We start from the raw sequence: 56,687 nt of genomic DNA, 5'->3' as shown, positions 1-56,687 counted from the left end.
GCCCAGGCGCTGTGGCTGTCCTGCGGCCTGGGGCTGCTGGCCTTTTTGGCCTTGCTGGCGCTGCCCAAACCCCTGCCCGACCGGACCTGAGCGGTCTGCAAGGGTTTACGGCGCGGCGAACTCCTGCTCGTGCAGCCAGGCCGCGTGCTTGACGGTGCGGCGGGTGCGGCTCCACTCTTCGATCATGGCCGGGGCCAGTTCGCGCAAGCGCTCCAGCTGGCCGGGCTTGACCGTGTTGGCGGCCAGCTCGATGCGGTGGCCGTTGGGGTCGTGCAGGTAGATGGACTGGAAGATCTCGTGGTTGGTCGGGCCCACCACGTCGATGCCCAGGGCTTGCAGCTTGGTCTTGGTGCGCTCCAGCGTGGCCACATCTTCCACCTGAAAAGCCAGGTGCTGCACCCAGGCCGGGGTGTTCTCGTCGCGGCCTTGCGGCGGCGACTCGGGCAGCTCGAAGAAGGCCAGCACATTGCCGCGACCGGCGTCGAGGAAGATGTGCATATAGGGGTTGGCCTCCTTGGTCGAGGGCACTCGGTCCTCGGAGATGGCCAGCAGCAGGTCCATGTCCAGCGCCTCTTTGTAGAAGCGGATGGTTTCCTGCACATCGCGGCAGCGGTAGGCGACGTGGTGAATGCCTTGGGTCAACATGATGGTTGTAGCTCCGTCAGGATTTTGAGTTAGATGACGCCGCGGCGTTCCTGGTCTTTTTCCAGCGATCGGAAGAGGGCACCGAAGTTGCCTTCGCCGAAACCGAGGTTGTTGCTGCGCTGGATGATCTCGATGAAGATCGGGCCGATGATGTTCTTGGTGAAGATCTGCAGCAGATAGCCTTGCTCGTCGCCATCGACCAGCACCTGGTGCTGCTGGATGCGGGCGTGGTCTTCACGCACGCCTTGCACGCGGTCGAAGACCTCGGCGTAGTAGTCCTCGTCGATCTCCAGGGTCTCGATGCCGCTGCCTTGCAGCTGGTCCAGCGAGCCGAGGATGTCGTTTGTGAGGAAGGCCAGATGCTGAACGCCGGGGCCCTTGTACTCGCGCAGGTATTCGGCGATCTGGTCCTTGTCGTCCTTGGGCTGATTGATGGGGATGCAGAAGCTGCCATCGGGCGAGCGCAGGGCGAAGCTGGTCAGGCCGGTCTTGGCGCCCTGGATGTCGAAGTAGCGCACTTCCGTAAAACCGAAGATGCCTTTGTAGAAGGCGGCCCATTTGTCCTGCTCGCCCGGGGGCACGTTGTTGGTCAGGTGGTCCACGGTCAGGAAGCCCTTGTCCGGCTGGATCACCGGGGCATCGAGCGCCACGAAATCGCGCTCGTAGATGCTGGCGCCGGCCGGGTTAGGCTCGATGAAATAGATGAGGGATTCGCCGATGCCCCAGACCGCCGGATAGGGGTGGTCCTTCATCGCTTCGGGCACGGCCACGGCGCCGCGGGCCACGGCGGCAGCCAAAGCAGCCGCTGCGTTCTCGACACGCCAGCCCATGGCGCTGATCGAGGGGCCATGGCGGCGCGCGAACTGGGCCGAGTGGCCCGCGCGTTCGCCGTTGAGCAGGAAGTGGATGTCGTTCTGGCGGTAGTAGCTGATGGCCTTGCTCGGGTGACGGCGCAGCTTGGAGAAGCCAAACGAGAGGAAGAGTGCGTCGAGCGACTCCAGGCTCGGGCCGCAGAACTCGGTGAACTCGATGCCGGTCAGGCCGACGGGGTTGCTGGGGCTGATGATGCTCATGACGCGGGTCTCCAGGTGTTGGTGTTGGCTTGTGGCTTCGCCCCTCGTGGCGATGGGGCGCATTCTTCGTCGGCCTCTATTTCGAAGAAAGCGAATTTCTTTGCAGATCTCGATCAATAATTTCGAACATGAAATTGGATCTCGAAGCCTTGGCGGCCTTGGACGCAGTGGTGCGCCACGGCAGCTTTGCGCGCGCCGCTGAAGCGCTGCACAAGGTCACCTCGGCCGTCAGCTACCAGGTCAAGAAGCTGGAAGAGCAGCTGAACCTGACCCTGGTGGACCGCAGCGCCTACCGTGTGCGCCTGACGGCTGAGGGCGAGGCCGTGCTGGCCGAAGGCCGGCGCTTGCTGCGCCAGGCCTATCAGGTCGAGGCCCTGGCCCAGCAGCTGGCTTCGGGGTGGGAGGCGCGCCTGCTGGTGGTGGTGGATGGCATCCTGCCGCTGGCCGACACCTTGCGGGCGCTCAAGCAACTGGCGGACGAAGGCGTGCCGACGCGCGTGCAGCTGAAGATCGAGTTCCTGCGAGGCGTGCAGCACCGCTTCGAGAAAGAGCAGGCCGATCTGATGCTGGTCAAGGAGTACCATCCCTCGGCCCAGCTGCACGCCCAGGCGCAGGCCGAGGTTGAATGCGTGCTCTGTGTGGCGCCCGAGCATGCGCTGGCCCGTTTGGCCGCAGAGGCCGGTCGCCCGCTGTGCCTGGATGAGCTGCAAGACCATGTCGAGCTCAGCGTGCAGGACAGCAGCGACCAGGGCAGCGACCGCCAGATGTTCGGTGGCGAGCGGGTCTTCTATCTCTCCGGTTTCGTCGCCAAGCGCCAGGCCCTGCTGATGGGCATGGGCTTCGGCTGGATGCCTCGCTACCTCGTCGACGACGCGCTGGCTGCCGGCCAGCTCGTCGAGCTGCCCTACCAGGGCGGCTCCCGCTTCCGCTTCACCCCCTGGCTGGTCCAGCGCCTCGACCGCCCACCCGGCCGCGCCGGCCAGCGCTTGATCGAGTTGCTCAGTCGGGCTGCTTGATTGGCGCGTTAGCCTCTGGCGACTGTAATCGCCGCGCGGTCGTTCGCTGAGGTTTCAGTTCGAACGCAGAGTGCACGGAGGACCGCAGAGGTCGCAAAGAGAGAAGAAGAGCGACGATTGTGTTCTCAGCGTCCTCGGCGGTCCTCCGTGCACTCTGCGTGCTGAAACTTCTCCGCGAACGACGGCTCACTGCCGCGACCTGCCACTCGCGCCAACCAAAAAAGAGGCGCAAGCCGCTTGAAGCTGCTTGCGCCTTGAGAAACCGGGCAGGTGGTGGAGTCGGGCCGGAGCCCGGCCCGCCCGGGCCAGGGAAACCTGGGTTGGAGTTCTGTGCAGCGGATCAGGACTTGGCCGGGGTGGCTTCAGTCTTGGTTGCGGCCGGGGTGGCGCTGGGCGTGGTCACCGCAGCAGCAGCTTCGGTGGCGGCCTTCTTGGGTGTGGCCGGGCCGGCGCCGTCGGTCTTGTTCACCGGGCTGGGCGTGGCCGCCACCGGGGCGGTGGTTGCGGCGGGCGTGGCGGCAACCGTGGTGGCAACCGTGGTGGCCGGCTTGGCCGCGGGGGCGGCGGCCACCGCCGGCGTGGCCGGGGCAGCAGCCGTGGTCACCGGAGCTGCAGCCTGGCTGGTCTTCGCAGCGGCCGGGGCTGTCTTGTGGGCGTGGGCCTTCTTGTGCTCGCCCTTGTGCTCCGTCTTCGCAGCAGCGGTGTGCTGCTCAGTTTTTGCGTTAGCGTCCTTGGTGGCGGTCGCCAGGGGCGCCGCAGTCGTTGTGGTGGCAGCCGGTGCAGGGGTGGTGGCTGCGGTGGCCGTGGGGTTGGCGCTGACCGGCTTGGTGGCTTCGGCGGCCATGGCGCTACCCAAGGACAGAGCCAGCAGCGCGGGGATCAGAGCGGTCTTCAGAGCGTTGGACTTGGTGTTCATCAGGATTTCTCCAAGGGTTGCGAAAGGTACCTGCACAACGACGCCCGATGAGCGCTCGTTGACCCTGTTTCTTGGCCCTTGCAAAGCGTTACACGTGTCACATATCGGCACTTTGATGGGTTGATGCAAATAAAAAGGGGCGCGAAACGCGCCCCTTGTGGGTGTTGGCCACCGCAGCGGTGATCACCAGATCTTGCAGCGCTTGCTCTCTTCCTTGACCATTTTCTGGCCCGGCTTGCAGGCGAAAGCCTGGGCAAACTCCGGCATGTTCACGGCCACACCGTTGATGCGGTAGCGGCCCGGCGAATGCGGGTTGGTCAGGGCTTGCACGCGCAGGGCCTCGGGGCGGGCGGTGTTGCAGTCCCACTGACCGAAGCCGATGAAGAAACGCTGCTCGGGCGTCAGGCCATCGATGGGCGCCAGCTTCTGCGTGGCCGTCTGTTCGCGCCAGGCGGCCAGGGCCAGCACCATGCCGCCCAGGTCAGCCAGGTCTTCGCCCAGGGTCAGGCGGCTGTTGATCTTGATGTCATCGACGATGGTGTACTGCGCGTATTGCTCGACCACGCAGGCGGCGCGCTTCTCAAACGCGCGGCCGTCCTTCTTGGCCCACCAGTCCTTGAGATTGCCCTTGGCATCGAACTGGCGACCCTCGTCGTCGAAGCCGTGGATCAGCTCATGGCCGATGGTGCCGCCGGTGTTGCCGTAGCTGGGCGCGTCGTCGAGCTTGGTGTCGAACAAGGGCGGTTGCAGCACGCCAGCGGGGAAGTTGATGTCGTTCATCTGCGCGTTGTAGTACGCGTTCACCGTCTGCGGCGTCATGCCCCATTCGCCGCGGTCCAGCGGCTTGCCAATCTTGGCCAGCTGGCGCCGTGCCTCGAAGGCATGGCCGCGCTGCACATTGCCGAGGAAATCATCGCGCTTGACCTGCAGCGCGCTGTAGTCGCGCCAGACATCGGGGTAGCCGACCTTGTTGACGATGCTGTGCAGCTTCTCGAGTGCACGGGTCTTGGTGGCCGGGCTCATCCATTCGAGCGCCTGCACGCGCTGGGCCATGGCGCGCTCGATCTGCTCGGTCATCTGCACGGTCTTGGCCTTGAGCTCGGGGCTGAAGTTACGCGCCACGAACTCCTGGCCCAGGGCCTCGCCCATCTGCACATCGACCAGCTCGACACAACGCTTCCAACGTGCCTTGAGCTGCGGCACGCCGTTCAGTGTCTGGCCGAAGAAATCGAAGTTGGCCTGCACCAGCGCCTGGTTCAGATGCGGTGCCTGGCTGCTCAGGGTCTGCCAGCGCAGGTAGGTCTTGATGTCGTCCAGGCTGCTCTTCTTGAGCAGGCCGGCCAGGGTCTTGAAGAAGGCCGGCTCGGTGACGTTGAAGACACGCGTGTCCGCCGGCACGCCCAGGGCTTGCTGGTAGGCCGCCCAGTCGAAGCCGGGGGTCAGGGCTTGCAGGCCACGGGCGTCGAATTTGTGGAAGGTCTTGTAGGGATCGCGCTTGTCCACCCGGCTCAGGGTGGCGCGGGCCAGGGTGGTCTCCATGGCCAGCACGCGCGCAGCGGCCGCCTGGGCTTGCGCCGGGCTGCTGCCGCTGAGCTCGAACATGCGGGCGATGTGAGCGTTGAACGCTTCCCGCATCTTGAGCGACTTCGCATCGCGCTTGAGGTAGTAATCGCGGTCCGGCAGGCTGATGCCGCCGGCCATGGCGAAGGCGATCAACTGGCTGGAATCGGCCAGGTCCTGGCTGGAGGAGAAATAGAAGAACAGGCGCTCGTTGTTGCTGGCCAGCTGCAGGGCGGCCAGCAGGGCCGGCAGCTCCTGCTTGCTGCTCAGGCCGTCGATGCGGCTCAGCAAGGGCTGCAGGGGCTGCAGGCCCAGGCGCTCGGCTGCGCCCTCGTCCATGCAGGCGGCGTAGTAGTCGGCCATCTTGGCCTGGCTGGCGTTCAGCTCGGCGGCCGGGCTGGTTTTCAGCCGCTCCAGGATTCCCCAGAGATAACGCTGGTTTTCATCGGCCATCTTGGCGTAGACCGACCAGCGCGACTGGTCGGCCGGCACCGGGTTCTTTTCCATCCAGCCGCCGCAGACGTACTGGTAAAAATCTTCGCAGGGGTCGACGCTGCGGTCCATGGCCGTGAGGTCCAGGCTGGGTGTGTAGGGCAGCTGGCTCAGGGGCTGCTCAGCGGCAGCGGCAACGGTGGCGGCCGGCGTGGCTGCTGCCGGCTGGGCTTGCGCCAGCAGGCTCAGCGTGCCCAGGCTCAGGGCGCTGAGCAGGGCTTTTAGGGGCGTGGACATGGGGGGCATGGGGGAGGCATCCTTGGCGACCGCGGGGGGTCGAAGCCTGGGATTCTCCGCCAAGCTCGTGAGCGTCAGCGGCTGCGCTTCCTGAGCACTTCGTCCTGCCAGGTCTGGCGCAGCTTCTTCAGCTCCCAGGCCCAGACAAAAGGCCGCAGCGCGCGGGCCGGGCGGTACTGGGCCGGGTCGAGCAGGCGCTGCCGCACATCGGCCGGCAGATCCAGATGCTCCAGGCGGATGGGCCGCGCATAGCCGCGCGCCAGCTGCAGCTGGCCGGGGTCGCTGAAGATGTACTCGCGCGCCAGGAGAGCGGCATTCGGGTGCGGGGCGTGGCGGTTGATGAGGGTGGTGTAGCCGCTGGTCACCGAGCCGTCGCTGGGGATCAGCACCTCGTACTCGCTGGGGCGGCGCACGCGGCTGCGGTGGCCCAGGGCGACGAAATCCCAGAGCAGGTAGACATCGGCACTGCCACGCTGCAGATCGGACACCATGGCATTGCTGTGCACCAGGCGGCCTTGCCGCTCCAGCTTGGCAAAGGCCTCCAGGGCTGGCTGCAAACGGGTTTCGTCCCCGCCCAGGGCAATGGCGGCGGCCAGCACATTGGCGCTGGCCTGGGCCGAGCTGCCGACGCCGCCCACCTGCACGGTGTACGGTCCCTCGAACAGGGCGCGCCAGCTGCCCGGCACCCGGCCACCGGTGCGCCGGGTGTTGACGGCAAAGGCTATCGTGCCGGTGTAGGCCAGGGCCCAGAAGCCGTCCTCGTCACGCGCCCAGGCGGGCAGTTGCGACCAGACCATGGGCTTGTGCGGCCGGCTGATGCCACGCCCACGGGCCACCGCGCCGTATTCGAAGCCGACATCGCCCAGGTCGGCCGTGGCGCGGCTGCCCTCGCTGGCCATGCGCTCGATCTCGTCGGCGCTGTTCATGTTCTCGTCGCTGTGCTCGATGCCGTAGAGCCGTTTCAGATCGGCCCAGATGCCGCCCCAGTTGGCCCAGTGGTCCGGCATGCCGAGGGTGTGCAGCCGGCCCTCGGCGCGGGCGGCTGCCACCAAGGCGGGCGGCGGATTGAACAAAGCTTCAGCGACCGGAGGCGCCATCGGCTGCGCCAGCACCCGTCCGGTGGGCAGGCCCAGGGTACCCAGCAGCAGGTGGCGGCGCTTCATGCGCGGATTGTTACAGCTTGCGCGCTGGCCCGGCTTCGATGCCGGCGTGATCGCGCGGGTCTCAGCCCAGAACGCGCAGGATTTCCTCTCCGTAGGCTTCCAGCTTCTTGGCGCCCACGCCGCTGATGCCCGCCAGCTCGTCCAGACTTTGCGGGTTCTGGCGCGCCATCTCGGCCAGGGTGACGTTCTGGAAGATCACATAGGCCGGCAGGCCATGTTCCTTGGCCACCTCGGCACGCCAGCTCTTGAGCTGCTCGAAGCGTTCCAGCGCGTCCTCGTCCAGCTCGATTGGAGCCGTGCTCTTGCCCTTGCCAGTTCCGCCGCTGCGGCTGAGCTTGCCGCGCTTGGGCGCCACGCTGGGCACGCGCAGCAGCAGCTGCACCTCGCCCTTGAGCACGGCGCGGGCGCTGTCGGCCAGGGCCAGGGTCATGTACTCGCCCTCGGTGAAGACATGGCCCAGGGCGATCAGCTGGCGCAGCACGGCGCGCCACTGGGTTTCAGGCAGGTCAGCGCCAATGCCCCAGGTGGACAGGCTTTGGTGGCCGTACTGCGTGACCTTGTCGGTGACCTTGCCGCGCAGCACATCGATCAGGTGGCCGGCGCCAAAGCGCTGGCCGCCGTTCTGGTGGAAGCGGTAGATGCAGCTGAGCAGCTTGCGAGCGGCATCGGTGCCGTCCCAGGTGGCGGGTGGGACCAGGCAGTTGTCGCAGTTGCCGCAAGCCGAACTGAGCTCCCCGAAATAGGCCAGCAGGCGCACGCGCCGGCAGTCGGTCGCTTCCGCCAGGGCCAGCAAGGCGTCGAGCTTGCCGCGCTGGCCTTTCTTGAACTCCTCGCCGGCCGGGCTCTCGTCGATCATGCGGCGCTGGTTCACCACATCGGCCAGGCCGTAGGTCATCCAGGCGTCGGCCGGGGCGCCGTCGCGGCCGGCGCGGCCGGTCTCCTGGTAGTAGCTCTCGATGTTCTTGGGCAGGTCCAAATGGGCGACGAAGCGCACATCGGGCTTGTCGATGCCCATGCCGAAGGCGATGGTGGCCACCATGACGATGCTGTCTTCGCGCAGAAAGCGGTCCTGGTGGCGCTGGCGCACGGCGGCGTCCAGGCCAGCGTGGTAGGGCAGGGCCTTGATGCCGGCGCTGACCAGCCAGTCGGCCGTCTCGTCCACCTTCTTGCGGCTCTGGCAGTAGACAACACCGGCGTCCTCGCCATGCTCGTCCTGGATGAAGCGCAGCAGCTGATCGCGCGGCTTGCTGTCCTTCTCGACGATGGTGTAGCGGATGTTCGGCCGGTCGAAGCTGCTGATGAAGATGCGCGCCTCTTCCAGGCGCAGGCGCTCGATGATGTCGGCGCGGGTCAGGTCGTCGGCGGTGGCGGTCAGCGCGATGCGCGGCACCTCGGGGTAGCGCTCGTGCAGCAGGCTGAGCGCCAGGTACTCGCTGCGGAAGTCATGGCCCCATTGGCTGACGCAATGCGCCTCGTCGATGGCGAACAGGCTCAGCAGGCCGCGCTCCTGCAGCGAATCGAGCTGGGCCAGGAAGCGCGGGTTGGTGATGCGCTCGGGCGCGGCGTAGAGCATGACCAGGCGGCCGCTCATCATCTCGCGCTCGACATGGGCGGCCTGCTCGCCGCTCAGGCTGCTGTTCAAAAAGGCGGCGTGCACGCCGGCCTCTTCCAGCGCACCGACCTGGTCGTGCATCAGGGCGATCAGGGGGCTGACCACCACGGTCACGCCTTGCTGGCTGCGGTGCCGGGCGATGGCGGGGATCTGGTAGCAGAGGCTTTTGCCGCCGCCGGTGGGCATCAGCACCAGGGCGTCGCCGCCAGCCACCACATGGTCCACGATGTCGGCCTGGGCGCCACGGAAGGCGCTGTAGCCGAAGACTTCATGCAGGATCTGCTGCGGGCGGGCGTCGGAGGAAAGGTCGGCTGATTTCATTGAGGCCGCAATGGTACGCCCCCGGCTCCCCATGATCCGTTAGGCCTTGTGCCGTCATGGCCCTGTCGTTTGAGTTCTGCACATTCCGCGCTGCGCCGGTTGGAACCGGCCATCACCCCGTGAGCCATCCTTTTCAAGCTCACCCCACAGAACGCAGCAGGAGCCAGCCATGAAGGGCATCAAACACCCCCGCAATGACGAGACGATCAACCCGTCCGGCAATGCGTCCATCTACGACGTGATCGATCGCGTCGACAGCAAGCGCCGCAATTTCGTCAAAGGCAGTGTCGGCGTGGCCGCCTTGCAGGCCGCGGGCGGTCTGACCCTCTCGGGTCTGGTCAACACCGTGCAGGCCGGTCCCGTGCCGGCGGGCCTGGGCTTTCCGGGCATCGGTTTTGAAAGCGTGCCGGCCAGCGTGTCCGTGACCAGCGCACCGGCTGCGCCGGCCGTGGCCGACCGCATCACCGTGCCCGCGGGCTACACCGCCGAGCTCTTCGTCGCCTGGGGTGACCCCATCATGCCCGGCGCCGTGCCTTTTGCCTCGGACGCCAGCAACACCGCCGCCGAGCAGGCCAAGCAGTTCGGCGCGCACAACGACGGCATGGCCTTCTTCCCCTTCTTGGGCACGGACGGCCGGCCCAGCGTGGACCGCGGCATCCTGGCCATCAACAACGAGTACACGCCTGAAGAGATCCTGACACCCGCCGGCATTGCAGGCGCCAACCTGGCCGCGGTGCGCAAGTCGCAGGCCGCCCATGGGGTGTCCATCCTGGAAGCCCGCCGCCGCAACGGCAAGTGGATGGTGGTCAAGAACTCCGTCTACGGCCGCCGCCTGACCGCCAACACCAAGACCCGCATCTCCGGCCCGGCCGCCGGCCATGCCCTGATGAAGGTCAACGAGTACCTGATCAGCGACACCGGCAGCCATGCCACCGGCCGCCTGACCGACGGCTACACCGCCTACGGCACCATCAACAACTGCGCCAACGGCGTGACGCCCTGGGGCACCTACCTGACCTGTGAAGAGAACTTCAACGGCAACTTCGGTTCCAACACCGCGGTGCCTGCGCCCACCGCCGGCGAAGTCGGCAAGATGTTCAACCGATACGGTCTGACCAAGGACGGCTTCAACTACAAGTGGCACACCCAGGATCCGCGTTTTGATCTGAACGTCAACCCCAACGAAGCCAATCTGTTTGGCTGGGTGGTGGAAGTGGATCCCTACGATCCGAAGAGCGTGCCGGTCAAGCGCACGGCCCTGGGTCGCTTCAAGCACGAAAGCGCCCAGTATGTGGTCGATGCGCAAGGTCATCTGGCCGTCTACATGGGTGACGACGAGCGCAACGAGTACATCTACAAATTCGTCAGCGCCGGCAAGTTCAACCCGGCCGATCGCGTGGCCAACCGCAATCTGCTCGATGACGGCGTGCTCTACGTCGCCAAGTTCGATGCCGATCTGAGCGGCCAATGGTTGCCCCTGCTGCCGGGCACCGTGGGTGTGGACGGCGTGGCCCTGCGCGACAACCCGAACTTCGCCGGTGCCAATGATGCCGAGGTGCTGGCCAAGATCCTGATCAAGACTCGCATGGCCGCCGACGCTGTCGGCGCCACGATGATGGACCGCCCGGAGTGGACCGGCGCCCGTCCGCGCATCGGCGGCTTCAACAAGATCGAGATCTACTGCACGCTGACCAACAACAACCGTCGCGGCAGCAGCGCCACGCCTTCGTCGAACAAGGCCGATGGCACGACAGCCGCCGGCTCGGCCCGCCCCGCCGTCGACGCCGCCAATCCGCGTGAAGACAACATCTACGGCCACATCATTCGCTGGCAAGAGACCGGCGACACGGTCAAGGCCACCACCTTCGCCTGGAGCTTGTTCCTGCAAGCCGGTGACACCAAGACCACCAAGCCGGCCAAGGCCACCAACAACTACAAGGGCAATATCGTGGCCGACCCCTACGGCAGCGCCGATTTCGGCGCGCCGGACGGTTTGTGGTTCGACCCGTTCGGCCGCCTCTGGGTGCAGACCGACCAGATCGGCGATGCCTCGGGCGACTGGAAGAACATCGGTGCCAACTGCATGGTCTGCGCCGACCCCAACACCGGCATGGCTCGCCGTTTCCTGACCGGCCCCAATGGCTGCGAAGTGACAGGCATCGCCATGTGCCCGGATGGCAAGACCATGTGGGTCGGTGTTCAGCACCCTGGCGAAGACGCCACGCCGAGCAATCCCGAGTTGAAGTCGCGCTGGCCGGCCAACCAATGGGGCGTGGAGTCCGACGGTGTGACCTCCCTGCCCTTCGGCCGCCCGCGTTCCGCCGTGGTGGTCATCACCAAGGACGACGGCGGCGTCATCGGCAGCTGAGGCGCCAGCGCCGGTCGCCTGGCGGCGGCCGGCCTTGTTGCCCAGCCGTGCATCTCATCTCTCCATTGGAGCAAGTCATTTCATGAAAACCTGTCTCAAGACCCTGGCCCTGGCGGCCTGCTTTCTGGCCGGCGGCGCCCATGCCGATGCGGTCGATTCCGATGCGGCCTTCAGCTCGGCCCTGCGCGTGAGTTTCAACGGCTTTGACGGCCTGATCACCCGCGACCCCGTGGAGCTGGGCCTGGCCGAAACCGGCCGTCGCGTGGTGCTGAACCCGGGCGAGGGCACGGAAATTGGCGCCAATGCGCGCGATCTGGGCGAGAACGGCCTGTGGGGCGCCCGCGGCAACCCGCTGGACGGCCTGACGCCCACGCCCACCGGCAGCGGCAACTTCCTGGCCAGCAGCAGCGGCCCGGTGCACTTCAGCTTCGGCGAAGCCGTGCAGAGCGTCGGTGCCTATCTGAATCAGTTCCGCCTCGACGGCGAGACCCCGAGCCTGCTGCTGACCGCCTACGGTCAGAACGGTGCCGTGCTCGAGTCCTTCAGCTACAGCATCCAGACCGCCTTCGACAGCTACAACGAAGGCAAGTTCCTGGGCTTTGTGCGCGCCCAGGCTGACATCTACGGCTTCAGCGTCGCCGGCAGCAACGTCAGCCTCGACGAGCTCAGCTTCGCCACCCCGGTGCCGGAGCCGCAAAGCGCGGCGCTCTTGCTCGGCGGACTGGGTCTGCTGCTGGCCTGGGCTCAGCGTCGCCGCCCCCAGGCCTGAGCGGCGCTTTCGCTTCGCTTGGATTCGCAAGGGGCTGATGGCCCCTTGCGGTCATTGGAGGGCGCAGGGTTTTCCGTCAAGATGGCTCACCCCGCATCTGCAAGGAAGGAAGGCGCCCGATGGCTGAGGACTCCCACGACAAGGCCGCAGATTTGCGGCACAAGCTGATCCGCAATTTCAACCAGGTACCGCGCGAGCGCTACACGCGCCCGCCGCTGTACGACAGCCTGGTCGGTGCCGTCTCGGACGGCACGCTGGCGCGCAAGCTCGGTTGCGGCATCGACACGGTGGCGCCGGGTCAGCAGAGCTGCCCTTACCACTTCCATCACACCCAAGAGGAGATGTTCATCATCCTCGAGGGCCAGGGCACGCTGCGGGTGGCCGGTGAGCGGCTGCCCATCCAGGCCGGCGATGTGATCTTCATCCCCTGTGGGCCTGAATACCCGCACCACATCCTCAACACCTCGGAGGCCGAGCTCAAGTACCTGAGCATCAGCACCCAGGAGCGGCCCGAGGTCTGCGAGTACCCCGATTCAGGCAAGCTCGCGGTGTTCTCGAAAGGCCCGGCCTTCATCCAGCGCCGAGACAAGGGCCTCGATTACTGGGACGGCGAGCCCTGAAGATCGAGCGGCGCGCGGCCCTCGTTGTTGCCGCCGCCATTGCTGCTGGCCGCCCCCCTGGCGTTGACCAGCGCCGGCTTGTCGCCACGGGCGTTGATGCGCGAGATGCCCGACGATTGGCGCTGCACCTCGGGCCGGCCCCAGAAATCGACCTGGCCGAAACCGGAGACCGACACCGCCAGCTGCTCGGTGGCCCAGACCTCGGCGTCGCCGATGCCGCTGATGCTGATGCCGGCGCGTGCCACTTGCAGGTTCTCGGCCTGCAGCCGGCCCTTGCCGGAGACGCGCAGGGTCAGCTCATGGGCCTGGCCGCTGATGCGGCCGGTGCCGGCGCCCGAGATGCCGAAGTTCAGCTTGTCGGCTGTGAGCTCGTCGAAGCGCGCGCTGCCGGCGCCCGAGATGGTGATGGTCAGCTGGGCGCAGCGGAAGGCGCCCGGCGCGTGCAGATCACCGGCGCCGGACAGGATCAGGTGGTTGAGTCGGCGCAGGGTTACATCGATCTGCGGGCGCTGGCTGCGCCACATCTTCCAGCCGTCGACCGAGCGGATCTGCAGCCTGTCGCCGCTGTAATCGAGCTCGATCTGCTTTTGCGCCTCGGCGTCGCCGGCCACGAAGACCTGGTCGCGCTCGCCCTGGATCAGGCGCACATTGGCCGTGCCCGACAGCTCCAGCCGCTCGAAGGGGCGTGAGATGTAGAGCTTGCCCTCGGCCGCCGGTGCGGCCGCTGCTGCGGGGGCTGCGGGCGCCGCAGGGCTGACGGGGGCCACCGGCGCCGCACCGGGCTGCGCCATCACCAGCTCGCTCATCAAACAGGCCAGCAGGCCTGTGCTCAGCAGCTTCCAGCTCATATCGATTGCTCCCTCAGTTTCTTGGACACATCGCGGTTGGCGGTGAAGCGGGTGCCGTCCTGCATCTGCACGATCAGTTGCGAGTTCTCGTCGGGTGTCATCGACACCACGAAATCGAGGTTGACGATGCAGCTGCGCTGCAGCTTGATGAAGCGGCTGGGGTCCAGGCGCTGCTCGAAGGCGGTGATGGGCAGGTTGACCAGGTACTGGCGGCCGCCGCTGGCCACGGCGGTGTACTTGATGTCCGAGCGCAGGTACTCGACCGTGTCCACCTGGATGGGAAAGATCTTGCCCTGGTCGCGCACCAGCAGCCGGGTCATGGGCGAGGTGTCGGGTTTGGCCGCCGCTTCCAGCGCCTGGGTGCTGCTGGGCTGGGCGCCACCCTCGCTGCCGCTGCGCTGCAGGGCGTGCTGCACCGCCTCATTGAAACGCTCTTGCGAGAAGGGCTTGAGCAGGTAATCGGCCGCATGCAGCTCGAAGGCGGTGATGGCGTGCTCGTTGTAGGCGGTGGTGAAGATCACCCGCGGCACGGCGCCCTCACCTTTGGCGCCATCTTCGGCCAGGGCGCGCAGCACCTGCAGCCCGGTCAGGCCCGGCATATTGATGTCCATGAAGACCAGCTCGGGGCGCAGGCTGCGGATCTGCTCCAGCGCGCTCAGGCCGTCGGCGCAGCTGGCCACCAGCTCCAGCTGCGGCAGCTGGGCCACCCAGTCGGCCAGGGCTTCGCTGGCCAGGGGCTCGTCTTCGGCAATCAGGGTGCGGATGCGGGGTGGGGTGGTGGCGTTCATGAGGGTCAAGCAAGTGGGTCAAGCAAGCGGGGCCTGGGGAATCCATAGGTCGACGCGGAAACCGGCGCCCGGTGCGGTGTGGATGTGCATGCGCGCGCGGCCGTTGAAGTCGAGCGCGAAGCGGCGGCGCAGGGCGCCCAGGCCGATGCCGCCGCTGCGGTGGCCGCTGGGGGCCGTGCCCTCGCCGGCGTCGCTGGGGTTCAGCCGCGCCGGTTCGCAGCCGGCGCCGTCGTCCTTGACGGTCAGCGCCAGGGCCTGGGTCAGCGCATCGCGGCGCGAGCTGATGCTGATGCAGCCGCCTTTCACGCTGGGCGAGATGCCGTGGATGATGGAGTTCTCCACCAACGGCTGCAGGGTCAGGGGCGGAATCTCGTCTTGCAGCGTGTCCGGGTCCAGCGCCCATTCCACGCTCAGGCGCTGGCCCAGGCGCAGCGATTCCAGGGCCAGGTAGTCGCGCACAAAGCCCAGCTCCTCTTCCAGCGTCACTCGGTCGCTGACGGCGCGTTTGCTGTCCAGCACATAGCGCAGCATGTCGGAAAAGCGCAGCAGGCCTTGCTCGGCCGCTTTGGCATCCTTCCGGGTCAGGGCGATCAGGGAGTTGAGGGTGTTGAAGAGGAAATGCGGGTTCAGCTTGCCGCTGATGGCGGCCAGCTCGGCGCGGGCCAGGGCGCTCTCGGCCTGGGCGGCGGCTACGGCATTGCGGCGCGCCCGGCGTGCGTTCAGCACCGCGGTGAAGCCGGTGGCCACCGGCACATAGACAAATACCCCGGTGATGGCGCGCCAGAGCGCTGTTTGCATCAGCGTGGCCTCGGCATGCTCGGGGCCAAAGAGCAGGCTGGCGAGCACAAAATCGCTGGCCATCCAGCCGCCGCTGAACAGCAGCGCCGCCGCACCGTGCAGACCGGCCAGGCTGAGCAGGCCGAACTCGCGCTCCTGCAGCCACTGCGCCCAGGGGTAGACCAAAACACCCATCAGCATGGGCGCCCACAGCGTCAGCGTCGCTTCGTAAATGGCCGACCAGAGCTGCCACACGCCCTGCTGGCCGCGCTGGTAGTCGAGCCCGGCCACCACGTAAAGCAACCAGGTCAGCAGGCAGGCGCCGCCGTAGGCCAGCCAGAAGCGTCGGCGGCTGCCGGTGTTCCAGCTCTGGCTCGGGTTCAGGGGCGTGGTGCTGCTGCGGTCCATGGCGGCATCTTAGGCAATGCCCAGGTCCGCCCGGCGCCTGGCCTGACTAAGTGCAAGAAGCAGGGCGCCAACTGCGGCGCCCTCGGTCCGGCGTGGGCGGTCGCCAGCCGCCCAGGGCTCCCTGGGGCTTGCCCGCCCTGGGGCCGGCAGCCGGGGCGGCATAATCCGGGGGTTTGGATATCAGCAGCTTGCGGAGCAGCGCCTATGGCCTCGGTCAATAAAGTCATTCTCATCGGCAACCTGGGGCGCGACCCCGAGTTGCGCTACAACCCCAGCGGCGTCGCCTTCTGCACCATCAGCCTGGCCACCACGCGCAATTGGAAGAACCGCGAGACCGGCGAAAAGCAGGAAGAAACCGAATGGCACCGTGTGGTGTTCAACGACAAGCTGGCTGAGATCGTCGGCCAGTACTGCAAGAAGGGCCGCCCGCTCTACGTCGAAGGCCGCCTGCGCACCCGCAAGTGGACCGACAAGGAAGGCAAGGACGTCTACACCACCGAAATCATCGCCAATGAAATGCAGCTGCTCGGCGGCCGCGATTCCGGTGATGAAGGTGGTGGCGGCGGTGGTGGTGGCTACGGCGCCCGCGAAGCACGTGGTGGTGGCGGCGGTGCTGGCGGCTACGGCGGTGGCGACGACTACGGCGACGCCCCGGCCCCGCGCGCTCCGGCCCGCCCGCCTGCACGCCCTCCGGCAGCTGCCCGCCCGGCGCCCGCCCCGGCACCGCGCCCGGCGACCGGCTTTGACGATATGGATGACGACATCCCGTTCTAAAGAACGCCCGCTTCGGCGAATGGTCTAAAAGGCCTCGGCTCCTTGGGAGCCGGGGCCTTTTTCTTGGCCTGCGCCGCGCCAAGCCGTGTGGATTTGGCACTTGACCTGCCGGGCGCAGGGTCCAACCCTTGACCCGGGCCGCCACGGCCGCCAAGATGGGTCGCTATGTTGGCCACAGTCATGGAAGTCGAACGTTGGCGGCGAGCCGTCCAGCAAGGCTGGTTCGGTGTCTGGGACCTGGACGCGCGCCAGGACACCGTCCACTACTCGCCGCGCTGGAAAGAGCATCTGGGCTTCCCCTATGCCCGCTCGGCCGACCACACCGCCTTCTGGCGCTGCCGGGTCCACCCCGAGGACCAGGCGGCCATGCTGACGGCCTTGCGCGCCCATCTGGATGGCAGCGAGCCCAGCTACGAAGCGCGCTTCCGCTTGCGCAGCAATGGATCGGGCTACCGCCAGATGTTTTCGCGCGGTTTGGTGCTGGAGCGTGATGCGCAGGGTGAAGCCGTGCGCGTGGTCGGCACCATGATCGACCTGAGCGAACGGCCCGCCTCACCGACGCCGGCGCAATGGGTGGAAGACGCGGCTGGTGCGCCTGGCGTGGGCATCAGCGCCACCCCGCCTTTTCACCAGCTGCTGGGTGATGCCCGGGCGGCCGCGCCGAGCTTCAACCCCAGCCGCATGCTCGATCGGGTCGGTGATTTGCTGGATCAGACCTTGCGCCAGGCTCTCGTCAGGGCCTGAGCAGGTTTCGGGCTCGCCGGTTCACCGGCTTTCAGGCCGCCTCGGCGCGCACGCGCTTTCGGCCGGGCGCGCGTTGCCGGGCTGCTCTGTTCCAATCGCGCTTTCTGCCTGAAAACGCCTGCCCCATGTCCGCTGCTGATCGCCTGCCCGCATCCGACGACACTTCCGCTTGTGCTCCGGCGCGCTGGCAGGTCTGGATCGACCGCGGCGGCACCTTCACCGACCTGGTCGGCCGCGCGCCGGATGGCCAGCTGCACACGCTCAAGCTGCTGTCCGAGAACCCCGAGCAATACCGCGATGCCGCGGTCGAGGGCATACGCCGTCTGCTGGGCCTGCGGCCCGGCGAGGCGATCACGCCGGCCCAGCTCGAATGCGTGAAGATGGGCACGACGGTGGCCACCAATGCCTTGCTGGAGCGCAAGGGCGACCCGACCCTGCTGGTCACCACGCGCGGATTTCGCGATGCCCTGCGCATCGCCACCCAGGCGCGGCCGCAGCTGTTCGCACGCCAGATCGTGCTGCCCGAGCTGCTCTACAGCCGCGTGGTCGAGGCGCAGGAACGCATGGCGGCCGACGGGCAGACGGTGCAGGCTCTCGACGAAGCCGATCTGCGCGCGCAGTTGCAAGCGGCCTTCGATGCCGGCCTGCGCGCCTGCGCCATCGTCTTCATGCATGCCTATCGCTACCCGATGCATGAGCAGCGCGCCGCGGCCTTGGCGCGCGAGATCGGCTTCAGCCAGGTCTCGGTCTCGCACGAGGTCAGCCCGCTGATGAAGCTGGTGCCGCGCGGCGACACCACCGTGGTCGATGCCTACCTGTCCCCTATTCTGAGGCGTTATGTTGAGCAGGTGGCCTCGCAGATGCCGGGCGTGCCGCTGTTCTTCATGCAGAGCTCGGGCGGCCTGACCGAGGCGCGGCGCTTCCAGGGCAAGGACGCGATCTTGTCCGGCCCGGCCGGTGGCATCGTCGGCATGGTGCGCACGGCCCTGGCCGCCGGCCATCGCCAGCTGATTGGCTTCGACATGGGCGGCACTTCCACCGATGTCAGCCACTACGCCGCCACGGCCGCAGAGGACGCTGCGCCGGCCTACGAACGCGCCTTTGACACCGAGGTGGCCGGGGTGCGCATGCGCGCGCCGATGATGAGCATCCACACGGTGGCGGCCGGTGGCGGCAGCATCGTGCGCTTCGATGGCGCACGTCTGCGCGTTGGCCCCGAGTCGGCCGGTGCGAACCCCGGCCCGGCCTGTTACCGGCGCGGCGGGCCTTTGACCACCACCGACGCCCAGCTGTTGCTGGGTCGCATCCAGCCCGATTACTTCCCGCGCTTGTTCGGCCCGCAGGGCGATCAGGCGCTGGATCTGGCGGCGTCGCGCGCGGGCTTCGAAGCCCTGGCGGTGCAGATGAGTGTGGCCAGCGGCCGACCGATCACGGCCGAAGAGGTGGCCAGTGGGGCGCTGGAGATCGCCGTGGGCGCCATGGCCAATGCGGTCAAGAAGATTTCGGTGGCGCGCGGCTACGACGTCAGCGGCTACAGCCTGCAGTGTTTTGGCGGCGCCGGCGGCCAGGCCGCCTGCCGCGTGGCCGATGCCCTGGGCATGAGCGTGGTGCTGGCCCACCCGCTGGCGGGCGTGCTGAGCGCCTACGGCATGGGCCTGGCCGATCAGATCGCCTTGCGTGAGGCCTCGCTGGAGCTGCCGCTGGATGCGGTCGGCCTGGCCGCCGCGCGTGCCCTGGCCGACCGCCTGCACAAGGCGGCCCGCACCGAGCTGCTGGCCCAAGGCCTGGCCGGAGATCGGCTGCTGCAGCAAACCAAGCTGCAGCTGCGCTACCAGGGCACGGACACGGCACTCAGCTGCACACTCGATGACGGCGCCACGCTGGCCCGCTTGCAGGCCGCTTTCGAGGCGGCTTACCGCCAGCGCTTTGCCTTCCTGATGCCGGGTCGGGCTCTGGTGATCGAGGCTGTGGCGGTGGAGTGCAATGCGCCCGGTGCCGCCTTGGCGGCCACAGCCCCGGCGCAAGACCTGACCCCACATGAGCCACGGGCGACGGCCGAACTGGCCATGTACTGTCCGGCCGACGAACAGCCAGCCGGCTGGCGCCCGGCACGGCTCTACCAACGCGAGCTGCTGCAGCCCGGTGCCCGCATCGCCGGCCCGGCCATCCTGGCCGAGCGCAATGCCACCACCGTGGTCGACCCCGGCTGGCAGGCCGACCTGCAAGCCGACGGCTTGCTCCTGCTGCGCCGCGTGCGCCCGCGCGTGGCTGCCCAGGCCGTCGGCACCGAGGCCGACCCGGTGATGCTGGAGGTCTTCAACAACCTGTTCATGAACATCGCCGAGCAGATGGGGCTGCGCCTGCAGAACACGGCCTACTCGGTGAACATCAAGGAGCGGCTCGATTTCTCCTGCGCCCTGTTCAGCGCTGCGGGTGAGTTGATCGCCAACGCGCCCCACATGCCCGTGCACCTGGGCTCGATGAGTGAGTCGATCAAGACCGTGATCGAACGCAACCCGGACATGAAGCCCGGGGATGTCTATGTGCTCAACGACCCGTATCACGGCGGCACCCACCTGCCGGATATCACCGTGGTGACGCCGGTCTATCTCGAGACGGCTGTTTCGGATGCCAGCCCCGACTTCTACGTCGCCTCGCGCGGCCACCATGCCGACATCGGCGGCATCAGCCCCGGCTCCATGCCGCCGTTTTCCACCGACATCGACCAGGAAGGCGTGCTGATCGACAACTTCAAGCTGGTGGAAGCGGGCCGCTTGCGCGAGGCCGAGCTGCTGGCGCTGCTGGCCAGCGGCCCGCACCCCTCGCGCAACCCGCAGCAGAACCTGGCGGATTTGCGCGCCCAGATCGCCGCCAACGAGAAGGGCGTGCAGGAGCTGCAGGCCATGGTGGCCCAGTACGGCCGCGCCACCGTGGCGGCCTACATGCAGCATGTGCAGGACAACGCCGAGGAATCGGTGCGCCGCGTCATCACCGCCCTGCATGACGGCCAATTCACGCTGAATCTGGACAATGGCGCGCAGATCCAGGTGGCGGTGCGCGTCAATGCCGACGAGCGCAGCGCCTGCATCGACTTCAGCGGCAGCAGCGCCCAGCAGCTGACGAACAACTTCAACGCACCCAAGGCCATCACCATGGCAGCGGTGCTCTATGTCTTCCGCACCCTGGTGGACGATCAGATCCCGCTCAACGCCGGCTGCTTGAAGCCCCTGCAGGTGATCGTGCCTGAGGGCTGCATGCTCAACCCGCGTGCGCCGGCGGCCGTGGTGGCCGGCAATGTCGAGACCTCCAGCTGTGTCACCAACGCGCTTTACGGCGCCCTGGGCGTGCTGGCGGCCAGCCCGTGCACCATGAACAACTTCACCTTCGGCAACGCGCGCCACCAGTACTACGAGACGATTTCAGGCGGTTCCGGCGCCGGCCCGGGCTTTGACGGGACCAGCGTGGTGCAGACCCATATGACCAACTCGCGGCTGACCGACCCTGAGGTGCTGGAGTTCCGCTTTCCGGTGCGCCTGGACGGCTACGAGATCGTGCCCGGCAGCGGCGGCGCGGGCCGCTGGCGCGGCGGCAATGGCGGCGAGCGCCGCATCCGTTTCCTGGAGCCGATGACGGCGGGCATCTTGAGCAATGGCCGCGAGCGTGGCGCCTTCGGCCTGGCCGGTGGCGCTGCGGGTGCGCCGGGTGCTAACTGGGTCGAGCGGGTCGACGGCCGGCGCGAAGTGTTGCCTCACATCGGCCAGGCCGAGATGCAGGCCGGTGATGTTTTCGTCATTCGCACCCCCGGAGGCGGGGGGTATGGGGCCGATGCCGATGAAAAAACCGCCTGAGCCAGAGAGAATGTGAACAAGACCGAACACGTATTTGTGGTCTGGTGTTTTGTAGCCAAGAGGCGTAGAGGAAGTTCACGGTGAAGCCAAGCAGCTCGGGCCGGCAGAGAAATGCCCTCGCAGTCCACGCGCGACCCCTGGTCGGGCTGCTGCTTGCCTGCACCCTGGGGGTGTCTTCCGCAGACCCGGTGGTGAACCCGGCTCTGGCGCCGTTGGATATGAGCAAGCTGCTGCAGGCGCCGCAAACGGGCTTGGTTCCCGGAACGGGTCTGGGCATGGGGGTGGGCGAGAACGCCCGAACCTGGTTGCCCAAGACCGAGTTCGGCCTCAGCGCCGCCGGCGGCGGCGCGGAATGGAACCCGAGTGGCAACGCGGCCGACGATGCCCGAGCCGAGGAGCAGAACGCCAGCAAGCCGCGCCCGTCCAGTGCCGCCGAGGCGCGCGGCTCGGCCCGACCCGATGCACAAGGGGGCGCCAGGGCTGCGCCCGCCGTGAATCGCCCCATGGCGGTCGATGACGGCCTGTTTGGCGAGGCCTTGCGCGAGCTGCATGACACCCACGAGTTCAAGGACCTGAAAGAGCTGTGGCGCGATGCCAATGCCGGGGTCAACAAGTTTCGCGACGGCTTTCTTTTCGAAACCCCCAGTGAAGAAGAGCTGGCACAGCGCCGCAGCGCCCGCGAGCGGGTGGACGGGCCCGGTGGTGCCACGGGGTATGGCGGCGGGGCCGCCAACTCCAGCTACCGCCCGCGCTCAGCGGCGGAGCTGGAGCGAGACGACATCCTGATCTCGGTGATGATCAAGCGCATGATCGAAGAGATCACGCCCTGGGCCATTGGCCTGGTGCTCAGTCTCTTGATCCTGCGCGCCGGTCTGGGCTACTGGCGCGCCCAAGCGCGTCAGCTGAATCGCTCGCAGATGGGCGGCCGGGGCGGCGTCTATCGCCCCTGAGCTTCAGCCTCAGGCTCAATCCTGCCGCAAGCACTCGATCGGCAGCAGGCGTGAAGCGCGCCGCGCCGGGTAGTAGCCGAAGAACAGGCCCACGCCGCTGGCAAAACCGATCGCCACCATGATGTGCTTGGGCGCCAGGCTCATGGCGAACGAGGTGTTGGCATTGACGCCCCAGGCGCCCAGGGCGGCGATGCTCAGGCCGATCAGGCCGCCCAGCAGGCACAGCACCACGGCTTCACCGAGGAATTGCCAGAGCACATCGCGCGGCTTGGCGCCGATGGCCATGCGGATGCCGATCTCACGCACCCGCTCGGACACGCTGACCAGCATGATGTTCATGATGCCGATGCCGCCCACCAGCAGCGAGACCGCGCCGATCAGGCCCAGGCCGATGGACAGGCCGCCGGCAATGGCCGCGCCTGATTTGGCGATGCTGGCCAGGTTGGTGACGGCGAAGTCGTCGGGCTTGTCGCCGGTGATGCGGTGGCGGTCGCGCAGCAGTTCTTCCACATCGAGCTGGGCCTCGGCCAGGCCGGCGGCGCTGTGGGACTGCACGCTGATGTAGTGCACGCTGCCCGGGCGCTGCAAGCGCATGGGCATGGCGCTGATGGGCACCAGGATCAGCTCGCCAAGCTCGGTGCCGTCCAGGGTGCGGCCGCTGCCGCCCAGCACGCCGATGACGGTGAAGGGCTGTCCGTCCAGGCGTACGGTTTGGCCCAGGGGGTTGCGGTTGCTGAAATGGTCGGCCGCCAGCTTGGAGCCGATCACCGCCACCCGGGCGGCGGCCTGCACATCGCGTTCATCCAGCGGCACGCCCTGCTCCACCTGCCAGCTGCGTAGGGCCAGCATGGCCGGTGTGGTGCCCAGCACCGTCTGGTTGCTGTTGCTCTCGCCGTACTGCACCTGGAAAAATCCCTGCAGCGCCGGCGCCGCGCCCTTGAGGCTGGGCAGCTCCGCCAGGGCGCGCGCGTCGGCGACCGTCAGGGCCGGCACCTCGCCGGTGCGGCGCTTGACGCCGCCGCCGTCCACCGGCGTGCCGTTCTGCACGATCAGCTGGTTGCTGCCCAGCACGGCCAGCTCCTTGTCGATGAAGGCGCGCACGGCATCGCCGACGCTGAGCATCAACAGCACCGAGGCAATGCCGATCACCACGCCCAGCATGGTCAGGGCGCTGCGCAGGCGGTTGGCGTTCAGGGAACGCAGGGCCTCGAGAAAAATCTGCATCGGGTTCATGCGTGCGCCTGTTCGGAAGGCAGGCCATCGAAGGCGACGCGGCCGTCTTTCAGACGCACCAGGCGCTTGGCATGCAGGGCCACATCGGGCTCATGGGTCACCAGCACGATGGTCAGGCCTTGTTCACGGTTGAGTTTTTCCAGCACGGCCAGCACTTCCACCGTGGTCTGGGTGTCGAGGTTGCCGGTGGGCTCGTCGGCCAGCAGCAGGGGCGCTTCATTGGCCAGGCTGCGGGCGATGGCCACCCGCTGCTGCTGGCCGCCGCTGAGCTGGTTGGGCATGCGCTTGGCCAGGGCGCCCAGGCCCACGGCCTCCAGCAAGGTCTGCGCCCGCGCCTTGGCCTCGCTGCGGCTGCGCCCGCCGTAGATCAGGGGCAGGGCCACGTTCTCGAGCACGCTCATGCGCTTGAGCAGGTTGAAGCTCTGGAACACAAAGCCGATCTCGCGGTTGCGCAGCGTGGCGTGCTCGGTGGCGCTCAGCTGGCTGACGTCGCGACCCTGCAGCAGCAGCTGGCCGCTGTCGCAGCGGTCGAGCAGACCCATCAGGTTCATCAGCGTGCTCTTGCCCGAGCCGCTGGAGCCCATCAAGGCCAGGTAGTCGCCGCGCTGCACGGTCAGGTCGATGCCGTGCAAGACTGGCGTTCGCACATCGCCGCTGAGGTAGCTCTTGGTGATGCCGCGCAGCTCCAGCACCGGGGCGGCGCCGAGGCTCACAGCTCCTCCTTCTTGTCCTTGGACGCGCGCCGGGTGACCACGGCATCGCCGCGCTTCAGGTCGCCGCTGAGCAGCTCGGTGAAGCGGGTGTTGGAGATGCCGACCGTGATCTCGTGCGCTTTGAGGTTTTGCTCGGCGTCCACGGTGTAGACCTTGTAGACACGGGCGTTGCCGCGCAGATTGCTGAGCACGCCGTCGTCGTCGGGGCGGGCGGCCTCGCTCTTGGGGGCTGAGGCGGCGGACGCGGCGGATGCGGCAGCTTTGGCGGCCTTGCCCTGCGGCTTGAGGTCGTCTTCGTCGGGCTTGAAGCGCAGGGCGGCCGTGGGCAGGCGCAGGGTTTTGCCTTTGCTGGCCACCACGATGCGGGTCTGCGCCGTCATGCCGGGCTTGAGGATGCCGTCCGGGTTGGGCACGTTCACGATCACGGTGTAGGTGACCACGCCCTGGGTGTTGGTGGCGTTCAGGCGGAACTGCTCGACCTTGCCCTCGAACTCGCGGTTGGGGTGGGCATCGACCACGAAGCGCACCACCTGGCCGGTCTGGATCAGGCCGGCATCGGCCTCGCTGACATTGGTCTGAATGACCATCTCGCGCAAGTCCTTGGCGATCAGGAAGAGCTCGGGCGTCTGGAAGCTGGCGGCCACGGTCTGGCCGACATCGACGCTTCGCTTGATCACCACCCCGTCCACCGGGGCGCGGATCACGGTGTTGCCGAGGTCGGTCTCGGCCGCATCAAGCTGGGCACGGGCGATGCCCAGGTTGCCGCGCGCCACCTCCAGCTCGCGCAGGCTCTGGTCGCGCTGCGGCGCGGCGATATAGCCCTGGGCCTTGAGCGCCTCGTTGCGCTCCAGATTGCCGCGTGCAAACGCCACCTGGGCCTCGGCCGAGGCCAGCTGCGCCTTGGCCTGGCGCACCCGGGCCTGGAAATTGGCCGGGTCGATGCGCAGCAAGACCTGACCCTTCTTGACCGTGTCGTTGAAATCGACCAGGCGCTCGGCTACCGTGCCGCTGACCGCTGCGCCGACCACCACCGTGGTCACCGGCTGCAGATTGCCGTTGGCCATCACGACTTGGGTGATGGCGCCCTCGTCGATGGCGGTGCTGCGGAAGCGCTCCGGCGGCGGCTTGTGCTCTCCGCGGTTGAAGGCCACCCAGCCGGCGCCGGCCAGACCGAGGACCACGAGGGCGACGACGCTGCGCCGGGCGAAGAGTTTTTTGAGCGAGGTGGAAAGTGCCATGGCGGCTTTCTAACCGCGAAGGCCAGGGCGGGGAAGCATGCGCAGCGATTTTTGCGATCAATCGACAGATGGGCTGCATCAATGGCGGGGGCGCCGGCTGCCCCCCGGGTATTCCCCGGGGCGATGACTTCCGACGCGCGCGCGCCCGCACGACACAATTTCGAGATCGGGAGTCACCCTGTTTGTCTGTGCGCGCCGCCACTGGCAGGCACGTCGCCGGGGCCCTGAACAGACCCGGGGCCACCGCCCCCGCAAAGGAAACCATCCATGTCCTTGAAATTCCCTGGCCCCGTGGCCACTGCCACTGCCTCCGCGATTGCCCTGGCCATCGCCGCCCTGCCGGCTCTGGCCGCCGACCCCAAGCAAGCGCCCGAGGCCCCGGCCGGCGCGGCCGCGCCCGCAGCCTCGGCTGCCCGTCCGGCCACCCCACCGGCTGCGCCCGACGCCAGCGAACCCAAGCCCTTTGACAAGGTCATCACGGCCGAGGCCAAGAGCCAGACCGGCCTGTTCAACATCCACAGCCTCAAGGGCAAGACCTATTTCGAGATTCCCAAAGCCCTGCTGTCCAAGCCCCTGCTGATGGTGGCCACGGCCACCGCGGTGCCGGCCAATGTGGACCATGTCGGCAAGGAGCTGAACACCGAGGTGGTGCGTTTCACCCTGCAAGGAAACCGGGTCTATCTGCAGGTGATGTCGCATGCCTTCGTGGCCGACCCGAGCCGGCCGATTGCACCTTCGGTGGACGCCTCGCAGCGTGACACCATCGTGCTGAGCTTCCCGGTCGAGGCTTTTGCCAAGAGCGGCGCGCCGGTGATCGAGGTCACCCGTCTGTTCAACAGTGAGGTCGGTGATTTCTCGGCCCGTGGCATCGTGCGCGGCAACTCGGTGGACCCGAGCCGCAGTTATATCGACAGCACCAAGGCCTTTGCCGGCAGCTTGCGCATTGACGCGGTGCACACCTACGGCGTGACGCCCACCCCGGTCACTCTGCCCCCGGGCCTGCCGCCGGGCTTCCAGCTGCCGCCGCAGCCGCCCAAGTTCGCCAGCGTCAATGTGGCCTACAACCTGGTGCGGCTGCCTGAAGTGCCGATGCAGCCGCGCATCATGGACGACCGCGTGGGCTTTTTCAGCATCGCCCGTGTTGACTTTGGCAGCGATGCGCAAGAGAGCAAGCGCGAGCGCCTGATCACCCGCTGGCGCCTCGAGAAGAAGGACCCGAGTGCCGCCCTGAGCGAGCCGGTCAAGCCCATCGTCTGGTACATCGACAGCTCCACCCCGAGCAATCTGGTGCCCTATGTGAAGAAGGGCATCGAGGCCTGGAATGTGGCGTTTGAGGCCGCCGGCTTCAAGAACGCGGTGCAGGCGCGCACCTTCCCGAGCAAGGAAGAAGACCCCGAATTCGACCCCGCCGATGTGCGCTACAGCATCATCCGCTGGGTGCCGAGCCCGATTGCCAATGCCTACGGTCCCCACCTCAGCGACCCGCGCAGCGGCGAGATCCTGAACGCCAACATCGTGATGTATCACAACATCATGCAGCTGCAGCGCGACTGGTACATCACCCAAGCCGGTGCTGTCGATCCGCGCGCCCAGCAGCTGCCGCTGCCCGACGATCTGATGGGCGAGCTGGTCGGCTATGTGGTGACGCACGAAGTCGGCCACTCGCTGGGCTTTCCGCACAATATGAAGGCCAGCTCGACCTACCCGGTCGACAAGCTGCGCGATGCCAAATGGCTCAAGGAAATGGGCCATGTGCCCACCTTGATGGACTACAGCCGCATCAACTATGTGGTGCAGCCCGAGGACAAGATCGACCCGGCTCTGCTGATCCCCAAGATCGGCCCCTACGACATCTTCGCCACCAAATGGGGCTATGCGCCCATTCCCGAGGCCAAGACCGCGGCGGCCGAGAAACCGGTGCTGGACAGCTGGATCCGCGAGCAGGACAGCAAGCCCTGGCTGCGCTTCACCTCGCCCAAGGGCGAAGGCGAGTACGGTGATACCACCGAAGCCGTGGGCGACGCCGATGCCGTGTACTCCACCGGCCTGGGCATCAAGAACCTGCAGCGCATCGTCAAGCAGCTGCCCAAGTTCGCGCTCAAGGATGGCGACAGCGACAAGAACCTGGAAGACCTGTACCGCGCCAGCTGGGGACAGTGGGGCCGTGAGCTCGGCCATGTGACCGCCATCGTCGGCGGCTACAACTATCACAACAAGCATGGCGGCCAGGCCGGCGCCGTCCACAGCCCGGCCCCCAAGGCCAAGCAGGCCCAGGCCGTGGCTTTCCTGAACGAGCAGCTGTTCAAGACCCCGAGCTGGTTGTTCGAGCCCGCCATCCTGGAGCGCGTCAAGCCCTCGGAACCCGCGAACATGCTGCTGAGCGCTCAGCGCAACACCTTGCGTGCCCTGCTGGATCGCAGCCGCAGCGCCCGATTGCTGGCCCAGGAAGCCGCCGCGCCCGAGGGCAAGGCTTACCGCCTGGACGAGCTGCTCGCGGATCTGCGCAGCGGTGTCTTCAGCGAGCTGAATGCCGGCGCCGCCAAGGTCAGCGTGCCGCGCCGCAATCTTCAGCGCGCCTACGTCGAGCTGCTGGCCGAGCGCCTGGCGGCGCCCGGTGCCTCCGGTGCGGAAGAAGGCCGCCCGGCGGTGCGCGCCGAGCTCAAAGGCCTGAAGTCGCTGTTCAGCGCCAAGGCCGCTTCGGCCGGGGACCGCGTGATCAAGGCCCACTTGGACGAGCTGGCCGATCTGGCCGGCAAGGCCCTGGACCCGCGCGCTTCTGCCGCCACGGCCAGCGCAGCCGCCCTGCCGGTGGCCCGCCCGGGCCTGGACGAAGAAGGCCGCTTCGGCCACCAGCACAGCGAGGCCTGCTGGCCGCAGCTGGCACCCTGAGCGATCGGGCTTGATCCGTCCACCTGCTGGTGGGCGTGAATGAAGAAGAAAAGGCGGGCCGCAAGGCCCGCCTTTTTTCATGCCGGCCCATGGCCTCCGGGGTTTCAGCCCGGCCAGCCTTCCAACACCAGCTTGCCCTCGGTGTGCTGGCCTTCCAGGCGCTGGTGGGCCTGCTTGAGCGTGGCGGCCGAGATCGGGCCGAGCACTTCGGACAGGGTGCTGCGCAGCGCGCCGGTGTCCACCCGCCGCGCCACCTCGGCCAGCAGGGCGCCGACCTCGGCCACATCATGGCTGGCGTGCAGGGCGCGGGCGAACATCAGCTCCCAGTGCAGGGACAGGGCCTTGCCCTTGAGCGCCATCACATTGATGGCCTCGGGCGGGAAATCGTCGATCAGGCCCAGCCGGCCCTGCACCTCCAGCGCCTCGACCAGGTCGGCGAAATGCTGGCCGGTGTGGCTCAGGCTGGCGGCGTAGCGGATCGGAGGAAGTTGGTGCTGGCTCACCAGCTGCTTCAGCTGTGGCGCCAGAGGCTGGCGGTGGTCCACCACATGGTGGGCGCCCAGGGCTTGCAGGCGGGCGGCGGTTTCGGGCCGGCTGGTGCTGGCGATCAGGGTCAGGTGGGGCAGTTGGCGGGCCAGTTGCAAGAGGATGGAACCCACCCCGCCATTGGCTGCGGTGACCAGCAGGCTGACCGAGCGCTCGGGCTGGTGTTGCACCTGCAGGCGGTCGAACAGCAGCTCCCAGGCGGTGATGGCGGTCAGCGGCAGGGCGGCCGCCTCGGCGTCGCTGAGCGAGGCCGGTGCCCGCGCAGCCAGGCGGTGGTCCACGGCCTGGAACTGGGCATAGCTGCCCGGCCGGTTGATCTCGCCGGCGTACCAGACCCGGTCGCCCGGCTGGAAGCCCTGCACCTCGGTTCCGACCTCGCGGACGATGCCCACCGCATCCCATCCCAGCAGCACCGGCGTCTGCGCCTCGGCGGCCGGCCGGCTCAGGCGAACTTTCACATCGACCGGGTTGACGGCGATGGCGCTCACCTCGACCAGCAGGTCGCGCGGCCCGGGTGTGGGGCGGGGCAGCTCCAGGTCCAGCAAGGACTCGGGGGCCGAGAGGGGCAGGTTCTGGAAATAGCCAACAGCTTTCATGGGATGACTCCGGTGAGGCCGGGACCATCCCGGCGATGGACGCTATCCTCCGCCTGATTGGCTTTCTGAAAAAGCCATGAATCGAAGCGACTGTTTCAAATGAAAATTGAAAATACCGACGAGCTGCGCCTGCTGCTGGAATGTGCCCGGGGCGGCAGCCTGACGGCGGCCTCCAAGGTCATGGACATCACGCCGGCGGCGGCCAGCGCCATGCTCAAGAAGCTGGAGGCCCGCCTGGGTCTGCGTCTGGTGGAGCGCAGCACGCGGGCCCTGCGCCTGACTCAGGCCGGCGAGCAGTTGCGCGAGCATGGCCAGCGTGCGCTGGAGCTGCTGGACGAGGGCCTGGCGCTGGCGCTGGAGGCCGACCCGGTGGCCGCCGCCGGCAGCCGTGCCGCGGGCGCCGACACCCCGCGCCTGCGCGGCCGCATCCGCGTCTCGGCGCCCAGCGATCTGACCCGCCAGCTGCTGCTGCCCTTGTTCGACGAGTTTCTGGCACGCCATCCGGCGGTGGAGCTGCAGCTGAGCGTCAGCGATTCCGTGCTGGACCTGCTCAAGGACGAGGTCGATCTGGCCCTGCGCTACGGCCAGCTGCCCGACTCGGGCCTGGTGGCGCGCCGCCTGGCCTCGGCCCACCGCATGGCCGTGGCCAGCCCGGCCTATTTGGAGCGCCATGGCCGGCCCCGCCATCCGAGCGAGCTGAGCCAGCACGCCTGCCTGAGCTTCAAGATCCGCAACCGGCTGGAGCGTAGCTGGCGCTTTCGTCCGCGCGGGCAGGAGGCCGCCACGCCCCTGGTGGTGGCGGTGCAGGGCCCGCGCAGCTGCGATGACGCATCCATCGCCCATCTCTGGGCGATCCAGGGCCTGGGCGTGATCTACAAGAGCGCCCTCGATGTGCGCCTGAGCCTGGCCCGCGGTGAGCTGGTCGACCTCTTCCCCGACTGGCAGGGTGACCACCTGCCCCTGCACGCCCTCATGCCCAGCCAGCGCTTTCTGCCGCAGCGGGTGCGGGCGCTGGTGGAGCATCTGGCGCAGGGGCTGGCGGCGGACTGAGCTGCGAACGAGGACATCGCGACCTGGACACAGCGGCCTGGGCACCGCTGTCATTGGTCGGCCTCGGTGTCGATTCGCGCCCGCAGCCCGCACTTGGTCTCATGACAGTGGCTCGGCGTCGGCCCCGCCGCGACGATGGCGCCACATCAGCACCCACAGCCCAGGAGCGCCGCATCATGAACCACAGCCTGCCTTCCTCCCATATCGACGCCAGCGACGCGGTCGACACCCCAGAGACTCGCTTGCTGCGCGAAGCCCGCGAGCGCGTCGATGCCCAGATGGGTTTCCTCGGCCACCTGATGGTGTTTCTGGCCGTCAACGCCGGCCTGTTCCTGCTCAGCGGCTTGCAGCAAAGCTACTGGAGCTTCTTCCCGCTCTGGGGTTGGGGCCTGGGTCTGGCCATCCACGGCCTGGCCACCTTGGCCAAGCTGCACGGCCCCAACCTGCGCCAGCAGCTGATGGCGCGCGAGCTGGCGCGGCTGCGCGGCGAGCAGCGCCAGGCCTGAGGAAAGCAAGTTTGACCGATCGGATCAGGGCGGCTGTCACGAAGACGGCAAGCCGCAGTCACGGGTGGGTCATGCGGGCTGGATAGCGTCCAGGCATCTGCATCGATGGGGTGGCTGGCGCCGCCCGGGTCATGACTATGGCTGCGACCGATCTGCTCCTGACGCTGAATGCCGGCTCGTCTTCGCTCAAGTTCGCGCTCTACGGCCTGAGCCAGGCGCTGCCCTTGCTGGCACATGGCCAGGTGGAAGGCCTGGGTGATGAACAACGCCCCCGCCTGCATGTCAGCCTGGCCGATGGTGAGCGTCACACGCAGTCCCTGGCGCATCAGGCAGGTCGCCCCGACCATGACACCGCGCTTGATGTCTTGCTGGCGCTGCTGCAGGCGCAGTTCCCGCGGCGCAAGGTGCGCGCCGTCAGCCACCGCGTGGTGCATGGCGGGCCTGAGTTCGCGCAGCCGGTGCGTCTCGATGCGGCGCTGCTGCAGGCCTTGGCGGCCTTCTCGCCGCTGGCGCCTTTGCACCAGCCCCACAACCTGGCGGGCGTGCGCGCGGCGCAGGCGGCCTTTCCCGCCGCCGTGCAAGTGGCTTGCTTCGACACGGCCTTCCATCGCAGCCACCCGTTTGTGGCCGACACCTTTGCGCTGCCGCGCCGCTTCTACGAGCAAGGGGTGCGGCGCTACGGCTTTCACGGCCTGTCCTACGAGTACATCGCCCGGCGCCTGCGCGAAGCGGACCCGCTGCGGGCGCAAGGCCGGGTGGTGGTGGCGCATCTGGGCAATGGCGCGTCCATGTGCGCCTTGCTGAACGGCCGCTCGGTGGCCTCCACCATGGGATTCACCGCGCTCGATGGCCTGCCCATGGGCACGCGCTGCGGCCAGCTGGACCCCGGCGTGCTGCTGTACCTGATGAGCGAGCAGGGCATGAGCGCCGCCGAGATCAGCGAGCTGCTGTACACGAATGCAGGGCTCAAAGGCTTGTCCGGTGAATCGCACGATGTGCGGGTGCTGGAGGCCTCGGGCTCGGCCGCAGCGCGCGAAGCCCTGGCCTATTTTGTCGATCGCGCGCGGCGCGAGCTGGCCGGCATGACCTCGTGCCTGGGCGGACTGGACGCCCTGGTGCTGACCGGCGGCATTGGTGAGAACGCCGTGGGCGTGCGCGCTGCCCTGCTGCGCGATCTGGCCTGGATGGGCATCCATTTGGACCCCGAGGCCAACCGCGACAACGCCGCCGTGATCAGCAGCCCGAGCTCGCCCGTTTGCGTGCGGGTCATGCCCACCGACGAAGAACGCATGCTGGCCGAGCATGCGCTGGAACTGCTGGCCCGCGACGCCGGCTCCACCCTGCCTCCCGAACTCACCTGTTCCCTGGACTAGCCATGAGCCCCAAATTCAGTGTCAGCCATGCCGCACAGCGCCACCGCGAGGAGCTGGCCACCTGGTCGCGCCTGACGGAACGTCTGGCCCAGGCGCAGCAGCGCCAGACCGAGCGCATGCGCCACAGCCATCTGGCGCGCAGCCAGGCGCTCTGGGATCAGGGCTTGAGCCTGGCCCAGTCCTTTTGGGCCATGGCCCTGGGTGGCCAGCTGCCGCAGCAGGCTGGCAGTTATGCGGTGGATGCGGCGCAGCGCCTGTGCCTGACCCTGGACACCCTGCGTGAGCGTGGCAACCAGGACCAGGCCCACGAGGCCGCCGGCACGCCGCCGGTGCTGGACTACGACTACGAGGAAGTGGTCGACGGCCGCCAGCTGCCGCGCCCGGTCAACTACCGCCTCTTGCGCATCACGCCACCGGCCGGTGTTGAGGTCAAGGACTGGAAGCGGCCCTACATGATCATCGACCCGCGCGCCGGCCATGGCGCCGGCATCGGCGGCTTCAAGCATGACAGCCAGGTGGGCGTCGCCTTGCGCGCAGGCCACCCGGTCTACTTCGTCGTCTTCCGCCAGCACCCCGAGCCGGGCCAGACCCTGGCCGATGTGATGCGCGCCGAGGCCGGCTTCATCCAGGCCATCCGCCGCCTGCACCCGGAGGCGCCCAAGCCGGTGGTGGTGGGCAACTGCCAGGGCGGCTGGGCCACCCTGGTGCTGGCGGCGGCCAACCCCGAGATCTCGGGGCCCCTGGTCATCAATGGCGCGCCGGTGGCCACCTGGTCGGGCAAGCTGGGCGAGAACCCCATGCGCTACAACGGCGGCCTGCTTGGCGGCGCCCTGCCGGCGCTGCTGATGTCGGACCTGGGCCATGGCGAGTTCGACGGCGCCCATCTGGTCTCCAACTTCGAGCAGCTCAACCCCAGCCGCAATTTCTTCGGCAAGTACTTTGACCTCTACCGCGAGGTGGACACGCGGCGCCAGAGCTTTCTGGAGTTCGAGCGCTGGTGGGGAGGTTTTCATTTCTCCAACGAGGCCGAAATCCGCTGGATCGTCGAGCAGCTCTTTGTTGGCAACCGCCTGTCGCGCGGCGAGGCCCAGCTGGAACCGGGCCGCCATCTGGACCTGAAGGCCATCCGCTCGCCCATCATCGTGTTCGCCAGCCGCGGCGACAACATCACGCCGCCGCAGCAGGCGCTGAACTGGATCGTCGACACCTATGCCGACGAGCACGAGATCCGCATCCGCGGCCAGCGTATCCTCTACATGGTCCACGACAAGGTCGGGCATCTGGGCATCTTTGTGTCTTCCTCGATCGCCAACAAAGAGCACACCGAGATGGCCTCGACGCTCAAGACCATCGAGTCCCTGCCGCCCGGTCTGTACGAGATGACCATCGATGCGGTGCAGGGCGAGGGCCATGCCGAGCATTTCACCGTCAGCTTCCACGAGCGCCGGCTCAGCGATATTGTCGAGAGCGAGGCCCACGAAGGGCGCGAGCAGGAGCACGACTTCGCCGCCGTGGCCCGCCTGTCCGCCCTGGGCACCGATGCCTACGAGCTGGCCCTGCGCCCCGCAGTGCAGGCCCTGGTCACGCCGCAGCTGGCCCAGCTGATCCGTGACGCCCATCCTGCACGCATCAGTCGCCGGGCCTTTGCCGACTCGCACAACCCGGCCATGAAGTGGCTGGGCCAGATGACGCCCCAGCTGCAGGCCAACCGCCGGCCAGCCGCGCCCGACAACCCCTGGCTGGCGCTGGAGCAGCTCTCGGCCCAGGGCCTGATGCAGGGCATGGACCTGCTGCGCGATCTGCGCGACGCGGCCTACGAGAACAGCTTTCTGGCGATCTACGGCACGCCCTTCATGCAGTGGCTGGGCCAGCCCTTCGCGCGCGAGCGCATCCACAAAGACCCGGCCGAGTTGCGCTACCTGCCCGAGGTGCAAGCCATGCTGCTGGGCCTGGACAACGGCGGCTACCGCAGCACGGTGATCCGCATGCTGATTCTGCTGGCCGAGTCGCGCGGCTCGGTGCGGCGCGACCGCCTGGAGCGCTCCGCCGAGGTGCTGACCCAGCGCGAGCCCTTTGCCTCGCTGACGCCCGAGCGGCGCGCGGCCATGATCCGCGAGCAGTCGGTCATCATCGAGTTTGAACCCGAGGCCGCGCTGGCGGCCCTGCCGCGCCTGCTGCCGCAGCGCGAGGAACGGGTGGCGGCCTTGCAGGTGGTTGAGTACATCCTCGGCGACGTCCGCGAGATGGAGCCCCGCACCGTCGCCCTGCTACAGCGCATGCGCGAGCTGTTTGAACTCGCCGCGCCCGCGACTTCTCCCGCGCCGCAAGCGCTCACCCATGCAGAGGAGGCCTGAAGCCATGAGCCACGACAACAGCGCCCGCGACCCCCTGCCCAAGATCTGGGACGAGGACACCCGCGTCGGCGACATGCTCAAGGGCAAGCGCGGCCTGGTGGTCGGTGTGGCCAATGGTGACAGCATCGCTTTCGGCTGCGCCGCCAAGCTGCGCGCCTTTGGCGCCGAGATCGCACTCACCTACCTCAACGACAAGGCCCGCCCCCATGTCGCGCCCCTGGCCGAGGCCCTCGATGCACGCCTGCTGATGCCGCTGGACGTCAGCCAGCCTGGCCAGATGCAGGCCGTGTTCGAACAGCTGCGCGAGACCTGGGGAACGCTGGACTTCGTCATCCACTCCATCGCCTTTGCTCCGCGCGATGACCTGCACGGCCGAGTCATCGACTGCTCGCAGGCCGGCTTTCTGCAAGCCATGCAGGTGTCCTGCCATTCCTTCATCGAAATGGCGCGTTATGCCGAGCCCTTGATGAACCCCGGTGGCGCGCTGATCACCATGAGCTACCACGGCGCCGACAAGGTCGTGGACCACTACAACCTGATGGGCCCGGTCAAGGCCGCGCTTCAATCCAGCGTGCGCTACCTGGCCAGCGAGCTGGCCGAGCGCCAGGTCCGCGTCTTCGCCGTCTCGCCCGGCCCGCTGCGCACCCGCGCGGCGTCCGGCATTGATCATTTCGACGCGCTGATCGACATGGCCATCAGCCGCGCGCCGGCCCACCGCCTGGTCGACATCGCCGAAGTCGGCCGCCTGGTCGCCTTCTTGGTCGGCGGCGGAGCGTCGGGGATGACGGGGGACACGCTGTATGTGGATGGGGGGCTGCACCATATGGCGTGAGGGGCGAGCGTTCGCTCGCGCGGCCTCGCGCCTTCATCAGCGCGCCGCAGCCTGCGCCGCCAGCTGCACCAGCAGGGCCGAGGAGGCCCGCGCCATGGGCCCGTCGGCCCGGCTGGTCAGGGCGATGGGCACGCGGGCGCCGAGCACGATGCCGGCTCCGGTGGCACCGGCCAGGTATTCGAGCTGCTTGGCCAGCATATTGCCGCTCTCCAGGTCGGGCACGGCCAGGATGTCGGCCTGGCCGGCCACCGGCGAGGCAATGCCCTTGATGCGGGCCGCGTCGGCCGAGATGGCGTTGTCAAAGGCCAGCGGGCCATCGAGCACGCCGCCGCGGATCTGACCGCGGTCGGCCATCTTGCACAGCGCAGCTGCGTCCAGGGTCGAGGGGATGTTGGCGTTGACGGTCTCCACGGCCGAGAGCAGGGCCACATGGGGCTGTTCGACGCCGAGGATGCGGGCGAAGTCAATGGCGTTTTGCACGATGTCGCGTTTCTCGTCCAGGCTGGGGCGGATGTTGAGCGCGGCGTCGGTGATCAACAGGGGCTTGCGGTAGAGCGGCACATCGAAGCGGAACACATGGGACATGCGCCGCCCGGTGCGCAGCTCCTTGCGCGCCAGCACGGCGTGGATCAGCTCGTCGGTGTGCAGGCTGCCTTTCATCAGGCTGGCCACGGCGCCGCTGGCGGCGAGCTCGGCCGCATGCTCGGCGGCAGCGTGGCTGTGGGCCATGTGGACGATCTGCAAGCCGCCCAGGTCCAGCCCGCAGGCCTCGGCGACGGCGCGGATGCGCGCTTCGGGGCCGATCAGCACGGGCTCCAGCAGGCCCTGGCGCGCGGCATCGACGGCGCCGGTCAGCGAGGCCTCATCGCAGGGGTGAACCACGGCGCAGCGCACGGCTGGCATGCCCTGCCCCAGGGCCAGCAAGGCCTGGAAGCGCGCTTGCGGGTCGAAGAGATGGATCTCGGGCCGTGTGCGGCGCGGCAGGCGAATCTTCTCGGTGGGCGCCAGCACGCGCGCCAGGCCTTGCGCTACGCGATCGCCGCGCTGATTGAGCAGCTCGCAGGTCAGGTCCACGGCGCCGCGGCTGCGGTCCTTGGCCGTCACGGTCACGCTGACGCTCAAGGTGTCGCCGATGCGCACCGGCTGGATGAAGTGCAGGCTCTGGTCCAAGTAGCGGGTGCCGGCGCCCGGGAACTGGGTGCCCAGCAGGGCTGAGATCAAGGCGCCGCTCCACATGCCATGACCCACCACCTCATGCATCAGCGGTGTGCCGGCCTCGCCGCTGTCCAGATGCGCGGGGTTGCTGTCGCCCGAGACCGCGGCAAAGGCCGCGATGTCCTGGGCGCTGAGCGTGCGCATCAGGCGGGCGCTCTGGCCAATCTGCAGTTCGTCAAAGGTCAGGTTTTCGACCAGGTCGGTGTCGGCGTTGTTCATGGCGGGCCCGCGCAGCAAGAAAGCACAAAGGACAGGAGGAACCAGTCCCATGGTCTGCGATGCGGATGGCAGGGGAATGACAGGGGCTGCAGTCGGCACGAAGCAGATTTCGGGTTTTGCTCGTGGGGCCCTGCAGCCCGTGCCGCCACCGGGCTCATGGTTCCGGGGTCGGCCCTGGCGGGCCGACTTCCCTGCGCTGCTCGCACCTCGGGGCTGGCGCATAACTCACTGCGCTCCCTGCGTTCGCTTCGTTCAAACAGAAGCGCCAAGTCAGAGTTTGAAGCGCACGCGTACGTGCGCGCCCCGAGGCACTGTGCTGCTCGGCCCGGCACAAATCGCCCGGCAGCGGCACGGGCTGCAGGGCGCTTGCATCGCGGTCGATGTGCCCCATCAACGGTGAAACACGCCACCTCCGGAGGTGACTCGGCCCGCCGACGGGCGATTTGTGCGCGGCCGAGGGCGCAGCGGAGCGGCTCAGGCGCGCGTACTCGCGCGCTTCAAGCGCTGACTCGGCGCCACTGTTTGACCACAGTGAGCGCAGCGAACGGAGGGAGTTTGGCGCCGCTGAGCCGGGCAGTGAGCACCGAGGGCAGTCGGCTCACAGAGCCGACCCGCGAACCATGAGCCCGGCGGCGGGGCGAGCCACCGCAGCGAGAACGACAAACCCAAGAGAGGTCGGCAATGTGCCGAAATCCGCCGCTCAGCCGCCACGGATTGGCAGGCGCAGATCGTCCAGGTAGTCGCGCTTGATGTCGACGCTGCTGCGTTGGCCCAGGTCTTTGAAATGCTGGCGCAGCCAGTCTTGCGCGTGGCTGCGGCCCAGGTCACGCAGCTGGTGGATGAGGCTGGCGCGGGTGGAGCTTTTGCTGGAGGCACTGAAGGCTTCGAGCGTTTCACCGCCGTCGATGCGGTGCATCAGCACATCTTTGTAGTGCGTCGGGTCCACCTTGCCCTCGGCCAGCAGGCGCTTGACGAAGTCGATGGCGCGCATCTCGGCGATCAGGGCGGCGTTGAAGCTGATCTCGTTGAGCCGGTCGAGGATCTGGGCGCTGCTGGTGGGCAGGGTTTCGCGTTCGATCGGGTTGATCTGCACCAGCACGATGTCACGGCCGCTGCATTGGTAGATCAGCGGGTGGATGGCCGGGTTGCCCGAGTAGCCACCGTCCCAGTAATGCTGACCGTCAATCTCGACGGCTTTGAACAGGGTGGGCAGGCAGGCCGAGGCCATCACCGCATCGACGCTGAGCCGGGTGCCCGAGAACACCTCGGCCTTGCCGTTGCTGACGCGGGTGGCGACGACAAAGACCTTGGGGGCCAGTCCAGGCCGGGCCAGGGCTTCGAAGTCGATGCGGCTGGCCACGAAGCTGCGCAGCGGGTTGATGTCAAAGGGGTTGACCTGGTAGGGCGAGACGGTGCTGGTCCAGAGCGCGCTCATGGCGTCGAGCCAGGGGGCGGCGGGCGAGCTGTCTTCGTCCACAGGGCCGAAGAGAAAGCCGAAGGGCGCGCGCTGGGCTTCGCCCAGGGCGCCCATGGCGATCACGCCGTCCCAGAAAGCGGCCAGCGATTCTCGGGCGGCATCGCGGCCATCGCCATGACCGTGCAAACGCGCTTGTGCAAAGCCGTGCGCCAGGGCCACGGCATTCATGGCGCCGGCGCTGGTGCCGCTGATGCCTTCGAAGCTCAGCCGGCCGTCCTCCAGCAGCGCGTCCAGCACACCCCAGGTGAAGGCACCATGCGAACCGCCGCCCTGCAGGGCGAGGTTGATCGGAGGCGGTGGCGGTGTGCTGGGCGTTCGGCTCATGCCTCAGTCGCCGAAGACGACCTTCTTCCTTTTGTTCACCCAGCTCTCCAGTTGCGGACCGTAGACCTCGTCGACGCGGTTGCGCTTGACCTTGAAGGTGGGGGTGATGAAGCCGTTGTCCACCGTCCAGGGCGTCTTGACGGCGACCAGGCAGTCCAGCTGCTCGTGCGGATCGAGCTGGCTGTTGACGGAGGCCAGGTGCTCGCTCAGCGACTGCACCAGGGCGGCCCGGTCGGTTTCGTTGGCGCTGTGTTCGATCGCGTTTTGCGACAGCATCACCACGCCGACGGGCTGGCCCATGTTCGCGCCGGTCACCACGCAGGCTTCCACGGCCGGGTGGGCACCCAGGCGGTCTTCGATCGGCGCGGGGGCCACGTATTTGCCCTTGCTGGTCTTGAACAAATCCTTGACCCGGCCCGTGATGCGCAAGCAGCCGCGGCCGTCGAACTGGCCTTTGTCGCCGGTGCGCAGCCAGCCGTCTTCGGTGAAGGCCTGGCGGGTCAACTCGGCTTCTTTGTAGTAGCCGCTCATGGTGGCCGGGGTGCGCACCAGCAGCTCGCCGCTGTCCGGGTCGAGGCGGGCTTCCACACCTTCAAAGGCCGGGCCCACGGTGCCGATCTGGTTTTGCCCGGGTACGGTGATGTGGGAAATGGCCAGGTTCTCCGTCATGCCATAGCCTTCGCAGATGGCCAGGCCGAGCTTGCGATACCACTCGAGCAAGGGCACGGGCATGGGCGCAGCACCGCCGGCGCAGACGCGTGCCTGGTCCAGGCCCAGGGCTTTGAGGATCTTGCGTCGCACCAGACCGCCAATCAGGGGCAGGCTGAGCAGCAGGTCCAGCTTCTTCTGCGGCATCTTGGCCTGGATGCCTTGCTGGAACTTCACCCACAGACGCGGCACCGAGAAGAAGATGGTCGGACGGGCACGTTGCAAATCGAGCGTGAAGGTGTCCAGGCTTTCAGCGAAATAGACCGCAAAGCCGGTACGCAGCCAGCCATGCTCGATCAGCACGCGCTCGACCACATGGGCCAGGGGCAGGTAGGACAGCAGGCGATCCTCCGGGCCCATGGGGATGCGCTTGAGGGCGGTGCTCATGGCCCAGGCGAAATTGCCAAAGCTGTGCATCACGCCCTTGGGTGCGCCGGTGGTGCCCGAGGTGTAGATCAGGGTGGCCAGGTCTTCGGCCGCGCGCACCGGCTCGCCTTGCAGCGGCGCCGTGCGGGCGCAGATGGCATCCCAGCCCTCGTAGGACTTCTTGGCATCATCGGGCGACAGCGGGTAGCTGATGCAGGGCATGGTGGCCGGCACGCCGGGCTTCATGCCTTCCCAGCCATCGAGCTTGCCGATGAAGCAGGCGCGGGCCTCGCTGTGCTCAAGAATCTGGCGGATGGTGTCGGGCGCCAGGGTCGGGTAAAGCGGCACCGAGACATAGCCGGCCATCCAGATGGCCAGATCGCTGAACAGCCACCAGGCACAGTTCTTGGACAGGATGGCGACCTTGGCGCCGGGCTCCCAGCCTTGGTCCTGGCCCAGGGCTTGGAGGTGGGCGGCCATGCGCCGCACCTGGTCGCCTACTTGGGCCCAGGTGAACTCTTGCGTCTGGCCCTGGCCCATGGGCTGGGTCAGCGTGACGCGTTCGGCTTGGGTTCGCTCCAGCAGGTAGAAACGCTGCAGGGCCAGGTGGTCGGTGGGGATGGCGGGCATGGGCGGGTGTCTCCTGTTTTTCGGACGGCGGAACGCGCAGCCGTCGGCATGTTTGAATGCCCAGGCTACGCAGTACCGCCTTAGCAGCCTAGCGGGTTTTCGCGCGAAATGCGCGTTTCAGGGACAGCTCTCTATTCGCCAGCAGGGTCAGGCCGCGTCGGCCGCCTGCAGGGCCAGCAGAGCAGCGTGGACCGCTGCCTCGTCCACGCCTTCGCCGCGCTGCACCGGGGCTTCGGCCAGGGCCGCGGCGCCTTCACGCTTGAGCCGTGCCACCCACTGGCCAGCATCGCGGCCGCCGGCGAAGGCGGCGCTTTGCAGCAAGACCTGACCCTCGGCGCTGACCAGCTTGAAGTAGAACTGGCCGTCGGCCTCGCGGTACTGCTTGAACACCGGCAGGGCGGCCTTGGCGGCCTTGGCCGTGTCTACCACCGGTGCGGCCACGGCATTGAAGCGGCGCAGACCCACGGCCTCGCGGGCGCGGGCCAGCAGCGGGCCGGCGATGGCGCGCGCTTTTTCGGCGCCTTGCTGCAGGATCTCCTCGATGCGCTCGGGGTGGGCCATCAGGGCGTCGTAGCGTGCGCGCATGGGGGCGATTTCGGCCTCGATCAGCTCGAACAGCTGCTGCTTGGCCTCGCCCCAGGCCAGGCCGGCGCGCAGGGCGGCGCGGAAATCGGCGCGCTGCTGCGGCGTGGCGAAGGCGTCGTAAATCGTTACCAGGGCCTGGCCTTCGGGCTCCTTGGGCTCGCCGGGCAGGCGGCTGTCGGTGACGATGCGGGCGATCGCCTCCTTCAGGCCTTTGCTGCCGCCTTCGAACAGCGGGATGCTGTTGTCATAGCTCTTGCTCATCTTGCGGCCGTCCAGGCCGGGCAAGAGGGCCACGTCTTCCTCGACATTGGCCTCCGGTAGGACGAAGAACTCCTCGCCCTTGCCAAATTGGTGATTGAAGCGCTGCGCCACATCGCGCGCCATCTCGATGTGCTGCACCTGGTCCTTGCCGACTGGCACGCGGTGGGCGTTGAAGATCAGGATGTCGGCCGCCATCAGGATGGGGTAGCTGTACAGGCCCATGGTGATGCCGGCGTCCGGGTCTTCGCCGGCCGCCACATTGGCATCCACCGCGGCCTTGTAGGCATGGGCGCGGTTCATCTGACCCTTGGAGGTGATGCAGGTCAGCAGCCAGGTCAGCTCGGGGATCTCGGGGATGTCGCTCTGGCGGTAGAAGGTGACGCGCGAGGTGTCCAGGCCAGCGGCCAGCCAGACGGCGGCGATCTCCAGGCGCGAGCGGTTGATGCGCTCGGGCTCGTCGCATTTGATCAGGGCGTGGTAATCCGCCATGAAGAAAAAGCTCTCCACCCCAGCCTCGCGGCTGGCGGCGATGGCCGGGCGGATGGCGCCGACGTAGTTGCCGAGGTGCAGGGTGCCGGTGGTGGTGATGCCGGTCAGGACGCGCTGGGTCATGGTGTGTGCGGAGATGTCGGTGAGCAGCCAGGGCAACAGGCCCTCGCAAGGTCTTGAGCGCTTATTGTCACTGCAAGCTAGCATCGGGGCTCGTGTCGCCACAGCCGCCCCTGTCTTGCCCGGGGGTCGAATGCCTGTCTCTCATGACTTCGCTGATGCTGATCGGATCCGGGTTGAACGCGATGCTGGGCATCGCGTTGCTGCTGCTGTGGCGGCAGGACCCGCGTTTCGTGCATGTGCGGCTCTGGGGCTACAGCTGGATTCTGCTGTCCACCGGCCTGACCCTGGGCATCGCCCTGGCGCCCGAGCAATCGCTGACCTGGCAGGACGATCTCCAGGCCCTGGCCGCCTCCTGCAGCATCATGGGCTCGCTGATGTTGCTGGTGGCGGGGGCCCGGGTCTACCGCAACCTCAGCTGGCCGCGCAAGTTCTGGCTTCCGGCCTTCGTGCTGATGATGGTCAGCGTGGCCTCGCTGGCGCGCGTGGACCATCGCCATGCCGTGCTGCTGGCGACGGTCTATCTGGTGACCGGTTCCTGGGCCTGCGCCTGGTGGATGGGCCAGGGCGGCAATGCCGGCGAGCGCTTTGTTGCGCTCTGCTTCGTGGCTGTGGGCCTGGTTCATGGCAGCAGCCCCATGCTGCATCCGCTGGGCCGCTCGAACATCACCCACACCCTGGGCCTGTTTGTGCAGACCACCTTGTCGCTGGGCCTGATCCTGCTGTCGGTGGCCCGCGCCCATGCCGAGACGCGGCGCCAGAACGAGCGCTTCACCCAGCTGACCCAGCATTCCCTGCAAGGCCTGGTGGTGCTGCAGGACCACCGCGCCGTCTATGCCAACCCGGCGGCCATGAGCATGTTCGGCTACCAGCCTGGTGAGGCGGCGCTGCTGCTGCAGCGGCCGGTGGAGGTGCTGTCCGAGCTGGTGCCCATGGAGCAGCAGGCCAGCGCCCGCGAGCGCCATGCCCGGGTGCTGGCCGATCCGCAGGCCCGCATCGAATGGGAGGCCACCCGCCTCACCCGCGAGGGCCAGCTCATCCATGTGCGCGGTCTGTCCAGCCATCTGGAGTGGGACGGTGCGCCGGCCGAGCTGCTGGTGATGGTCGATGACAGCTCGCGCCAGCGCGCCGTCGACGCCCTGCGCCGCCAGGCCCTGCACGACGAGCTGACCGATCTGCCCAACCGCAACTTTGCCGTCGCCCGCTTGCGCGAACTGACGCGCACCGGCGGCGCGCCCTTCGCGCTGATCTCGGCCGATGTCGACCGCTTCCAGCTGATCAACGAAAGCCTGGGCCATGCCGTCGGCGATGCCCTGCTGCACTCGGTGGCGCGCCGCCTGTGCCGCCAGCTGCCGGTGCAGGCCATGCTGATGCGCCTGGGCGAGGACCAGTTCCTGGTGCTGCTGGAGGAGGTGGCCGAGCGCCGCGAGGTGCAGCCGGTGCTGGACCAGATCCTGCTGTTGCTGGAGCAGCCCTTCGAGGTGGACGGTGAGGCCTTGTTCGTGCATCTGTCCATGGGCGTGGCCCGTTTCCCCGAGGACGGCGAGGATGTGGACAGCCTGCTGCGCGCCGCCGATTCGGCCATGCACCGCGCCAAGCAGCGCGCGGGCAGCGCCTGCGAGTTCTTTGAGCCGCGCATGAATGTGCGTTCGCGGGCGCGGCTGGAGGCCGAACAATCGCTGGGCCGGGCTATCGTCGAGCGTGAGTTCCTGCTCGAGTACCAGCCCAAGTTCCGCGCCGACAGCCGCAAGCTCTGCGGCTTTGAGGCCTTGGTGCGCTGGGAACGCCCGGGCCTGGGCCGGGTCAGCCCGGCCGATTTCGTGCCCGCCGCCGAGCGCACCGGCCAGATCAGCGCGCTCGGCCAGCTCATCATCGACACCGCCACCCAGCAGCTGCGCGACTGGCTGGACCGTTGGGGCCTGCTGGTGCCGGTGGCCGTCAATGTCTCGCCCCTGCAGTTCGACGACATCGGCTTTGCCGACCGCCTGCTGGCCCGCCTGGACGAGCTGGGCCTGCCGCACCAGAGCCTGGAGATCGAGATCACCGAAACCGCCGCCATCGGCCACCTGGGCCGCGTGCTGCCCCAGCTGCAGCGCCTGCGCAAGGCCGGCGTGCTCTGCAGCATGGACGACTTCGGCACCGGCCAGAGCTCGCTGACCATGCTGCGCCAGCTGCCCATCAGCACCATGAAGCTGGACCGCAGCATGATCGACCCCCTGCCCGAGCCCCAGGCCAGCGCCATCGTCAAAGCCACCTGCGCGCTCGGCCGCTCGTTGAGCCTGGAGGTGGTGGCCGAGGGCGTGGAAAACGAGCAGCAGGCCCAGGCGGCCCGCGAGCTCGGCTGCACGCAGCTGCAGGGTTATCACCTCAGCCGGCCGCTCGGGGCCGTGGCGGCGGGCGAGCTGCTGGGGCGCAGCTTGGCTTGAAAGATAGATAGAAAGAAGGAAGTGAGGCGCGCCGTTCAGCCGCGCGCCGACTCGATGCCCACCCAGCCCAGCTCGGTGTAGCGCGAACCGGCCACGCTGCCCGGCGCGAAGAGGCGGTTCAGAGTGTCGACCTGGGCCGGGTCCAGATGGATCTGGCCGGCGGCCCAGTTGCTGAGCAGGTGCTTCTGCCGCCGCGTGCCGGGGATGACCAGGGTGTGGGGCTGCTGGTGCAGCACCCAGGCCAAGGCCAGCTGGGCGGCGCTGTGACCCCAGTCTGCCGCCAGGCCGGCCAAGCGCTCGGCCAGGGAGCGGTTGTGCTCTCCGGCCTCGCCATTGAAGCGCGGCAGGGTGCGGCGGAAGTCATCGGGGGCCAGGTCTTGCGTGGCGGGCAGCTGGGCGCTCAGCAAGGCGCGGCCCAGCGGGCTGTAGGCGACGAAGGCCACGCCCAGCTCGGCGGTCACGGCCAGCATGGCCTGCTCGGCGCTGCGCTCCCAGAGCGAATACTCATTCTGCAGCGCCGCCACCGGCAGCACCGCATGGGCGCGGCGCAGCGTCTCTTCGCTGACCTCGGACAGGCCCACGGCGCCGATCTTGCCCTCGGCCTTGAGGTCGGCCAGGGTCAGCATCAGCTCCTCGATCGGCACGGCCGGGTCGCGGCGGTGCACATAGAACAGTTCGATGCGCTCCAGCCCCAGGCGCTGCAGCGAGGCCTCGCAGGCGGCGCGGGCATAGGCGGCGGAGTTGTCGATGTGGCGCTCGTAGGTGCCCGGTGGGCGCTTGATGCCGAACTTGCTGGCTACCACCATGTCCGCCCGCTGCGCCGGGCTCAGCCCGGCCAGGAAGCGGCCGAGCAGGCGCTCGTTGTGGCCGGAGCCGTAGGTGTCGGCGGTGTCGAGGTGGCGCACCCCGAGCTCGCGCGCGGCATGCAGGGTGGCCAGGGATTCGGCGTCGTCGACGGCGCCGTAAAACTCGCTCATGCCCATCAGGCCGAGGCCGATGGCGGGGATGTCGCGGCCGGCCAGGCGGCGCTGCAAGGGGGTGGTAGATTGGCTGTTCATGCGGTGGGGCTCACGGTGGGGGGTGGATCGAGTTCTGCATGGTGGCGATGGCGCCGCGCCGCCACAAGCCGCCGCCGGCCGCACGGGCTGTGCAGCCCTGCTTCACAATCGTCGGGTGTCCAGCGAAACCGAACTCCACACCCTGCGTGTCTTTGCCGCCGTGGCCGAGGCGCGCAGCTACCGCCGCGCGGCCCAGCAGCTGGGCCTGTCGCCCTCGGCCGTGAGCCAGGCCATGCGTCGCCTGGAGGCACAGCTGGGCGTGGCCTTGCTCAACCGCAGCACCCGTAGCGTGGCGCTGACGGCGGCCGGCGAGCGCCTGCTGGCCGGCGCCTTGCCCGCCATGCGCAGCCTGGAGCGGGCACTGGACAGCGTGGTGCAGCTGAGCGGTCGGGTGTCCGGCAGCCTGCGCCTCAGCGTGCCGCGCAGTGCGGCGCGGCTCTTGATGACCCCGCTGCTGGCGCGCTATGTGGCCGCCCACCCGCAGGTGCAGGTGGAGCTGTGCACCCAGGATGGCCTGGTTGACATCGTCGAGCATGGCTTCGATGCCGGCGTGCGATTTGCCGAACGCCTGCCGGCCGATATGGTGGCGGTGCCGCTCGGGGGCGCGCAGCGTTTCATCGCGGTGGCCTCACCCGAGTTCTTGCAACGCCGCCCGGCACCGCAGCAGCCGCAGGACCTGCTCGCCCTGCCCTGTGTGCGCCAGCGCTTCGCCAGTGGCGGCTTGTTCCGCTGGAGTTTTCTTGAACATGCGGCCGGCTGTCGCTGCGCTGGCCCTGCTTGCGCGCGAGCGGGCCTGACGACCGATCTCGACGTGCCGGGCCCGCTGACCGTGGACGACCAGGCCGTGGCCCTGCAAGCGGCGCTGGACGGGGCCGGTGTGGCTTATGTCTACGAACTGGCGGCTGCGCCCTTGCTGCAGAGCGGCCAGCTCGTCGAACTGCTGGCCGACTGGTGCGTGCCGGGCACCGGTTTCGCGCTCTACTACCCCGGCCGGCGCCAGACCAGCCCGGCCTTGCGAGCCTTGATCGAGCTCATCCAGGCGCCGCCGTTCGCGTGGCCCGCGCCGCTCAAGCCTGCATCGACTTGAGGGCCGTTGCCCGGGTGTCCCCACGGCGCTGGCGCGCCAGCAGGGCCAGCATCAGCAGGCCGCCCAGCAGCATGGCCGAACTCGCGGCTTCGGGCACGGGCGTGAGCAGGTAGCTCAGGCCATTCTGGTCGCTGACCAGGAGTTGGCCGGCGTCGTTCAAGCCCCAGACTTCGTTGAGGTAGAGCCCTTCGCCCACGCTGACCAGGCTGTTCAGGTCCACCATGCCCTGGCCGTTGGCGCCGGTGATGAAGGCGTGGCCTGCGATGTACGAGGCGCCATCGGTGCCGTTGAACAGATTGCCGGCCACGATGCCTGCGTTGTTGATGAAACTGGCTTGGCTGTGCACCCAGCCCAGGGTGCCGAGGTCGCTCATGCCCTGGGCGCCGGCACCGGTGATGAAGGCATGCAGGCTGCCATCGGCCACGCGCGATGTGCCCGCCACCTGGGCGATCTGATTGAGGGCCAGGGCCGAGCTGCTGAAGCCACCCAGGGTTCCCAGATCGGTGATGGTGGCGCCGTTCAGGCCCCAGATCACGGCATGGACGCTGCCATCGCTGAGGCCTGAGTTGCCGACGATCAGGCCGCTGCCGTTGATGGCTTGGGCACTGCTGGTGTTGCCGCCCAGGGTGAGCAGGCGCTCGGCTTCGGTGCTGTTGGCCTGCCAGCGCAAGGCATGGAACTTGGTGCTGCCGCTGCCGTCGCGGCCCATGCCGATCACGGTGCCGCTGTCATTGATGCCGCGGGCCGTCGTCACATTACCGCCAATGCCGCCGAGCAGGCGGGCGTTCTGACCTTGGGCGTCGGTCACGAAGGCTTCAACCCGGCTCGGATTCATGCCGGTGATCACTTCTCCAGCGATTTGGCCTGAGAAGTTGATCGCGTTGCCGGTGGCATCACCCGGCAGCTGGGTCATGGTCAACAGGCCCTGGCCATTGGGGCCGGTGAGGAAGGCCTGGTAGATGCCGTTGTTGTCCAACAGGCTGCCGCTGACCTGGCCGCGTGCGTTCAGCGCATAGGTGAAGGCGCCGTTCTGGCTGAGGGACTGAACCTGGTAGCTCTGCGCCTGAGCCTGGCCGCTGCAGAGCAAGCCGGCACCCAGGGCCAGCAAGGTGATCAAGGGCAGGGCGCGACGCAGGCGCGACAGGGCTCTGGAGGGGCGAGCCGAAAGCAGTGTGGTCATGAGCAGCAGGCGCAGATCAGCGACCGGACCGGCGGACTGCTGCTGGTGGATGGGGGCGCTGCCCACGCCAGAGTTGAATTGGCGATGGCCGCGATTCTCAGCACGCCCATCTTGTGCGTCGCTCGGTGCTATCCCTGCGTGTTGCGCACAAACTCCCCCCGGTTTGAGGGGGGCACCGGTGTGTCGCAGCCTCAGCGCGCCATCACCTCACCCAGCCGCACTGCGCTGCCGCGCTGCCCCAGGCTTTCGCCCTGCCAGGCCGGGTTGAACTCCAGGCCCTGGCTGGTCGGGAAGAGCATCACCACGGTGGAGCCGAGCAGGAATCGGCCCAGTTCATCGCCTTTCTTGAGGCTGACCTGGCCGGGGGCGTAACTCCATTCGCGCACGGTGCCGGGACGCGGCGGGTTGACCACGCCGTGCCAGCTGGTGGCCATGCTGCCGACGATGGTGGCGCCGACCAGCACCATCACCCAAGGGCCTTGTTCGCCTTCGAAGACGCAGACCACGCGCTCGTTACGGGCGAACAGGCCCGGCACGCCGCGGGCGGTGACCGGGTTGACCGAGAACAGATCGCCGGGCACGTGGATCATGCGCGTCAGGCGGCCATCGCAGGGCATGTGGATGCGGTGGTAGTCCTTGGGGCTGAGGTAGATGTTGGCGAAGTGACCGTCGCGGAACTGGGCGGCCAGGCTGGCGTCGCCGCCGACCAGGGCGGTGCAGCTGAAATCGTGGCCCTTGGCCTGGAAGATCTGCTCGCCGCGGATGCGGCCGAACTGGCTGATCGCGCCGTCCACCGGGCAGATCAGGGGGGCGTCGGCCAAGGGGCGGGCGCCGGGCTTGAGCGCCCGGGTGAAGAATTCGTTGAAGCTCGGGTAGGCGGCGATGTCGGGGTTGGCTGCCTCGGCCATGTTGACCTGGTAGCGGGCTACAAAGCGGCGGATGACGGCCGTGGTCAGGCCGCCCAGGCGCGCGCCCGCGCCCCAGCCGGCCAGGCGGGTCAGGGCCTGTTTGGGCAGCAGGTATTGCAGCAGCACGGCAAATCGGTCGGGCAGGGCCATCGTGAATCCGGGGGTGATCCGGTGAAAAGAGGGGCGGGCGATTGTATCCAGCGGCCCCCGGATGCTCGCCGCCTATATGTGAAACGTATATGTTTCGCATATACTGCCGCCATGGGAATCGTCAAAATTTCAGATCCGATGCACGAAAGCCTGCGCCTCGCCAGCCAGGCCTTGTCGCGCTCCATCAACGCCCAGGCCGAGCATTGGATGCGCATCGGTCTGCTGTCCGAGCTCTACCCCGACCTGGATCACCGCGAGATCTGCCGCCTGCTGATCCGTGCCGAGCAGTCCGGCGGGGTGGACTTGCTCGCCCTGGCTGCAGGTGGTGAGCTCAGTGGGGCGCGCGAAGCCAAGCTCAAGCCGGCGCTCGGAGGCGTGCAATGAGGGCGGGCGTCAAGATTCGCACGGCGGAAGAGATCGCCAAGGCGCGCGAGTCGGGCCGCCTGGCCGCCCAGGTGCTGCAGATGATCACGCCCCATGTTCAGCCCGGCGTCAGCACCGACGAACTGGACCACATCTGCCGCGAGTACATCGTCGACGAGTTGCGCGTCACGCCGGCCAATATCGGCTACCACGGCTACCCCAAGACCCTGTGCAGCTCGGTCAACGAGGTGGTCTGCCACGGCATCCCTTCGCCGACCAAGATCCTGAAAGAAGGCGACATCGTCAATCTCGATGTGGCCCTGATCAAGGACGGTTGGTTCGGTGACACCAGTCGCATGTATTTCGTGGGCCACCCCAAGCCGGCGGCACGCCGCCTGGTCCAGGTGACTTACGAAGCCATGCGCGCCGGCATCCGCAAGGTGCGGCCCGGCGCGACCCTGGGCGATGTCGGCTATGCCATCCAGAGCGTGGCCCACCAGGCCGGCTACAGCGTGGTGCGCGAGTACGGCGGCCATGGCATTGGCGACATCTACCACGACGAGCCGCACGTCAATCACTTCGGCAAGCCCGGCGAGGGTCTGCGCCTGCAGGCCGGCATGATCTTCACCATCGAGCCCATGATCAACGCCGGCAAGCGCGGCGTGAAGCAGCTGGCCGATGGCTGGACCGTGATCACGCAGGACCGCTCGCTCTCGGCCCAGTGGGAGCATATGGTGCTGGTCACCGAGACCGGCTTCGAGCTGCTGACGGCCTGGCCCGAGGGCACGGGGGACTACCCCGCGATCGAGTGAGGCTGGTATGCGCCGCCGGGCCCTGCATCGGGCGGCGGCGTGCGGCGGCCGGCAAAGCGCTGGTGGCGCTGGCGCAGCTCGGCCAGCAGCGGCCGCAGCTCTTCGCTGGGTTGCGGGTTGAGGCGCTGGTAGCGGCGCCCGCCGTCTTCGCGTGTCAGCAAGCCCATGGTGACCAGCTCGCGCCGCAGCGTGCAGTGGTCACCGAAGTCGTGCAGGGATTGCAGCAGCCGATTGACCTCGCCCTCGCTGTAGATGCGGCGGCTGTCGAAATGCAACCACAAGCCCCACAGTGCCAGGCGCTGCACCTGGTGCTTGCTGGGCCAGCGTGTCAGGCGCCCGCGCTCGTCAAACTGGCGCAGGGCACGGTCGGCCAGCGCGCTCAAACCCGGATGGCGCGGCCCCCGAGCCGGCGCGACCGTGGCGATCGGTGTGGGCTGCAGCAGCGGCGAGGGCTTGATCGGCGGCGCGGCCAGCACAGGCTGGTCGGCCTGGGCGCGCAAGGCCTGCAGATTGCGGTGGCCGGCGGCGCGCGCCAGCATGTTCAGCAGGCTCAGGTGCGAGGGCAGTTCGGCCGCTTGGGCCTGATGTTGCTGGAGCTGCTGGCGCAGCGATCTGGCCAGGGCCGAAAGATCGTCGGCATGGAAGGGAATGGCCTGTCGTGTCATGACGTGAAGTTCTCCACAAAGCGCGCACGCCATGTTTCGACCCAGGGGTCGAATGACGCTGGTGCTTGCCGACTTCCAGACGGGCGCGCGCATGAACTGGGGATTCACGTGCGGGATGTGATGGGCCGCGGAGCCGCGGCGCGCCACACTCGGTCTGTGGACTGGTGCCAATGGCAGGTTTAGCTCGCGGGGATGCCGCGCGGCAAGGCCTGGGTGTGCTGCCGACCCGGGGCCGCAGTATAGAGGCCCAACGGTCAGGCGGGTACCATGGCGGCTTCGCGCCACGCGCCTGTTGTGCCTGCTCAGCCAGTTCTTCGCCATGGAAATCTATCTCGACGCCAATGCCACCACGCCCGTGTTGCCGCAGGCCAAGGCGGCGGCCATTCAGGCCATGGTGGAGGATTACGGCAACCCCAGCAGCATCCACAGCACCGGCCTCAAGGCGCGCGCGCTGATCGACGGCGTGCGTGCCCGCGCCCAGCGCCTGCTGGATACCGGCGCCGGCCAGCTGCTCTTTGTCAGCGGCGCGACCGAAGGCATCCAGACGGCCGTGCTGTCCGCCCTGCACGCCCTGCGCGCGCGCCGCGAGGCCGGTCAGGCCATCGGCAGCCAGCTGCTCTACGGTGCCACCGAGCACAAGGCCGTGCCCGAGGCGCTCAAGCACTGGAACGCCGTGCTGGGCCTGAACCTGGCGATCCGTGCCATCCCGGTGGACACGCAGGGCCGCCATGATCTGGAGTTTCTGCAGCGTGAGGCGCCCGAGGCCGGCCTGGTCTGCACCATGGCCGCCAACAATGAAACCGGCGTCATCAGCGATCTGACCGGCATCGAAGCCGCCCTCAATGCCAGCGGCAGCAGCGCCTTCTGGATGGTGGATGGCGTGCAGGCCCTGGGCAAGCTGGTGCTGCGCCTGAGCCAGAGCCGCATCGATTACGCGCCTTTCTCCGGCCACAAGCTCTATGCGCCCAAGGGCATCGGCCTGCTCTACGTGCGCGCCGGTGCGCCCTTCACGCCGCTGATGGCTGGCGGCGGCCAGGAGGGGGCGCTGCGTTCGGGCACCGAGAACATGTCCGGCATCGCCGCCCTGGGTGCGGTGCTGGAAGCTTTGGAAGACAAGGAGGGCAAGACCTTCCGCAGCCATGCCGAGATGAGCGGTTTCCGCACCCGCCTGGCGGCTGCGCTGGAGCAGGCCTTCCCTGGCCTGGTCTACAACGCGCCGCTGGTGCAGAGCCTGCCCACCACCCTCAATTTCTCGGTGCCGGGCCTGAGCTCGCGCCTGCTGCAGGACCTGTTCGACGCGGCCGATGTGCGCGTCAGCGGCGGTTCGGCCTGCAGTGCGGCCAAGGCCGCGCCGAGCTTTGTGCTGCAGGCCATGGGCCTGCCCGATTGGCAAGCTGCCGGTGCCGTGCGCCTGTCCATCGGCCCAGCCGTGGATGAGGCCTTCATCACCGAAGCCTGTGCCCGCATCGAGGCCTGCGGTGAGTCGCTGCGCCGCAACTGCATGAGCCCGAGCGACAACCTGCCGACGGTCGGCCAGGGCGTCAGCCGCTTCATGCTGGAAGGTGCCTGCTGCTATGTGCTGGCCGATGCGGCCGTGCAGCGCTGCGTGCTGATCGACCCGCAGCCCGAGCAGGTCAGCCGCCTGGCCCAGGTGCTGCGCTGCCAGAACTACCCGGTCACCGCCGTGCTCAGCAGCGATGGCGCCGCGGCCCACGGCGAGGCACGGGCCCTGCTGGCGGCCGAGCTGCCCGATCTGCTCGCCGCATCGGCGGAGGTCGATGCGCTGGGCTGGCCCTTGACGCAGACGGAGCTGGAGTTGGGCGCCAAGCGCTTGCGCCGGCAGTTGCTGGAAGGCGGGGGTCAGGCCTTGCTGCTCAGCGAAGGTGGGCAGGGACAAGCCTGCTGTCTGGCCTTTGTGGCGCCGCAGCACGCCCAGGCCTTGGGCGAGCAGATCGGTGCTCAGACCCTGATCGCACCGCCCAGCGACGAAGCCCAGCTGCTGGCCAGCAACGTGGCCCTGGAGCGCGGTGAGGCCGTGGCGGCGCCGCTGCTGCAGCTCTCGGGCACGCAGCTGCAGCAGTTTGTCGACGCCCATCCGGATGCGCTGCTGATCGATGTGCGCGAGCCCTACGAGCAGTTCCTGAGCCAGACGCCCGAGCTGGCCGGAGTGGCTTTGCAGGCCATGCCCTTGTCCCGCTTTCTCAATGCCATTCCCGGCTGGCTGGCCGAGCAGCGCCCCTTGTTGTTCTTCTGCCGCAGCGGCAACCGCAGCCGCCAGGCGGCGCAGGCCCTGGCCCGCCTCGGCCACAGCCAGGCCTGGACGCTCAGCGGCGGCCTGGCCCTCTTGCCCGACGCGCCCGTACGCGCCGCGGCGGCCGACCCGGCTCTGCTGGTCTGAGGACGGGGCTTGATGAGCGTGATGAACGAGCCACATGTCCATTCCTCCTTCTACCGCTTCGTGGCTCTGGCCGAGCCGGAAGCGGTGGCCGCGCGGCTGCGCGAACTGAGCGGGCCCGAGACCGGAATCGGCGGCAACATCCTGGTTGCGGCCGAGGGCATCAGCGGCGCCATCGCTGCGCCGGCCGCCGCCCTGGCGGCGTTTGAGCAAGCGCTGCAGCAGGATGCGTTGTTTGGCGGCGCCTTCGCGGGCATGGCCTTCAAGCACAGCGCCTGCACCACGCGGCCTTTCACCTTGATCAAGGTGCATTGCAAGCCCGAGATCGTCGCCTTCGGCGTGCCCGGCGTCAGCGGCCTGCCCGACCCGGAGCTGCCCGACACCCATGTCTCTCCGCAGCGCTGGCGCGAGTTGCTCAACGAGCCCGATGTGCTGGTGCTGGACAACCGCAACAGCTTTGAATACCGGCTGGGCCGTTTCAAGAATGCGGTCGACCCCGAGGTCGCGCATTTCCGCGATTTCCCGGCCTATGTGGCCGCTCACGCCGAAGCCTGGAAGGCCGAGGGCAAGCGCATCGCCATGTACTGCACCGGCGGCATCCGCTGCGAGAAGACCAGCGCCTGGATGCAAAGCCAGGGCCTGGAGGTCTACCAACTGGACGGCGGCATCGTCAGCTATTTCGAGCAGATGCCCGATGCTGCGGCCGATTGGCAGGGCGAGTGTTTTGTCTTCGACAAGCGCATGGCCATCGACACGCGCCTGCAGGAAACCGCCACCACGGCCGAGCAGGTCTATGGCGATGACCCCAAGCAAGCCTGGCGCCTCGCGCGTGCGCGCCGGCTCGACCCGGGCGCCTGACCCGACATAAAGGACGGTGAGATGCGGCAATTTGTACTTCTGCTGGGGCTCGGGCTGCTGCTGTACATCGGCTGGCAGCTGCTGGCGCCCGCTCGCCGCCAGTCTCTGTTGAGCCTGGCTTCGCGCCATGCCTGGCGCCTGGGCGTGTTGTTCCTGGGCTTGCTGGCCCTGCTGCTGCTGGCCTATTTCTATCCTCCCATCCACTTGCTCTGAAAGCTCTCCATGAAGCGTTTTGTCCGGACTTTTGGCCTGATCGGCCTGTGCGCCTTGATGAGTGCCTGCAGCCAGATCGACACCGGCAACGTCGGTGTCGAGCGTACGCTGGGCAAGGTGGGCGCCGAGTCCTTGCCGCCCGGCGTCTACTTCACCCTGTTCAAGTCAGTGGATGAGTTCACCACCAAGGAAGTCAGCTTCTCGCTCTACGACATGACGCCCAAGAGCCGGGACAACCTGACCATGAAGGATGTGGACCTGGACATCTACTTCAAGACCACGCCCAGCGCCGTGCCCGGCTTGTATGTGAAGTACCAGGGTGATGTGGTCAAGCATGGCGACATCGTCAAGGGCGGCACCAAGGATCTGGTGATCGCCTTCAGCCGCGTGTCGCGCGAGGCGCGCGAGGCCGTCTACAAAGCCATCGCCCAGCTGGATGCCACCACCATGCACACCAAGCGCACCGAGCTGGCCGAGATGGTGCGCTCCGAGTTGCAAAAAGAGCTCGATGCCAATGACAAGGGGGCTTTTGTCATCACCGCGGTCAATGTCCGCAACCTGCTGACCGACCCCGCCATCGAGGCGGCCATTCGCCAGCGCGCCGAGACCGATCAGGCGATCGAGAAGAAGCGCAAGGAGATCGAACTGGCCAAGGCCGAGGCCGAGCGCCTGATCGTGCAGGCTGAGGGCGAGGCGCGTGCCAATCGCATCGTCAGCGAATCGCTGACCCCGGCCTTGAAAGAGATCAAGCTGGCTGAGATCCACCGCGACACGGCCATTGCCGTGGCGGGCAAGGCCGGCAACACCGTGCTGATGAGTCCGGGCGCCCAGCCCCTGGTGCCGGTGCGCTGAGCCCCGCCGGGGTTTTTGCCAGGGCAACGATAATCGGGCTCACCGCTTCGGTGCCCCTGCGATCCTTTCTCCGTCCATGTCCAATCTCATCGTCCACGGCGGCACGCCTCTTGCCGGCCGCATCGTTCCCTCGGCCAACAAGAACGCCGTCCTGCCCATCCTCTGCGCGACCCTGCTGACGCGCGAGCCGGTGCGCCTGCACGGGGTGCCCGACATCACGGACGTGAAGAAGATCCTCGAGGTCTTCCGCAGCCTCGGCAGCTCGGTCGAGATGGACGCCAAGACCCGGGTGCTGGACCTGCACCACCGCGACACCTGTTTCGACGCCGCGCGCGACCGCCTGCCCGAGGAAATGCGCAGCTCCATCATGCTGGTGCCGGGCCTGCTGGCGCGCTTCTGCTCGGCCCGCATCGAGGACGATGTGACCGGCTGCACCCTGGGCGTGCGCGAGATCGACCCCCATGTCGAGGTCTTCCAGCGTTTCGGTGCCAGCGTCGAGCGCCAGCCCGATGGCCTGGTCCTGGCCGTGCCGGCCCGCCTGCGGGCCAACGACCACTGGACCGACTACGCTTCGGTCACCACCACCGAGAACTTCGTGCTTTGCGCCGCCCTGGCCCAGGGCCGCTCGACGCTGATGAACGCCGCCTCCGAGCCCCATGTGCAGGAGTTCTGTGCCTTTCTGAAGATGTTGGGCGCGCAGATCGAAGGCCTGGGCACCTCGCGCCTGACCATCCACGGCGTCGAGCGCCTGGGCGGCGGCGAGTTCACTTTCGCCGAGGATTTCCACGAGATCGTCACCTTCCTGGCCCTGGGCGCCATCACCGGCGGCCGGGTCGAGGTGAAGAACTCCACACCCGAGCAGTTCCCCCTGATCGACCGTACCTTTGCCAAGTTCGGCGTGCAGATCGTGCACGAGAACGGCTGGTCGCGCGCCGAGACGCAAGGCCCGCTCAAGGTCAAGGAGCCCTTCACCCGCAACATCCTGCAAAAGGTCGAGGCCGCGCCCTGGCCCTACCTGCCGGTGGACCTGCTGCCCATCTTCGTGGCCCTGGGCATCAAGGCCGAAGGCAGCGTGATGTTCTGGAACAAGATCTACGACGGCGCCATGGGCTGGACCTCGGAGCTGAGCAAGTTCGGCGGCCACGCCTTCCTGTCCGACCCGCATCGCATGGTCACCTTCGGCGGCAAGCCGCTGCACCCGGCCGAGGTGGAGAGCCCCTACATCATCCGCGTGGCCATTGCCCTGCTGATGGTGGCGGCCAGCATCTCGGGCAAATCGGTGATCCGCAACGCCACACCGATCCGCCGCGCCCACCCGCAATTCGTCGAGAACATCTGCTCGCTGGGTGCCCGCATCGAGTGGGTCGACGGCGAGTGAAACACGGGGTCCAGGGCGGCCGGCGCTGGCGCTGGTGCTTGAGCGCATGGCTGTGCTTGAGCCCGATCTGGGCGAGTGCGCAGACGGCGCCCACCGACCCAGGCCCCGAGCCCGGCGTGATCCGCTGGATGGTGCGCGATGTGCCGCCCCATTTCACCTACCCCGGCGGCAAGCCGCCGCAGCGCGCGTCTGAGCTGGTGGGCCATGGCGAGATCGACGGCTTTTTGCGCCTGCTGATCCAGCAGCTGCCGCAGTACCGGCATGAGTTTCTCGATGCCGGTTTCCCGCGCTTCGAAGCCCTGGTGCGCCAGGGCCAGACCCTGTGCTCGCCCCTGCATGTCAGCACGCCCGAGCGCCTGGGCTGGCTGTACTTCACCCATGTGCACCCGCCCCTGGTGTCGCGCCAGCTGGCGGTGATTGCACGGCGCGAGCTGGCGCCGCGCCTCGAGCGTTTCGAACGCGCCGGCCGGCAGGTGCTTTTGTCCGAGCTTTTGCAAAGCGATCTGGTCGGCCTGCTGCCACGCGACCGCGCTTTTGGTCCCAAGATCGATGCCGCCCTGCAGGCCGCGGGCAGCAAGGCGCCCAAGTCCGTGGTGGCCGGCCGCCATATGCATCTGCTGGCCATGCTGCTGGCCCAGCGCATGGACTACACCCTCGACTACCCCAGCGCGGTCGATGAATACCTGAAA

Annotated in this window: 46 protein-coding genes (2 of these 46 running past the window's edge); 25 read left to right on the top strand and 21 right to left on the bottom strand. The window is 67.9% G+C overall.

Annotation, left to right across the window (positions count from 1 at the left end):
• A protein-coding gene (locus C1O66_RS15540; protein WP_102768715.1) for an MFS transporter crosses the window boundary here: on the top strand, window positions 1-90 show its 3' portion. It extends 1,113 nt beyond the left edge of the window; only the last 90 of its 1,203 coding nucleotides appear in the window; the start codon falls outside the window, past its left edge; the stop codon is at window positions 88-90.
• 15 nt (window positions 91-105) lie between these two features.
• On the opposite strand, the gene C1O66_RS15535 is transcribed toward C1O66_RS15540, so the two are convergent.
• Together C1O66_RS15535 and hppD are read right to left on the bottom strand one after the other, a co-directional pair.
• Window positions 106-645 (bottom strand): VOC family protein, encoded by a 540-nt coding sequence (locus tag C1O66_RS15535; RefSeq protein WP_171828578.1) that lies wholly within the window; start codon window positions 643-645, stop codon window positions 106-108.
• 29 nt (window positions 646-674) lie between these two features.
• Window positions 675-1,718: a 4-hydroxyphenylpyruvate dioxygenase gene (gene hppD / locus C1O66_RS15530; protein WP_207795962.1), complete on the bottom strand. Its 1,044-nt coding sequence runs from the start codon at window positions 1,716-1,718 to the stop codon at window positions 675-677.
• 128 nt (window positions 1,719-1,846) lie between these two features.
• Between hppD and C1O66_RS15525 the strand changes: the two genes are divergently transcribed.
• Window positions 1,847-2,734, top strand: coding sequence for a LysR family transcriptional regulator (locus C1O66_RS15525; RefSeq protein ID WP_102768713.1), 888 nt, complete (start codon window positions 1,847-1,849; stop codon window positions 2,732-2,734).
• A 340-nt stretch (window positions 2,735-3,074) separates the two neighbouring features.
• On the opposite strand, the gene C1O66_RS15520 is transcribed toward C1O66_RS15525, so the two are convergent.
• The 4 genes from C1O66_RS15520 to recQ all read right to left on the bottom strand — a co-directional run bounded on the left by C1O66_RS15520 (window position 3,075) and on the right by recQ (window position 9,035).
• On the bottom strand, window positions 3,075-3,650 hold the full coding sequence (locus C1O66_RS15520) for a hypothetical protein (protein WP_102768712.1): 576 nt from the start codon (window positions 3,648-3,650) through the stop codon (window positions 3,075-3,077).
• A 183-nt stretch (window positions 3,651-3,833) separates the two neighbouring features.
• Complete coding sequence (locus C1O66_RS15515) at window positions 3,834-5,939, bottom strand: M13 family metallopeptidase (RefSeq protein ID WP_102768711.1); 2,106 nt, start codon at window positions 5,937-5,939, stop codon at window positions 3,834-3,836.
• A 74-nt stretch (window positions 5,940-6,013) separates the two neighbouring features.
• Window positions 6,014-7,102 (bottom strand): ABC transporter substrate-binding protein, encoded by a 1,089-nt coding sequence (locus C1O66_RS15510; RefSeq protein WP_102768710.1) that lies wholly within the window; start codon window positions 7,100-7,102, stop codon window positions 6,014-6,016.
• 61 nt (window positions 7,103-7,163) lie between these two features.
• Entirely contained in the window at window positions 7,164-9,035 is a 1,872-nt protein-coding gene (gene recQ, locus C1O66_RS15505) for a DNA helicase RecQ (RefSeq protein ID WP_102768709.1), read from the bottom strand.
• A 169-nt stretch (window positions 9,036-9,204) separates the two neighbouring features.
• Between recQ and C1O66_RS15500 the strand changes: the two genes are divergently transcribed.
• The 3 genes from C1O66_RS15500 (at window position 9,205) to C1O66_RS15490 (ending at window position 12,792) form a co-directional block, all read left to right on the top strand.
• Entirely contained in the window at window positions 9,205-11,403 is a 2,199-nt protein-coding gene (locus C1O66_RS15500) for a PhoX family protein (protein ID WP_102768708.1), read from the top strand.
• 82 nt (window positions 11,404-11,485) lie between these two features.
• On the top strand, window positions 11,486-12,172 hold the full coding sequence (locus tag C1O66_RS15495) for a PEP-CTERM sorting domain-containing protein (protein ID WP_102768707.1): 687 nt from the start codon (window positions 11,486-11,488) through the stop codon (window positions 12,170-12,172).
• 119 nt (window positions 12,173-12,291) lie between these two features.
• Window positions 12,292-12,792, top strand: a complete 501-nt coding sequence (locus C1O66_RS15490; protein WP_102768706.1) for a cupin domain-containing protein — start codon at window positions 12,292-12,294, stop codon at window positions 12,790-12,792.
• On the opposite strand, the gene C1O66_RS15485 is transcribed toward C1O66_RS15490, so the two are convergent.
• Genes C1O66_RS15485 through C1O66_RS15475 form a run of 3 tightly spaced genes read right to left on the bottom strand, consistent with a single transcriptional unit; the run spans window position 12,771 to window position 15,613 of the window.
• Window positions 12,771-13,640: a head GIN domain-containing protein gene (locus C1O66_RS15485; RefSeq protein ID WP_102768705.1), complete on the bottom strand. Its 870-nt coding sequence runs from the start codon at window positions 13,638-13,640 to the stop codon at window positions 12,771-12,773. The two genes, C1O66_RS15490 and C1O66_RS15485, sit on opposite strands and share 22 nt — an antisense overlap.
• Complete coding sequence (locus tag C1O66_RS15480; RefSeq protein WP_102768704.1) at window positions 13,637-14,428, bottom strand: LytR/AlgR family response regulator transcription factor; 792 nt, start codon at window positions 14,426-14,428, stop codon at window positions 13,637-13,639. Before C1O66_RS15480 ends, C1O66_RS15485 begins: the two co-directional genes overlap by 4 nt.
• 18 nt (window positions 14,429-14,446) lie before the next feature.
• On the bottom strand, window positions 14,447-15,613 hold the full coding sequence (locus C1O66_RS15475) for a sensor histidine kinase (protein WP_102768703.1): 1,167 nt from the start codon (window positions 15,611-15,613) through the stop codon (window positions 14,447-14,449).
• Window positions 15,614-15,817: 204 nt separating this feature from the next.
• On the opposite strand from C1O66_RS15475, the gene C1O66_RS15470 reads away from it, so the two are divergent.
• From C1O66_RS15470 to C1O66_RS15455, 4 genes are all read left to right on the top strand, one after another.
• Window positions 15,818-16,387, top strand: coding sequence for a single-stranded DNA-binding protein (locus C1O66_RS15470; RefSeq protein WP_102768702.1), 570 nt, complete (start codon window positions 15,818-15,820; stop codon window positions 16,385-16,387).
• Window positions 16,388-16,552: 165 nt separating this feature from the next.
• Window positions 16,553-17,131 carry a PAS domain-containing protein gene (locus C1O66_RS15465; protein WP_102768701.1) on the top strand — a complete coding sequence of 193 codons (579 nt, stop codon included), beginning with the start codon at window positions 16,553-16,555 and terminating at the stop codon, window positions 17,129-17,131.
• A 125-nt stretch (window positions 17,132-17,256) separates the two neighbouring features.
• Entirely contained in the window at window positions 17,257-20,979 is a 3,723-nt protein-coding gene (locus C1O66_RS15460) for a hydantoinase B/oxoprolinase family protein (RefSeq protein ID WP_102768700.1), read from the top strand.
• Window positions 20,980-21,149: 170 nt separating this feature from the next.
• On the top strand, window positions 21,150-21,929 hold the full coding sequence (locus C1O66_RS15455; RefSeq protein WP_133155240.1) for a hypothetical protein: 780 nt from the start codon (window positions 21,150-21,152) through the stop codon (window positions 21,927-21,929).
• 15 nt (window positions 21,930-21,944) lie between these two features.
• Here the strand turns inward: C1O66_RS15455 and C1O66_RS15450 are convergent, their stop codons facing one another.
• From C1O66_RS15450 to C1O66_RS15440, 3 genes are read right to left on the bottom strand one after another with little or no spacing between them, the layout of a single operon-like run.
• The gene (locus tag C1O66_RS15450) at window positions 21,945-23,162 is read right to left on the bottom strand and encodes an ABC transporter permease (protein WP_243392818.1); all 1,218 of its coding nucleotides are present in this window, start codon (window positions 23,160-23,162) and stop codon (window positions 21,945-21,947) included.
• The gene (locus C1O66_RS15445) at window positions 23,159-23,875 is read right to left on the bottom strand and encodes an ABC transporter ATP-binding protein (protein ID WP_102768698.1); all 717 of its coding nucleotides are present in this window, start codon (window positions 23,873-23,875) and stop codon (window positions 23,159-23,161) included. Before C1O66_RS15445 ends, C1O66_RS15450 begins: the two co-directional genes overlap by 4 nt.
• The gene (locus C1O66_RS15440) at window positions 23,872-25,113 is read right to left on the bottom strand and encodes an efflux RND transporter periplasmic adaptor subunit (RefSeq protein ID WP_102768697.1); all 1,242 of its coding nucleotides are present in this window, start codon (window positions 25,111-25,113) and stop codon (window positions 23,872-23,874) included. Before C1O66_RS15440 ends, C1O66_RS15445 begins: the two co-directional genes overlap by 4 nt.
• A 267-nt stretch (window positions 25,114-25,380) precedes the next feature.
• Between C1O66_RS15440 and C1O66_RS15435 the strand changes: the two genes are divergently transcribed.
• Complete coding sequence (locus C1O66_RS15435; protein WP_133155239.1) at window positions 25,381-28,002, top strand: zinc-dependent metalloprotease; 2,622 nt, start codon at window positions 25,381-25,383, stop codon at window positions 28,000-28,002.
• Between the two features lie 104 nt (window positions 28,003-28,106).
• Here the strand turns inward: C1O66_RS15435 and C1O66_RS15430 are convergent, their stop codons facing one another.
• Window positions 28,107-29,144, bottom strand: a complete 1,038-nt coding sequence (locus C1O66_RS15430; RefSeq protein ID WP_102768695.1) for a zinc-binding alcohol dehydrogenase family protein — start codon at window positions 29,142-29,144, stop codon at window positions 28,107-28,109.
• 99 nt (window positions 29,145-29,243) lie between these two features.
• On the opposite strand from C1O66_RS15430, the gene C1O66_RS15425 reads away from it, so the two are divergent.
• The 5 genes from C1O66_RS15425 (at window position 29,244) to fabI (ending at window position 35,259) form a co-directional block, all read left to right on the top strand.
• A complete protein-coding gene (locus tag C1O66_RS15425; protein ID WP_102768694.1) occupies window positions 29,244-30,194 on the top strand; it encodes a LysR family transcriptional regulator in 951 nt (316 codons plus the stop codon).
• A 176-nt stretch (window positions 30,195-30,370) separates the two neighbouring features.
• On the top strand, window positions 30,371-30,700 hold the full coding sequence (locus C1O66_RS15420; RefSeq protein WP_102768693.1) for a 2TM domain-containing protein: 330 nt from the start codon (window positions 30,371-30,373) through the stop codon (window positions 30,698-30,700).
• Window positions 30,701-30,831: 131 nt separating this feature from the next.
• Complete coding sequence (locus C1O66_RS15415) at window positions 30,832-32,073, top strand: acetate/propionate family kinase (RefSeq protein ID WP_341476783.1); 1,242 nt, start codon at window positions 30,832-30,834, stop codon at window positions 32,071-32,073.
• A 2-nt stretch (window positions 32,074-32,075) separates the two neighbouring features.
• On the top strand, window positions 32,076-34,427 hold the full coding sequence (locus tag C1O66_RS15410) for an alpha/beta fold hydrolase (protein ID WP_102768691.1): 2,352 nt from the start codon (window positions 32,076-32,078) through the stop codon (window positions 34,425-34,427).
• Window positions 34,428-34,500: 73 nt separating this feature from the next.
• On the top strand, window positions 34,501-35,259 hold the full coding sequence (gene fabI, locus C1O66_RS15405; protein ID WP_207796025.1) for an enoyl-ACP reductase FabI: 759 nt from the start codon (window positions 34,501-34,503) through the stop codon (window positions 35,257-35,259).
• 36 nt (window positions 35,260-35,295) lie between these two features.
• Here fabI and C1O66_RS15400 read toward each other — a convergent pair whose 3' ends face one another.
• The 4 genes from C1O66_RS15400 to C1O66_RS15385 form a co-directional block, all read right to left on the bottom strand.
• Window positions 35,296-36,693, bottom strand: a complete 1,398-nt coding sequence (locus C1O66_RS15400; protein ID WP_102768689.1) for a bifunctional enoyl-CoA hydratase/phosphate acetyltransferase — start codon at window positions 36,691-36,693, stop codon at window positions 35,296-35,298.
• Window positions 36,694-37,393: 700 nt separating this feature from the next.
• Window positions 37,394-38,494: a patatin-like phospholipase family protein gene (locus C1O66_RS15395; protein WP_102768688.1), complete on the bottom strand. Its 1,101-nt coding sequence runs from the start codon at window positions 38,492-38,494 to the stop codon at window positions 37,394-37,396.
• Window positions 38,495-38,497: 3 nt separating this feature from the next.
• Window positions 38,498-40,198, bottom strand: a complete 1,701-nt coding sequence (locus C1O66_RS15390) for an AMP-binding protein (RefSeq protein ID WP_102768687.1) — start codon at window positions 40,196-40,198, stop codon at window positions 38,498-38,500.
• A 147-nt stretch (window positions 40,199-40,345) separates the two neighbouring features.
• Complete coding sequence (locus C1O66_RS15385; RefSeq protein ID WP_102769679.1) at window positions 40,346-41,656, bottom strand: tryptophan--tRNA ligase; 1,311 nt, start codon at window positions 41,654-41,656, stop codon at window positions 40,346-40,348.
• A gap of 155 nt (window positions 41,657-41,811) precedes the next feature.
• Here C1O66_RS15385 and C1O66_RS15380 point away from each other — a divergent pair, with 155 nt between their 5' ends.
• Entirely contained in the window at window positions 41,812-44,079 is a 2,268-nt protein-coding gene (locus C1O66_RS15380) for a putative bifunctional diguanylate cyclase/phosphodiesterase (RefSeq protein ID WP_165794631.1), read from the top strand.
• A 35-nt stretch (window positions 44,080-44,114) separates the two neighbouring features.
• Here C1O66_RS15380 and C1O66_RS15375 read toward each other — a convergent pair whose 3' ends face one another.
• On the bottom strand, window positions 44,115-45,137 hold the full coding sequence (locus tag C1O66_RS15375) for an aldo/keto reductase (RefSeq protein ID WP_102768685.1): 1,023 nt from the start codon (window positions 45,135-45,137) through the stop codon (window positions 44,115-44,117).
• 115 nt (window positions 45,138-45,252) lie between these two features.
• Here C1O66_RS15375 and C1O66_RS15370 point away from each other — a divergent pair, with 115 nt between their 5' ends.
• Window positions 45,253-46,224: a LysR family transcriptional regulator gene (locus C1O66_RS15370; RefSeq protein ID WP_243392817.1), complete on the top strand. Its 972-nt coding sequence runs from the start codon at window positions 45,253-45,255 to the stop codon at window positions 46,222-46,224.
• On the opposite strand, the gene C1O66_RS15365 is transcribed toward C1O66_RS15370, so the two are convergent.
• Window positions 46,205-47,404: an HAF repeat-containing protein gene (locus C1O66_RS15365; RefSeq protein WP_133155238.1), complete on the bottom strand. Its 1,200-nt coding sequence runs from the start codon at window positions 47,402-47,404 to the stop codon at window positions 46,205-46,207. The genes C1O66_RS15370 and C1O66_RS15365 overlap by 20 nt on opposite strands.
• A 191-nt stretch (window positions 47,405-47,595) precedes the next feature.
• A complete protein-coding gene (asd, locus tag C1O66_RS15360; RefSeq protein WP_102768682.1) occupies window positions 47,596-48,462 on the bottom strand; it encodes an archaetidylserine decarboxylase in 867 nt (288 codons plus the stop codon).
• Between the two features lie 111 nt (window positions 48,463-48,573).
• On the opposite strand from asd, the gene C1O66_RS15355 reads away from it, so the two are divergent.
• Both C1O66_RS15355 and map read left to right on the top strand, forming a co-directional pair.
• A complete protein-coding gene (locus C1O66_RS15355; protein WP_102768681.1) occupies window positions 48,574-48,846 on the top strand; it encodes a ParD-like family protein in 273 nt (90 codons plus the stop codon).
• Window positions 48,843-49,637, top strand: coding sequence for a type I methionyl aminopeptidase (gene map, locus C1O66_RS15350; protein ID WP_102768680.1), 795 nt, complete (start codon window positions 48,843-48,845; stop codon window positions 49,635-49,637). Before C1O66_RS15355 ends, map begins: the two co-directional genes overlap by 4 nt.
• Here map and C1O66_RS15345 read toward each other — a convergent pair.
• On the bottom strand, window positions 49,619-50,302 hold the full coding sequence (locus C1O66_RS15345; RefSeq protein ID WP_102768679.1) for a DUF2087 domain-containing protein: 684 nt from the start codon (window positions 50,300-50,302) through the stop codon (window positions 49,619-49,621). The two genes, map and C1O66_RS15345, sit on opposite strands and share 19 nt — an antisense overlap.
• 319 nt (window positions 50,303-50,621) lie before the next feature.
• Here C1O66_RS15345 and C1O66_RS15340 point away from each other — a divergent pair, with 319 nt between their 5' ends.
• The 6 genes from C1O66_RS15340 to C1O66_RS15315 form a co-directional block, all read left to right on the top strand.
• On the top strand, window positions 50,622-52,700 hold the full coding sequence (locus tag C1O66_RS15340; RefSeq protein WP_102769678.1) for an aminotransferase class V-fold PLP-dependent enzyme: 2,079 nt from the start codon (window positions 50,622-50,624) through the stop codon (window positions 52,698-52,700).
• A 21-nt stretch (window positions 52,701-52,721) separates the two neighbouring features.
• On the top strand, window positions 52,722-53,555 hold the full coding sequence (trhO, locus tag C1O66_RS15335; RefSeq protein WP_243392816.1) for an oxygen-dependent tRNA uridine(34) hydroxylase TrhO: 834 nt from the start codon (window positions 52,722-52,724) through the stop codon (window positions 53,553-53,555).
• A 21-nt stretch (window positions 53,556-53,576) separates the two neighbouring features.
• Window positions 53,577-53,768, top strand: coding sequence for a hypothetical protein (locus C1O66_RS15330; RefSeq protein ID WP_102768677.1), 192 nt, complete (start codon window positions 53,577-53,579; stop codon window positions 53,766-53,768).
• A 9-nt stretch (window positions 53,769-53,777) separates the two neighbouring features.
• Window positions 53,778-54,620 (top strand): SPFH domain-containing protein, encoded by an 843-nt coding sequence (locus C1O66_RS15325; protein ID WP_102768676.1) that lies wholly within the window; start codon window positions 53,778-53,780, stop codon window positions 54,618-54,620.
• 76 nt (window positions 54,621-54,696) lie between these two features.
• A complete protein-coding gene (locus C1O66_RS15320) occupies window positions 54,697-55,998 on the top strand; it encodes a UDP-N-acetylglucosamine 1-carboxyvinyltransferase (protein ID WP_102768675.1) in 1,302 nt (433 codons plus the stop codon).
• A gap of 56 nt (window positions 55,999-56,054) precedes the next feature.
• A protein-coding gene (locus tag C1O66_RS15315; protein ID WP_102768674.1) for a TIGR02285 family protein crosses the window boundary here: on the top strand, window positions 56,055-56,687 show its 5' portion. 267 nt of this gene lie beyond the right edge of the window; 633 of the gene's 900 nt are visible here — the first part of the coding sequence; it begins with the start codon at window positions 56,055-56,057; the stop codon falls past the right edge of the window.

This window comes from Paucibacter aquatile, assembly GCF_002885975.1.
Classification (GTDB): Bacteria; Pseudomonadota; Gammaproteobacteria; order Burkholderiales; family Burkholderiaceae_C; genus Paucibacter_A; species Paucibacter_A aquatilis.
Note: the sequence above shows the minus strand (reverse complement) of the source record. Positions and strands in the feature narration are given on the sequence as shown.

Excerpts from the sequence above, each read along its gene's own strand:
- C1O66_RS15375 (WP_102768685.1), bottom strand. The coding sequence starts at position 45,137 with ATGAACAGCCAATCTACCACCCCCTTGCAGCGCCGCCTGGCCGGCCGC.
- C1O66_RS15365 (WP_133155238.1), bottom strand. The coding sequence starts at position 47,404 with ATGACCACACTGCTTTCGGCTCGCCCCTCCAGAGCCCTGTCGCGCCTG.
- C1O66_RS15320 (WP_102768675.1), top strand. The coding sequence starts at position 54,697 with ATGTCCAATCTCATCGTCCACGGCGGCACGCCTCTTGCCGGCCGCATC.
- C1O66_RS15395 (WP_102768688.1), bottom strand. The coding sequence starts at position 38,494 with ATGAGCCGAACGCCCAGCACACCGCCACCGCCTCCGATCAACCTCGCC.
- C1O66_RS15440 (WP_102768697.1), bottom strand. The coding sequence starts at position 25,113 with ATGGCACTTTCCACCTCGCTCAAAAAACTCTTCGCCCGGCGCAGCGTC.
- C1O66_RS15425 (WP_102768694.1), top strand. The coding sequence starts at position 29,244 with ATGAAAATTGAAAATACCGACGAGCTGCGCCTGCTGCTGGAATGTGCC.
- recQ (WP_102768709.1), bottom strand. The coding sequence starts at position 9,035 with ATGAAATCAGCCGACCTTTCCTCCGACGCCCGCCCGCAGCAGATCCTG.
- C1O66_RS15480 (WP_102768704.1), bottom strand. The coding sequence starts at position 14,428 with ATGAACGCCACCACCCCACCCCGCATCCGCACCCTGATTGCCGAAGAC.
- C1O66_RS15475 (WP_102768703.1), bottom strand. The coding sequence starts at position 15,613 with ATGGACCGCAGCAGCACCACGCCCCTGAACCCGAGCCAGAGCTGGAAC.
- C1O66_RS15465 (WP_102768701.1), top strand. The coding sequence starts at position 16,553 with ATGTTGGCCACAGTCATGGAAGTCGAACGTTGGCGGCGAGCCGTCCAG.
- C1O66_RS15385 (WP_102769679.1), bottom strand. The coding sequence starts at position 41,656 with ATGACCCAGCGCGTCCTGACCGGCATCACCACCACCGGCACCCTGCAC.
- C1O66_RS15485 (WP_102768705.1), bottom strand. The coding sequence starts at position 13,640 with ATGAGCTGGAAGCTGCTGAGCACAGGCCTGCTGGCCTGTTTGATGAGC.
- C1O66_RS15400 (WP_102768689.1), bottom strand. The coding sequence starts at position 36,693 with ATGAACAACGCCGACACCGACCTGGTCGAAAACCTGACCTTTGACGAA.
- C1O66_RS15470 (WP_102768702.1), top strand. The coding sequence starts at position 15,818 with ATGGCCTCGGTCAATAAAGTCATTCTCATCGGCAACCTGGGGCGCGAC.
- C1O66_RS15410 (WP_102768691.1), top strand. The coding sequence starts at position 32,076 with ATGAGCCCCAAATTCAGTGTCAGCCATGCCGCACAGCGCCACCGCGAG.
- C1O66_RS15500 (WP_102768708.1), top strand. The coding sequence starts at position 9,205 with ATGAAGGGCATCAAACACCCCCGCAATGACGAGACGATCAACCCGTCC.
- trhO (WP_243392816.1), top strand. The coding sequence starts at position 52,722 with ATGAACGAGCCACATGTCCATTCCTCCTTCTACCGCTTCGTGGCTCTG.
- C1O66_RS15450 (WP_243392818.1), bottom strand. The coding sequence starts at position 23,162 with ATGAACCCGATGCAGATTTTTCTCGAGGCCCTGCGTTCCCTGAACGCC.
- fabI (WP_207796025.1), top strand. The coding sequence starts at position 34,501 with ATGCTCAAGGGCAAGCGCGGCCTGGTGGTCGGTGTGGCCAATGGTGAC.
- C1O66_RS15515 (WP_102768711.1), bottom strand. The coding sequence starts at position 5,939 with ATGTCCACGCCCCTAAAAGCCCTGCTCAGCGCCCTGAGCCTGGGCACG.
- C1O66_RS15330 (WP_102768677.1), top strand. The coding sequence starts at position 53,577 with ATGCGGCAATTTGTACTTCTGCTGGGGCTCGGGCTGCTGCTGTACATC.
- C1O66_RS15510 (WP_102768710.1), bottom strand. The coding sequence starts at position 7,102 with ATGAAGCGCCGCCACCTGCTGCTGGGTACCCTGGGCCTGCCCACCGGA.
- C1O66_RS15420 (WP_102768693.1), top strand. The coding sequence starts at position 30,371 with ATGAACCACAGCCTGCCTTCCTCCCATATCGACGCCAGCGACGCGGTC.
- C1O66_RS15525 (WP_102768713.1), top strand. The coding sequence starts at position 1,847 with ATGAAATTGGATCTCGAAGCCTTGGCGGCCTTGGACGCAGTGGTGCGC.
- C1O66_RS15435 (WP_133155239.1), top strand. The coding sequence starts at position 25,381 with ATGTCCTTGAAATTCCCTGGCCCCGTGGCCACTGCCACTGCCTCCGCG.
- C1O66_RS15345 (WP_102768679.1), bottom strand. The coding sequence starts at position 50,302 with ATGACACGACAGGCCATTCCCTTCCATGCCGACGATCTTTCGGCCCTG.
- hppD (WP_207795962.1), bottom strand. The coding sequence starts at position 1,718 with ATGAGCATCATCAGCCCCAGCAACCCCGTCGGCCTGACCGGCATCGAG.
- C1O66_RS15415 (WP_341476783.1), top strand. The coding sequence starts at position 30,832 with ATGACTATGGCTGCGACCGATCTGCTCCTGACGCTGAATGCCGGCTCG.
- C1O66_RS15495 (WP_102768707.1), top strand. The coding sequence starts at position 11,486 with ATGAAAACCTGTCTCAAGACCCTGGCCCTGGCGGCCTGCTTTCTGGCC.
- C1O66_RS15520 (WP_102768712.1), bottom strand. The coding sequence starts at position 3,650 with ATGAACACCAAGTCCAACGCTCTGAAGACCGCTCTGATCCCCGCGCTG.
- C1O66_RS15390 (WP_102768687.1), bottom strand. The coding sequence starts at position 40,198 with ATGCCCGCCATCCCCACCGACCACCTGGCCCTGCAGCGTTTCTACCTG.
- C1O66_RS15430 (WP_102768695.1), bottom strand. The coding sequence starts at position 29,144 with ATGAAAGCTGTTGGCTATTTCCAGAACCTGCCCCTCTCGGCCCCCGAG.
- C1O66_RS15460 (WP_102768700.1), top strand. The coding sequence starts at position 17,257 with ATGTCCGCTGCTGATCGCCTGCCCGCATCCGACGACACTTCCGCTTGT.
- C1O66_RS15490 (WP_102768706.1), top strand. The coding sequence starts at position 12,292 with ATGGCTGAGGACTCCCACGACAAGGCCGCAGATTTGCGGCACAAGCTG.
- map (WP_102768680.1), top strand. The coding sequence starts at position 48,843 with ATGAGGGCGGGCGTCAAGATTCGCACGGCGGAAGAGATCGCCAAGGCG.
- C1O66_RS15380 (WP_165794631.1), top strand. The coding sequence starts at position 41,812 with ATGCTGATCGGATCCGGGTTGAACGCGATGCTGGGCATCGCGTTGCTG.
- asd (WP_102768682.1), bottom strand. The coding sequence starts at position 48,462 with ATGGCCCTGCCCGACCGATTTGCCGTGCTGCTGCAATACCTGCTGCCC.
- C1O66_RS15340 (WP_102769678.1), top strand. The coding sequence starts at position 50,622 with ATGGAAATCTATCTCGACGCCAATGCCACCACGCCCGTGTTGCCGCAG.
- C1O66_RS15355 (WP_102768681.1), top strand. The coding sequence starts at position 48,574 with ATGGGAATCGTCAAAATTTCAGATCCGATGCACGAAAGCCTGCGCCTC.
- C1O66_RS15535 (WP_171828578.1), bottom strand. The coding sequence starts at position 645 with ATGTTGACCCAAGGCATTCACCACGTCGCCTACCGCTGCCGCGATGTG.
- C1O66_RS15325 (WP_102768676.1), top strand. The coding sequence starts at position 53,778 with ATGAAGCGTTTTGTCCGGACTTTTGGCCTGATCGGCCTGTGCGCCTTG.